This window comes from Pseudoalteromonas sp. SWXJ133 (genome assembly GCF_015864365.1).
GTDB classification, from domain to species: Bacteria; Pseudomonadota; Gammaproteobacteria; order Enterobacterales; family Alteromonadaceae; genus Pseudoalteromonas; species Pseudoalteromonas arctica.
This window is the reverse complement of record NZ_JADYXJ010000021.1, coordinates 1-57,671: the sequence shown is the minus strand read 5'-3', so window position 1 is coordinate 57,671 and position 57,671 is coordinate 1. Positions and strand designations below refer to the sequence as shown.

At 38.2% G+C, this 57,671-nt stretch carries 50 protein-coding genes and 1 pseudogene (1 of these 51 running past the window's edge); 19 read left to right on the top strand and 32 right to left on the bottom strand.

Going from position 1 to position 57,671, the window contains the following annotated elements:
• The 6 genes from I6F40_RS14650 to I6F40_RS14625 form a co-directional block, all read left to right on the top strand.
• A protein-coding gene (locus tag I6F40_RS14650; protein ID WP_197193139.1) for a hypothetical protein crosses the window boundary here: on the top strand, positions 1–187 show its 3' portion. 1,142 nt of this gene lie to the left of the window's left edge; 187 of the gene's 1,329 nt are visible here — the last part of the coding sequence; its start codon lies off the left edge, out of view; it ends in the stop codon at positions 185–187.
• Positions 188–339: 152 nt separating this feature from the next.
• Positions 340–1,644: an ABC transporter substrate-binding protein gene (locus I6F40_RS14645; protein WP_197193138.1), complete on the top strand. Its 1,305-nt coding sequence runs from the start codon at positions 340–342 to the stop codon at positions 1,642–1,644.
• A 146-nt stretch (positions 1,645–1,790) separates the two neighbouring features.
• Entirely contained in the window at positions 1,791–2,663 is an 873-nt protein-coding gene (locus I6F40_RS14640; RefSeq protein WP_024589366.1) for a carbohydrate ABC transporter permease, read from the top strand.
• Between the two features lie 2 nt (positions 2,664–2,665).
• Positions 2,666–3,496, top strand: a complete 831-nt coding sequence (locus I6F40_RS14635; RefSeq protein WP_002960878.1) for a carbohydrate ABC transporter permease — start codon at positions 2,666–2,668, stop codon at positions 3,494–3,496.
• Between the two features lie 10 nt (positions 3,497–3,506).
• Positions 3,507–4,508 carry an ABC transporter ATP-binding protein gene (locus I6F40_RS14630; protein WP_197193137.1) on the top strand — a complete coding sequence of 334 codons (1,002 nt, stop codon included), beginning with the start codon at positions 3,507–3,509 and terminating at the stop codon, positions 4,506–4,508.
• Between the two features lie 248 nt (positions 4,509–4,756).
• On the top strand, positions 4,757–5,716 hold the full coding sequence (locus tag I6F40_RS14625; protein ID WP_197193136.1) for a sugar-binding transcriptional regulator: 960 nt from the start codon (positions 4,757–4,759) through the stop codon (positions 5,714–5,716).
• Positions 5,717–6,137: 421 nt separating this feature from the next.
• On the opposite strand, the gene I6F40_RS14620 is transcribed toward I6F40_RS14625, so the two are convergent.
• The 14 genes from I6F40_RS14620 to I6F40_RS14555 form a co-directional block, all read right to left on the bottom strand.
• Positions 6,138–6,962 carry an alpha/beta fold hydrolase gene (locus I6F40_RS14620; RefSeq protein ID WP_197193135.1) on the bottom strand — a complete coding sequence of 275 codons (825 nt, stop codon included), beginning with the start codon at positions 6,960–6,962 and terminating at the stop codon, positions 6,138–6,140.
• Between the two features lie 460 nt (positions 6,963–7,422).
• A complete protein-coding gene (locus tag I6F40_RS14615) occupies positions 7,423–7,848 on the bottom strand; it encodes a response regulator (protein WP_197193134.1) in 426 nt (141 codons plus the stop codon).
• A gap of 37 nt (positions 7,849–7,885) precedes the next feature.
• On the bottom strand, positions 7,886–10,771 hold the full coding sequence (locus tag I6F40_RS14610) for an ATP-binding response regulator (protein ID WP_197193133.1): 2,886 nt from the start codon (positions 10,769–10,771) through the stop codon (positions 7,886–7,888).
• On the bottom strand, positions 10,768–11,934 hold the full coding sequence (locus I6F40_RS14605) for a hypothetical protein (protein ID WP_197193132.1): 1,167 nt from the start codon (positions 11,932–11,934) through the stop codon (positions 10,768–10,770). The genes I6F40_RS14610 and I6F40_RS14605 overlap by 4 nt, the downstream gene beginning before the upstream one ends.
• A gap of 9 nt (positions 11,935–11,943) precedes the next feature.
• Positions 11,944–12,759, bottom strand: coding sequence for a type II secretion system F family protein (locus tag I6F40_RS14600; protein ID WP_170070906.1), 816 nt, complete (start codon positions 12,757–12,759; stop codon positions 11,944–11,946).
• Entirely contained in the window at positions 12,756–13,631 is an 876-nt protein-coding gene (locus I6F40_RS14595) for a type II secretion system F family protein (protein ID WP_121955001.1), read from the bottom strand. The genes I6F40_RS14600 and I6F40_RS14595 overlap by 4 nt, the downstream gene beginning before the upstream one ends.
• Positions 13,624–14,922: a CpaF family protein gene (locus tag I6F40_RS14590; RefSeq protein WP_197193131.1), complete on the bottom strand. Its 1,299-nt coding sequence runs from the start codon at positions 14,920–14,922 to the stop codon at positions 13,624–13,626. Before I6F40_RS14590 ends, I6F40_RS14595 begins: the two co-directional genes overlap by 8 nt.
• Positions 14,923–14,928: 6 nt before the next feature.
• Complete coding sequence (locus I6F40_RS14585; protein ID WP_007586678.1) at positions 14,929–15,696, bottom strand: hypothetical protein; 768 nt, start codon at positions 15,694–15,696, stop codon at positions 14,929–14,931.
• A 97-nt stretch (positions 15,697–15,793) separates the two neighbouring features.
• Positions 15,794–16,183, bottom strand: a complete 390-nt coding sequence (locus I6F40_RS14580; protein ID WP_197193130.1) for a hypothetical protein — start codon at positions 16,181–16,183, stop codon at positions 15,794–15,796.
• Between the two features lie 372 nt (positions 16,184–16,555).
• Positions 16,556–17,233 (bottom strand): tetratricopeptide repeat protein, encoded by a 678-nt coding sequence (locus I6F40_RS14575; RefSeq protein WP_197193129.1) that lies wholly within the window; start codon positions 17,231–17,233, stop codon positions 16,556–16,558.
• A complete protein-coding gene (locus tag I6F40_RS14570; protein ID WP_024609061.1) occupies positions 17,230–19,149 on the bottom strand; it encodes a pilus assembly protein N-terminal domain-containing protein in 1,920 nt (639 codons plus the stop codon). Before I6F40_RS14570 ends, I6F40_RS14575 begins: the two co-directional genes overlap by 4 nt.
• A gap of 213 nt (positions 19,150–19,362) precedes the next feature.
• Positions 19,363–19,935 (bottom strand): tRNA-(ms[2]io[6]A)-hydroxylase, encoded by a 573-nt coding sequence (locus I6F40_RS14565; protein WP_007586685.1) that lies wholly within the window; start codon positions 19,933–19,935, stop codon positions 19,363–19,365.
• A gap of 47 nt (positions 19,936–19,982) precedes the next feature.
• Entirely contained in the window at positions 19,983–20,615 is a 633-nt protein-coding gene (locus I6F40_RS14560; protein WP_197193128.1) for a sulfotransferase, read from the bottom strand.
• Positions 20,616–20,629: 14 nt separating this feature from the next.
• Positions 20,630–21,001 carry an MAPEG family protein gene (locus I6F40_RS14555; RefSeq protein ID WP_197193127.1) on the bottom strand — a complete coding sequence of 124 codons (372 nt, stop codon included), beginning with the start codon at positions 20,999–21,001 and terminating at the stop codon, positions 20,630–20,632.
• Between the two features lie 153 nt (positions 21,002–21,154).
• Here I6F40_RS14555 and I6F40_RS14550 point away from each other — a divergent pair, with 153 nt between their 5' ends.
• Positions 21,155–22,501, top strand: coding sequence for a DUF2254 domain-containing protein (locus I6F40_RS14550; RefSeq protein ID WP_165728638.1), 1,347 nt, complete (start codon positions 21,155–21,157; stop codon positions 22,499–22,501).
• A gap of 134 nt (positions 22,502–22,635) precedes the next feature.
• Here the strand turns inward: I6F40_RS14550 and I6F40_RS14545 are convergent, their stop codons facing one another.
• The 3 genes from I6F40_RS14545 to ggt all read right to left on the bottom strand — a co-directional run bounded on the left by I6F40_RS14545 (position 22,636) and on the right by ggt (position 27,130).
• Entirely contained in the window at positions 22,636–23,361 is a 726-nt protein-coding gene (locus I6F40_RS14545) for an SIMPL domain-containing protein (RefSeq protein WP_197193126.1), read from the bottom strand.
• 153 nt (positions 23,362–23,514) lie between these two features.
• Entirely contained in the window at positions 23,515–25,209 is a 1,695-nt protein-coding gene (locus tag I6F40_RS14540) for an NAD-dependent malic enzyme (protein ID WP_007586692.1), read from the bottom strand.
• A 142-nt stretch (positions 25,210–25,351) separates the two neighbouring features.
• Positions 25,352–27,130 carry a gamma-glutamyltransferase gene (gene ggt / locus I6F40_RS14535; protein WP_197193125.1) on the bottom strand — a complete coding sequence of 593 codons (1,779 nt, stop codon included), beginning with the start codon at positions 27,128–27,130 and terminating at the stop codon, positions 25,352–25,354.
• Positions 27,131–27,227: 97 nt separating this feature from the next.
• Between ggt and rrtA the strand changes: the two genes are divergently transcribed.
• Positions 27,228–27,824 carry a rhombosortase gene (rrtA, locus tag I6F40_RS14530; RefSeq protein ID WP_197193124.1) on the top strand — a complete coding sequence of 199 codons (597 nt, stop codon included), beginning with the start codon at positions 27,228–27,230 and terminating at the stop codon, positions 27,822–27,824.
• Positions 27,825–27,913: 89 nt separating this feature from the next.
• On the opposite strand, the gene I6F40_RS14525 is transcribed toward rrtA, so the two are convergent.
• The 5 genes from I6F40_RS14525 to I6F40_RS14505 form a co-directional block, all read right to left on the bottom strand.
• On the bottom strand, positions 27,914–30,418 hold the full coding sequence (locus I6F40_RS14525) for a S9 family peptidase (protein WP_197193123.1): 2,505 nt from the start codon (positions 30,416–30,418) through the stop codon (positions 27,914–27,916).
• A 132-nt stretch (positions 30,419–30,550) separates the two neighbouring features.
• The gene (locus I6F40_RS14520) at positions 30,551–31,726 is read right to left on the bottom strand and encodes an endonuclease/exonuclease/phosphatase family protein (protein WP_197175184.1); all 1,176 of its coding nucleotides are present in this window, start codon (positions 31,724–31,726) and stop codon (positions 30,551–30,553) included.
• Positions 31,727–31,849: 123 nt separating this feature from the next.
• Positions 31,850–32,998 (bottom strand): 5-(carboxyamino)imidazole ribonucleotide synthase, encoded by a 1,149-nt coding sequence (locus I6F40_RS14515; protein ID WP_197193122.1) that lies wholly within the window; start codon positions 32,996–32,998, stop codon positions 31,850–31,852.
• Between the two features lie 2 nt (positions 32,999–33,000).
• Positions 33,001–33,483, bottom strand: coding sequence for a 5-(carboxyamino)imidazole ribonucleotide mutase (purE, locus tag I6F40_RS14510; protein ID WP_002962540.1), 483 nt, complete (start codon positions 33,481–33,483; stop codon positions 33,001–33,003).
• Between the two features lie 161 nt (positions 33,484–33,644).
• The gene (locus I6F40_RS14505; protein WP_165741752.1) at positions 33,645–35,234 is read right to left on the bottom strand and encodes an ABC-F family ATPase; all 1,590 of its coding nucleotides are present in this window, start codon (positions 35,232–35,234) and stop codon (positions 33,645–33,647) included.
• 637 nt (positions 35,235–35,871) lie between these two features.
• On the opposite strand from I6F40_RS14505, the gene I6F40_RS14500 reads away from it, so the two are divergent.
• Entirely contained in the window at positions 35,872–37,080 is a 1,209-nt protein-coding gene (locus I6F40_RS14500) for a porin (RefSeq protein WP_166379309.1), read from the top strand.
• 90 nt (positions 37,081–37,170) lie between these two features.
• On the opposite strand, the gene I6F40_RS14495 is transcribed toward I6F40_RS14500, so the two are convergent.
• On the bottom strand, positions 37,171–38,082 hold the full coding sequence (locus tag I6F40_RS14495; RefSeq protein WP_197193121.1) for a LysR family transcriptional regulator: 912 nt from the start codon (positions 38,080–38,082) through the stop codon (positions 37,171–37,173).
• A gap of 108 nt (positions 38,083–38,190) precedes the next feature.
• Here I6F40_RS14495 and I6F40_RS14490 point away from each other — a divergent pair, with 108 nt between their 5' ends.
• Positions 38,191–39,363 (top strand): MFS transporter, encoded by a 1,173-nt coding sequence (locus tag I6F40_RS14490; protein WP_197193120.1) that lies wholly within the window; start codon positions 38,191–38,193, stop codon positions 39,361–39,363.
• 24 nt (positions 39,364–39,387) lie between these two features.
• Positions 39,388–40,527 carry an MFS transporter gene (locus I6F40_RS14485; RefSeq protein ID WP_197193119.1) on the top strand — a complete coding sequence of 380 codons (1,140 nt, stop codon included), beginning with the start codon at positions 39,388–39,390 and terminating at the stop codon, positions 40,525–40,527.
• Positions 40,528–41,048: 521 nt separating this feature from the next.
• On the opposite strand, the gene I6F40_RS14480 is transcribed toward I6F40_RS14485, so the two are convergent.
• From I6F40_RS14480 to I6F40_RS14470, 3 genes are all read right to left on the bottom strand, one after another.
• Positions 41,049–41,930, bottom strand: coding sequence for an alpha/beta hydrolase (locus I6F40_RS14480; protein ID WP_010552777.1), 882 nt, complete (start codon positions 41,928–41,930; stop codon positions 41,049–41,051).
• 30 nt (positions 41,931–41,960) lie between these two features.
• The gene (locus I6F40_RS14475; protein WP_024593948.1) at positions 41,961–42,572 is read right to left on the bottom strand and encodes a MarC family protein; all 612 of its coding nucleotides are present in this window, start codon (positions 42,570–42,572) and stop codon (positions 41,961–41,963) included.
• Positions 42,573–42,738: 166 nt separating this feature from the next.
• Positions 42,739–43,221: a GNAT family N-acetyltransferase gene (locus I6F40_RS14470; RefSeq protein ID WP_024593949.1), complete on the bottom strand. Its 483-nt coding sequence runs from the start codon at positions 43,219–43,221 to the stop codon at positions 42,739–42,741.
• A 107-nt stretch (positions 43,222–43,328) separates the two neighbouring features.
• On the opposite strand from I6F40_RS14470, the gene I6F40_RS14465 reads away from it, so the two are divergent.
• The gene (locus I6F40_RS14465) at positions 43,329–43,529 is read left to right on the top strand and encodes a hypothetical protein (RefSeq protein WP_007586727.1); all 201 of its coding nucleotides are present in this window, start codon (positions 43,329–43,331) and stop codon (positions 43,527–43,529) included.
• Between the two features lie 58 nt (positions 43,530–43,587).
• On the opposite strand, the gene I6F40_RS14460 is transcribed toward I6F40_RS14465, so the two are convergent.
• A complete protein-coding gene (locus tag I6F40_RS14460) occupies positions 43,588–43,782 on the bottom strand; it encodes a CPXCG motif-containing cysteine-rich protein (protein WP_024593951.1) in 195 nt (64 codons plus the stop codon).
• Positions 43,783–44,069: 287 nt separating this feature from the next.
• Between I6F40_RS14460 and msrA the strand changes: the two genes are divergently transcribed.
• Both msrA and I6F40_RS14450 read left to right on the top strand, forming a co-directional pair.
• Positions 44,070–44,669 carry a peptide-methionine (S)-S-oxide reductase MsrA gene (gene msrA, locus I6F40_RS14455; protein WP_166379321.1) on the top strand — a complete coding sequence of 200 codons (600 nt, stop codon included), beginning with the start codon at positions 44,070–44,072 and terminating at the stop codon, positions 44,667–44,669.
• A gap of 226 nt (positions 44,670–44,895) precedes the next feature.
• Positions 44,896–45,810: a 2OG-Fe(II) oxygenase family protein gene (locus tag I6F40_RS14450; RefSeq protein WP_166379323.1), complete on the top strand. Its 915-nt coding sequence runs from the start codon at positions 44,896–44,898 to the stop codon at positions 45,808–45,810.
• 83 nt (positions 45,811–45,893) lie between these two features.
• On the opposite strand, the gene I6F40_RS14445 is transcribed toward I6F40_RS14450, so the two are convergent.
• From I6F40_RS14445 to I6F40_RS14430, 4 genes are read right to left on the bottom strand one after another with little or no spacing between them, the layout of a single operon-like run.
• The gene (locus I6F40_RS14445; protein ID WP_197193118.1) at positions 45,894–48,005 is read right to left on the bottom strand and encodes a TonB-dependent siderophore receptor; all 2,112 of its coding nucleotides are present in this window, start codon (positions 48,003–48,005) and stop codon (positions 45,894–45,896) included.
• A 24-nt stretch (positions 48,006–48,029) separates the two neighbouring features.
• The gene (locus I6F40_RS14440) at positions 48,030–49,343 is read right to left on the bottom strand and encodes a DUF3526 domain-containing protein (RefSeq protein WP_197193117.1); all 1,314 of its coding nucleotides are present in this window, start codon (positions 49,341–49,343) and stop codon (positions 48,030–48,032) included.
• Positions 49,340–50,788 (bottom strand): ABC transporter permease, encoded by a 1,449-nt coding sequence (locus tag I6F40_RS14435; RefSeq protein WP_166379329.1) that lies wholly within the window; start codon positions 50,786–50,788, stop codon positions 49,340–49,342. Before I6F40_RS14435 ends, I6F40_RS14440 begins: the two co-directional genes overlap by 4 nt.
• A complete protein-coding gene (locus I6F40_RS14430; RefSeq protein ID WP_166379341.1) occupies positions 50,788–51,504 on the bottom strand; it encodes an ABC transporter ATP-binding protein in 717 nt (238 codons plus the stop codon). Before I6F40_RS14430 ends, I6F40_RS14435 begins: the two co-directional genes overlap by 1 nt.
• 456 nt (positions 51,505–51,960) lie before the next feature.
• On the opposite strand from I6F40_RS14430, the gene I6F40_RS14425 reads away from it, so the two are divergent.
• From I6F40_RS14425 to I6F40_RS14405, 5 genes are all read left to right on the top strand, one after another.
• Positions 51,961–53,223, top strand: a complete 1,263-nt coding sequence (locus I6F40_RS14425; RefSeq protein ID WP_166379331.1) for a hypothetical protein — start codon at positions 51,961–51,963, stop codon at positions 53,221–53,223.
• A 2-nt stretch (positions 53,224–53,225) separates the two neighbouring features.
• A complete protein-coding gene (locus I6F40_RS14420) occupies positions 53,226–53,672 on the top strand; it encodes a hypothetical protein (protein ID WP_166379333.1) in 447 nt (148 codons plus the stop codon).
• Positions 53,659–55,287 carry a sensor domain-containing diguanylate cyclase gene (locus tag I6F40_RS14415; RefSeq protein ID WP_166379335.1) on the top strand — a complete coding sequence of 543 codons (1,629 nt, stop codon included), beginning with the start codon at positions 53,659–53,661 and terminating at the stop codon, positions 55,285–55,287. Before I6F40_RS14420 ends, I6F40_RS14415 begins: the two co-directional genes overlap by 14 nt.
• Positions 55,288–55,450: 163 nt before the next feature.
• Positions 55,451–56,152 carry a metal-dependent hydrolase gene (locus tag I6F40_RS14410; RefSeq protein ID WP_166379337.1) on the top strand — a complete coding sequence of 234 codons (702 nt, stop codon included), beginning with the start codon at positions 55,451–55,453 and terminating at the stop codon, positions 56,150–56,152.
• Positions 56,153–56,489: 337 nt separating this feature from the next.
• The gene (locus tag I6F40_RS14405; protein WP_166379339.1) at positions 56,490–57,092 is read left to right on the top strand and encodes a thiamine biosynthesis protein ThiC; all 603 of its coding nucleotides are present in this window, start codon (positions 56,490–56,492) and stop codon (positions 57,090–57,092) included.
• A gap of 407 nt (positions 57,093–57,499) precedes the next feature.
• On the opposite strand, the pseudogene I6F40_RS19735 reads toward I6F40_RS14405, so the two are convergent.
• Positions 57,500–57,671, bottom strand: a pseudogene (locus I6F40_RS19735) (transposase); the annotation flags it as partial.

The window sequence follows — 57,671 nt, the reverse complement described above, 5'->3', positions numbered from 1 at the left end:
CACTTCCGACTTAATTGAACAAACAGACAACACAGTAGAGCGTATTCAAGTAGCCGCAGGTTACTGGTTTAACGATAAAACGCTTTTAAAAGTTGAGTATGTTAACCAAGAAGAAGGTGTTAATTCGGGCGGCCAAATCGGTAAAGGATTTGACGGCTTCACTTCTGAAATATCTGTTAAATTTTAAGTCATTATCCAACTAGTCTAACTATTTATACAAAGGACCTAAAAAGGCACTTTGCGGGCAGTTTTATGCGTTAAAACTGCCATAAATAGAATTGGTAATAGATTGAAATTTAATAGCACTTGTTAAAACATAACGTGTATGGGGAATACCTGATGAAAAATAAATTAATTATGCTCGCGTGTGGCTTTATAAGCATGGGCGCTGCGGCAAAAGAAACAATTACAATAGCGACTGTTAACAACGGTGACATGATCACCATGAAAGAATTAAGTAGTGACTTTACCAGCCAAAACCCTGATATAGATCTAAAATGGGTCACTCTAGAGGAAAACATTCTTCGCCAACGTGTCACTACCGATGTAGCAACAAAAGGCGGCCAATACGATGTTATGACCATAGGTACTTATGAAGTACCAATTTGGGGCAAACAAAATTGGTTAAAAGAATTAGATAATTTAGGTGAAAACTACGATTTAGACGATTTAATACCTGCAATCCGAAGCGGTTTAACGATTAACGACAAACTTTATGCTGTACCATTTTATGGTGAAAGTTCAATGGTTATGTACCGCACTGACTTAATGGAAAAAGCAGGGCTAACTATGCCTAAAGCCCCAACATGGGACTTTATACGCAAAGCTGCTAAAGCGATGACCGATAAAAAAGAAGGTGTTTATGGCCTTTGTCTACGTGGTAAAGCAGGTTGGGGCGAAAACGTTGCGCTTATTACATCCATGGCTAATTCGTTTGGTGCGCGTTGGTTTGATGAAAACTGGAAGCCACAGTTTAATACCCCAGAGTGGGAAAATACCCTTCAGTATTATGTCGATGTGATGAAAGAATCTGGTCCTGCTGGTTCATCTGCAAACGGGTTTAACGAAAACCTTGCACTATTCCAAACCGGAAAATGTGGTATTTGGATTGATGCAACCGTTGCCGGCGCATTTGTTACCAACAAAAAAGACTCAGAAGTTGCCGATAAAGTCGGGTTTGCACTTGCGCCAGATAACGGCCTAGGTAAACGCGGTAACTGGTTATGGTCTTGGACTTTAGCCGTACCGGCAAGCAGCAAAAAACCAGATGCCGCAATGAAATTTATTAGCTGGACAACATCTAAAGAATACACTCAACTTGTAGCCGACAAAAAAGGTTGGGCAAAAGTACCGCCAGGTACACGTAAATCACTTTACAGTAATCAAAAGTACATGGACGCAGCACCGTTTGCGCAAATTACCTTAGATTCTATTCAATCTGCAGATCCTAAAAATCCAACCGTTAAACCGGTGCCTTATGTAGGTATTCAGTTTGTTGCTATTCCTGAGTTTCAAGGAATTGGTACAGCTGTTGGGCAACAATTTTCAGCAGCATTAACTGGCCAAATGACCGTTAAGCAAGCGCTTAGTACGTCTCAGCACCTTGTTGAGCGAACAATGCGTAAAGCTCGCTATCCAAAATAGCATGTAATGGGCGGGTAAGTACTCAAACTTACCCAATATTTTATGTCAATTCTATTTACTTGTTAGTTATAAACGCTATCAAGGGTTTCTGATTTTCACTTGATAGTTAACAAGTAAATAGAATTGGCTTTTTTAAGGTCACCTTTATGGCAACAACTAACTCGCGCACGCTTGCTCGGTTTATGCTTCTTCCTAGTGTAATTTTATTACTTGCTTGGATGATAGTTCCGCTGTGTATGACACTGTATTTCTCATTTATTGATTACAACTTACTCGTTCCTGGGGATAAAGAATTTGTAGGCTTTTTAAACTATGAATTTTTCCTAACTGATCCAGCTTTTTTTGAATCATTTTTTAACACGCTTTATCTAGTAACTGGGGTTTTACTGATCACTATTTGTGGTGGTATTGGCTTAGCTATTTTACTAGACCAAGCTATATGGGGACGAAACTATGTTCGCATTATGGTACTAGCCCCATTTTTTGTAATGCCAACTGTGTCGGCATTGGTATGGAAAAACATGCTAATGAACCCAGTTAATGGCTTATTTGCACATTTTTCGATTTGGTTAGGATTTGAACCTATCGACTTTTTTGCTCAAATGCCGTTATTTTCAATCATCATAATTGTGTCTTGGCAGTGGTTACCGTTTGCAGCATTAATACTGCTAACAGCAATACAATCATTAGACCGCGAACAATTAGAAGCGGCTGATTTAGACGGAGCAGGCCCATTTAGTAAGTTTTTTTACATCGTTTTACCGCACCTATCGCGCGCTGTAACTGCGGTTATTTTAATCGAAACTATATTTTTACTGTCAATTTTTGCTGAAATATTAGTTACAACTAGTGGCGGCCCTGGTTATTCGTCAACCAATATAACGTACTTAATTTACACGCAATCACTACTTCAATTTGATGTAGGCGGTGGTTCGGCAGGGGGCATAGTTGCAGTTATTATTGCAAATATAGTCGCTATATTTTTAATGCGCTTAATTGGCAAAAACTTGGAGGGTTAATTATGACTATAAAAGATAGCCGTCGTTCCAAACTAATTTATACCATTGCTGCATGGACAATAAGCGGCATGATTTTCTTTCCAATTTTATGGACGTTAATCACCAGCTTTAAAACGGAAGCCGAAGCAATATCAGCAAGCCCAAGCTTATATGCATTTGATTGGACGCTCGAAAATTACCGCGATGTACTGTCACGTTCGCCATACTTTAACCATTTTTGGAACTCTGTAGTTATATCGCTAGGTTCAAGTTTACTGGGCTTATTAATTGCGGTACCTGCTGCTTGGTCTATGGCTTTTGTACAAACTAAAAAAACAAAGCATTTATTAATGTGGATGCTTTCAACTAAAATGTTACCGCCAGTAGGCGTACTTATTCCGATTTATTTATTGTTTCGTGACTTTGCGTTACTCGATACAAAATTAGGTTTAGTGATTGTAATGACACTCATTAACTTACCAATAATGGTATGGATGCTTTACACCTACTTTAGAGAAATACCAAACGAAATACTTGAAGCTTCACGTATGGATGGCGCAACAATTGGTGAAGAAATATTTCATGTTTTATTGCCAATAGCCTTACCAGGTATAGCCTCAACGTTATTGCTAAATGTTATTTTGTCGTGGAACGAAGCGTTTTGGACACTTATTTTAACCGCTGCAAATGCTGCACCTTTAACGGCATTTATTGCCAGTTACTCAAGCCCTGAGGGGTTATTTTACGCTAAGTTATCGGCAGCATCTGCCATGGCCATTGTGCCAATTTTAATACTTGGTTGGTTTAGTCAAAAACAATTAGTGCGTGGATTAAGTTTCGGCGCAGTAAAATAGGAGAATACACATGGGCAGCATCACACTAAAACAAGTCACTAAAAACTTTGATGAAGTTAACGTAATTAAACCGCTCGACTTAGAAATTAAAGACGGTGAGTTTATCGTTTTTGTCGGTCCATCGGGCTGTGGTAAATCTACATTACTTCGTATGATCGCAGGTCTTGAAGATACCACCAGTGGTAATATAGAAATTGATGGCATTGACGCTACAAAAACACCGCCTGCAAAAAGAGGCTTAGCAATGGTGTTTCAATCCTATGCGTTATATCCGCATATGACAGTGCGTAACAATATTGCTTTTCCTTTAAAAAGAGCCAAGGTTAGCCCTGCAGAAATTGAAAGTAAAATTGCTAACGCCGCTAAAATACTTAATTTGACCGATTATTTAGACCGAAAGCCTGGGCAATTGTCGGGCGGTCAGCGCCAGCGTGTAGCGATAGGGCGCGCAATTGTACGTCAGCCTTCGGCATTTTTATTTGACGAACCACTTTCAAATCTTGATGCGTCACTACGTGTAAATATGCGTTTAGAAATATCTGAATTACATAAAAGTTTAGCTACAACAATGGTTTACGTTACACACGATCAGGTTGAAGCCATGACAATGGCAGATAGAATCGCGGTATTTAATGCCGGTATTATTGAACAAGTAGGCACACCTTTAGAGCTTTATAAAAACCCTGTAAACAAATTTGTAGCTGGTTTTATTGGCTCTCCAAAAATGAATTTTATAGATGCTCCAAAAAATGAAGATGCGAATGTTAGCTGTATTGGTATACGACCAGAGCATATAACACTCTCTACTGAGCAAGGTACTTGGGCTGGAACTGTAGGTGTAATTGAGCATTTAGGATCGGAGAGCTTTTTACATATAAATATTGAAGGCAAAGGGACCGTAACAGTAAAAGCAGATGGTGATTGCCCATTAAAATATGGCGACAGTATTTACCTAAGCGCACCGGCAGATAAAGTATTAAAGTTTGATAATAACGGTTTAACTATTCGCTAGAGCCAATTTTTAATTACCTTAAATAGCACCTTTATAAGGGTGCTATCAACTAAATTCTAATTACATAATCCTATGAAACCTAGGTATTTTTTATTAAGGAATGGTATATTTACAATTATAAATAACAAAAACGTTATTGATAAATAGATATTCCAAAATTAATAAAATAATTTATATAGCAGCACATATAATTAAAATTATGTAATGAAAATAAGGATTTAGTTTTCCTTCTATTTTAAGAGGTTTACGTGGTAAAGCTATCAAATACAGAAATTAGAAAGCTAGATGATGCAGCCAGAGCAGGGTGGTTATATTATGTTGGCGGTAACACACAAGATGAAATAGCTAAAAAGCTAAATATATCTCGTCAATCTGCACAAAGAATGGTCGCATTATCTGTGAGCCAAGGTCTAATTAAAGTTAGACTTGACCACCCGATTGCTAAATGTATGGATTTGGCCGAAAAATTAAAAAGCCGTTTTGGGTTAAATTCATGTGAAGTTGTACCGAGCGATCCCTCAGAACCTTCATCTACATTAGGTTTAGCTCAAGCTGGCGCGGCTGAAATAGAACGTCATTTAAAATCAGAACAACCCAAAGTACTTGCTATGGGAACCGGTCGAGTTTTACGTTCATGTGTAGATGAGCTAAGAACTGTTGATTGTCCGCAACATAAAATTGTAGCAATGCTAGGTAATATGGCTTTGGATGGATCGGCTTCACCTTATGATGTTGTAGTAAGAATGGCCGAACACACCAATGCAAAACATTACCCAATGCCATTGCCAGTTTTACCAAGAAGTATTGAAGAAAAAGAACAGTTACATGCACAACAAAATATTACCGGTAATTTAAAACTCGCTAAAGATGCCGATGTAACATTTGTGGGTATTGGTAGCTTAGGTGAAAAATCGCCATTACATATAGATGGTTTTATTGATGCTCAAGAACTTAAAGAGTTACAAGATCTTGGTGCCGTTGGTGAAATGATTAGTTGGGTGTTTGATAAAAACGGTAAGCTTTTAGATTGCACAGTTAATCAGCGTGTAGCAAGTACGCCATTAAAAACAAATGCTAACAAACAGATTTATGCGATAGCTGCTGGTGAAGAAAAAGTGTTAGCCATTTTGGGCGCAGTAAGGTCAAACATGATCAGTGGATTAATTACTAACGAATATACAGCTGAGCGTTTATTAAGTATTGATTAAACAAATTGATAAATAAAGTATCTGTATTAGTAATACCTGTTATTGTAATAAAACCACTTAATGTCCGATACCGTCTAGTATTGGACATAGCAAGGGCGCATTTAAGCGCTCTTTCTATATATACATTAACTACCTATAATTTATATTATGTTAAATAGCATAAATAAATACATAACCAAGTTACTCACCTTCATTAATTAACGTATAAACGCGATATTTTGACTATTTAATAAGCATTAACCTACTTATCTTAATAGTTAGTGCCTTCCCCATTTACGGTATTAGCTTCTTGAACATATAGAAATACCGCTTGGTTATTAATATTATCAAGCGGTATAAACAATGATTACCTAATAGCTACTTTACCTAATTAAACCTAAGCTATTGAAAATAATGGCTTTTAAATTACCCTACTAATTTACTAGAATGTTTTATCATTCATAAATTCACTAATAAGCTCAGACACTTTATCTGGATGTTCATCAATAACCCAGTGTGCGGCTTTATCTATCCAAATCAATGATGAATTTGGAATTGCTTCTTCTAACATTGGTGCATATTTTGGTTTTTGAAACTTGTCTTCTTTACCCCAAATTATGAGTGTTTCATGAGGTAAGCTTTTAAGATCGCCTGTAATAGCTTCGGTATATTCTTTATTGAGCCTGCGCATGTTACTAAATAAAGCGGCTTTTCCTTTTTCATTACTCCATGGTGCTAAGTATATTTTCATCAACTCTTCAGTCATTACGCTCGAGTCGTAAACACCTTTGGGCATGAAATCTCTTAATGTATCCACAAATTCAGCTACAGTTGTTTTTTCTTCTACACCTGGTTCTAGCAAAGGTTCAAATTCTGGTATTGGCCAAGAATCAAAACATACACTATCAATTAAAACCAACCCGTTTACTTTATCCGGATGATTTACAGCCATTAATTGAGCAACACCACCACCAATATCATGTGCAGCAATATTAACTTTAGAAATACCGAGTTCTTCCATAAACTTACACATTATTCTACATTGCGCATTTATAGATACATCTGTGTTAATTGGCATATCAGATTCACCAAAGTTTAGTAAATCAGGCGCTATTACTCGATGTTTTGATGCAAGTTTTGGCATCACATTTCGCCATAATAATTTATTGGTTGGTATTCCGTGTATCAATAATAAAGGTGTACCTTGTCCCATTTCTTGATAAGCAATTTGATGACCATCTACTGTAACGTACTGTGTTTTGCTCATGCTTGTGCCTCGTTAATTTTAAAAATTATAATGTTTAGTAAACTATAAAATTGGAATGTAGCCTTATAATACAAATTCCATCCCAATATGAGTATTTATTAGTTTTTAAAAAATCTTAATGTTTTAAAAGTTAAACCCCTGTGATACGTAGGCTCTAGGCTAAATAAATTTACTGACTTTATAATATTGCAGTGTTTAATAATTGTTATTATCAAACCGCTTTAAGAAGTGTGAAACGATGACTCGTATACATGCAACAATTACAAAAGCGTAGTTTTTAATACTTTGAAGGAATAATTTGAAATAATTATTCTTATTAAAGAACTTTTACAAATTTAAATAAATTAAAGGTTCATATACGCAAAAGCACTAATAAATATTAGTGCTTTCAAAAATTATAATTTAACTTTTTAGTAAGCTATAAATAAAAAATAGTTAACCGCCCTACTGTTTCAATTTATCATTCCAAGAAAGGTCTAATATTTTCTATTAATACACTTTGTTTAACTGGCTTCAATAACAGGCCGTTAAACCCAAGCTTCACATACTTGTTATCACTATTTTCGTTTTCACTAAATGTATGAGCGATAATTTTTGTTGCTGATGCGTCAGCATGCTTTCTTATTTTTAGCATTGCGTCGGTGCCTGTAAATTGCGGCATTACTATATCCATTAAAATAATATCATAAATATTTTGAGAAACCATAAGTAGCGCCTCTATAGCACTTGATGCGAAATCTATTAAAATATTTTCTTCGTTAAGCATTTTTCTAATTACTATTTCTATTAGCAAGTCATCATCTACTAAAAGCAGTCGTTTAGTTTTATTTATTGGCGTTACTTTAAACTCGAGAACTTCAGCCATATTTTCAATAGTGTTTTTCATGTTTTACCTCATTACTGTTCCAGTAATATACGCTAATTTATAACGACTTATCTTTTAAAATGCGTGTTATTTGGTTTATTAATACACCTTGTTTTACTGGTTTTAATAGCATGTCATCAAAGCCCTGGTTAACGTATTTTGAATCTGTATCGGGTGTCGATGTATGCGCAATTATTTTAGTTTTCAAATTGTCACTGTGTTTTTTAATTTTTAACATAGCGTCAGTTCCCGACAATTCTGGCATTACTATGTCCATTAAAATAATGTCGTAACTGTTTTGCGATACCATCAACATCGCTTCTATTGCACTGCGCGCGTAATCTATTTTAATATTCTCATTTTTTAGCATCGCTCTAATTACTATCTCAACAAGAGGATCGTCATCAACCAGTAATAGCGTGTTTTGGTGTTTGTTAGTTACTAAACTCGCTTTTACTAAATCATTATTTGTTAACGAGCTACTTGGTACTTCTTGCTCGTTGTCTTTACCTTTACCTTGTTTGGTTGCTATGTTGACCAACATAGAAAGTGATATCGTTGATTTATTCGCGTTACTACTTACAGTTATCGCTTTACCACCTAACATTTTAAATATTGAAATAAAAAACTTTAACTCTAATGACACGTCTTTATCATCTATAAAGCGCGTTATATCATCACCCGATATACTTTTAAGCTCAGTTATAAAGTTACTACTGTCGATCAAATTACTTAATGAAAAATCGAGGTATAAGTAATTACGTTTACTTTCATTTTTAATCTGAGCGTTAATTGAAAGCGTTGTATTATTTGATGAATCCAAAACCTCAGTCACTAATTGAATAACCAATTGAGAAATTAATTTTTCATCGCTCGCGACCGTTAATTCAGGCGTAATATTATTTTTAAGAACGATTCTTTTATTTTCAGCCTCTTTAGCTAAAATCGACATATTATTATTGATCATTTGATTTAGGTTTACGTTTTTGGCCTGAAGCTTTAACTTACCTATTTCCGATTTATTTATATTTACGAGTTGTTGAATTACACTTTCGAGCTGGTCGCATGCATCAGAAATGTTCCCCACATTGTTTTTAAATTCGTTAAAGCTTATTGGATCTTTAGATATTTCAACTAATGACTTTAAAGATGATAAAGGAGTTTTTAACTGACGGCTAAGCCTTGTAACAAATTTTTCTTTTAATTGATTTGTCTGTTTTGATTTTTCGAGAACATCAGCGAGTAAACATTCTTTTTGATGTGCCTCTGTATCATCTCTAAAGTAGCAAACGAAACCATTAAAATCTGTATGTCTTTGTAATACAGTTATCCACTTCCCGTCTGTAAAACCTATATCTATTAATTGGTTACGATCATCATCAAGCTTATGATGTTCATGGTAATGATTTATAATATTATGCTGCTGCGCAATACTTATCAGCTGGCTATACGATAGCTGACTGTTTTGTTTATTCACCTGTGCAAATAAAAGATTAAAAGCATTGTTGGTAATCACAGGAAATTCATGGCTATTAAAAATAGCAAACCCATGCGGCAATGCATCCAGAGAACTTGAAAAAAGCGCTTCTCTATTGAGTATTAACTGATTTTTTTGTTTTATTTCATTGTGTAAACGCCTTGGTAGACGTAAAAAATAATACACAAACGCGAATACACAAAAAGAGATTAACCCTAATCTAATTAAACTGTATTTAGTTATTTGTGGTCGTACTATTTTATTCATTGGTTGCACATGCAAGCGCCAAGTAGGTGGAAAACGACTGCTTAAAGCGCTAATACTATTTTTAATTATACTCGGGTTTACTTCTCCTTGTTTTCCTAAAGTAAACTGTGGTGTTGCTATAAAAACGTTATAATTTTCAGTGTTTAATTTTCCAATAACGGCTTTTAAAAACTTACTTAAATCAAATGCTGTAAGCGTATAAATAGAACCTTGTTTTATTTTTATTTCAGAAATTAAGAAGGCCGTATCTGCAACCGTAAATACTTCTACTGCTTGTTTATTCGCTCTTTTATTAAATTTTTCTAACCAATTTTTAAACCCATACGCGGCTAAATCAAAATTATTTTTTGACCAAAGTGCAAGCTGATTATATTCAGAATCAAACACCACATAGCCTTTGTAAGTTAAATTTTGTGAAACCTGACTCTGCACTAAATTATTAAGCTGCTCTTTTGTATAGTTATTTTGACTTTGCAAAAAGCCTGCAATAACTAAATCTTTTTGAGATATATACAATCCTTGATTATCAAATCGCTCTAATGCATTAAATAACGTTTTACGTAATTGCTGGGTTTGTTGATTGTAATTACTTTGTAGCTCCTTTTTTTCAATAGTATAAAGAAGTAATGCAGTGAATGAGCATAATACTAATGAAATTAAAAATGCGACGGGCGCTAAACTAAATACATAAATATACTTTTCACCATTATTTTTTTTTGAAGGCTTAGTACTTTGATTACTTACTGAATCTGAATTTTTATTTAACTGTGTCTGTAATAATTGAGCAAATGAAATAAACTGATCTTTTTGTGAACCTATTAATGTTTTAGGTGCTAAATCGGCCATCAGCACTACGCCAATTAATTTATTAGTGACACTATAAATTGGATATTGTGCATAAAAACGAATTAATTTGTGCGTGTTGTTTGATACATCATCAAAAAAAGTATCTTCAAATAGATATAGTTTTTCTTGTGTACAGCGTTTTTGATAGCTTAATAACTCATTTTCGACGCTTTCTTTATCGTTGCAGGTTATTAACTGCTTTGAATAAACTTCTCTAAAATCGATAAATTTAACAATTGAAACATCATAAAACTGTTTTAGTAGTGTTAGCGTTTCTTTAATTTCTGTGGATATTTCATCAGTTTGTGTATCTGCTACATTAGCATGTGAGGTAAATATATTTGAGGCGTTCATTGACGTTCTCCTTCCCCTTTTGGGGGAGTATGTATCCACGTTGTACTGTTTTCGCCGCTATGTACTGGCAGTAAAACTTTAAATGGTGGTGTTAAGCTACTAAGTGCAGGTTCACCGGTGGTGATATTAATTACTTGTTCTGCATTTACTAAATTCAGTGATGTTTTACAGTATGTAACGCCTGGCTCAATACCTATTAAGCTCAGTGTTTCGCTTATAATCAGGTTGTTGATTAAGTCGATACCGACCAACTCAAACGTTGTTTTTAAAACAGTAAAAACAAGCGTTTCTACAATGTTTTCATCTTCTTCTAAGCGTGTACCTTCTGGGCAGCATATTGTACCAAGCTCTATATCAACACTTGTTCCAATACCAACTAATGACAGCGCATTAAGGGCTGTATTTAAAAGCGGTTCTACCTGGGGTAAATATAAATCAAGTATGTCTCCTTGCGATTCGTACCCCGTTTGGCATGTATCACACGATTGCGATAAACCTTGATCGCTTGTACCTAAAAGTGGATTACCTAAAGCTGTTACTCCAACTAAACAACTACTGTCAGCCGGTTGCTTATCTATTTCAAAGCTTTCACAAGGTGAGCCTGTTACTACTTTTTGCGATACATAACGAGATAGAATTTGTTCACTATTAGCTGGGCATTGTTGTGGCGTACTTCTTAATAACTGACCAATAACGGTATTACCTAACTGCCCTATTGCATAATTTGGACCTTGCTGCAGCGCATTTATATAACTTACATTACCGGTATTATTTAGTTTACTTACACCTTGGCTATCGGTTGCTTCGTCGCTTAAGCCTTTTAAACAGGGATTACCTTGGCAATTTGGAGCATCGTAATAAACAGCTTCTCGCGAGGTAAACCTATCGTCTCGTATGCCTATTAATGCCCTGTACGTGTTTTTTTCTCCACGGTCTGTATAAAAAATGAGTGGTGCTTGGTGCTCATCAAAACTTACAGCAATACCGAGTGGTCTATTATTAGCGTCGACTACAGTAATTTGATTATCTACCTTAGTTTGATGGCGCTTAATAAGGGCATCCCTGACTAAAATCACCCCGCCAATTGAGCCAATAATTAAAATAGTTATAATTAATATAAGCTCAATAGTAAGTATGTACCCTTGTTGATAATGCTTTTTCATATCAGGCTCCTATAACACTTCTACAAGCATTTTAAGTACGTTCATTACTTGTAATGCTGCGGGAAAAAACACCAATACCAAAAACATCGGAAAACAAATTAAGATAATGGGAAAGGTTGTGTGCATCGCTTTTTTGTTTACTTTTTTAGCGAGTAAAATGTTCTTTTTTAGAGCTAGGCCTTCAAGTTGAGCCTCTACTGCTTGGATAAGTGGCGTACCAAGTTTTGACCCTATTAACATTAAGTTGGCGAGCTTTTTAATGCCCATAACACCCGTTCTTTCAAAAAGTGAATTAAATGCAAATTCACGATCTTTACCTGCGCTTAGTTCGAATAAAAATAACTTTAGCTCTTTGTATAATGGGTGTTTTTGACTTAATCCATGATCAACCGCCAGTGCAAATGAGCGCTCTAGTGAAAATCCAGCGCGCATGTAAACCAGTAACACCCGTAAAAAAAACTCTAAACTATTATTAATAGTGGTTTGACGTTGATTTTTACGTAATAAAAACCAGCATTCGGGTGCAAAAAAACACATAAAACACAGTAATAATTTAATCGATTGGCTCAGCTCATAACCTGTTAGTTCTATAACCGTAAATGCACTAAAAGTAGCAGCCACTTTGAAGCAGTACAGGCTTATTAATATTTTATTAATTTGAATTCCTGCTTGTCTTAATTGACGTTTAGAGATGATGATTAGCGGATACCAATTAATGTTTTTAGTATCGGGTTTATCTAATTCAACTTTAAGAGATTGCCTATGAATATGGATAAATGACCCCATACTTACTAAAAGTCCGATAAGTAAAAGTATATCAATCATAATGTTACCCTTAAGCTAAGGCGTAGCCATAAAAAACCAAATAGCTGACAAAGAAGCGCAACCGTTATAAATGCAATCCCATTAGGGTCGTTTAATAATGGTTCAAACCAGGTTGGATCGGTATAGCTGAATAAAGGAATTAGTGCGTAAGGTAAAAAACCACTAAATACAGCAGCGTATTTAGTGCCCGAAAGCTTAGCTTTTAGCTGTTGGCGGTCGAGGGTCCGAAGCGACATCATGTTGCATACGCTTTTTAGCATATCGGTTAAATCACACTGGCTTTGTGTATGTGTAATGATGCTATGAGCAAACAATCTTACGGTTTCGCAGTTGTATCTTTCAATTAAAGGGGCAAACGACGTTTCGGCATCACTACCCATGCTCATGCGTTGTATTAGTAAGGTGCTTTGTTTTTTTATATATGGGTCTGCATGTTCATCAGCAAACTGCATTGATTGCTGTAGCGATAGCCCAGTGCTTAAACACGATTGTACGGTTTCAATAAATTCTAAAAAATGATGCTCAAATTTTGCTAATTTATAATGAGCCAAGTCAATCACAGTTATAAAACAGGTTACAAAAACCACGATTGAAATAATAAACGCGCTGGTTGATGCCTCGGGATAATATAATTTAGCTAAAAACCATGAGCTACTAGAGAGCGAGCACGCCATGCTTATAAACCAAGCGTTACTTATGTTTAAGCCTAGCACTCGTAGTGACAGAGTAAGTACGTCTTTTTCTTCTAAAATATCTACTTTTTTAGCGCTCTGGTTGCTTTTATTTTTAGCATACAAAGAAACCAACACACTAGCTGCAAGTACAAAGGTTATAACCGCCGCTATAGCTAATAAATAATCAAGTTTAGTCATTGTTAGCCTCCGGGTTATTGTGCAGTAATGCTTTTAATTCTTGTGCATTTGCGCCTTGGCCTTTCATAAACTCAATAACACTTGAGTTATCTATTAACTCACTTTGTACTGGCTCTGCTTCATTAATACTATAAAGCGGGCTAAAATGTGCGCCGCCATTAACACGCTTAATTTCACCAATACTTTTTAGAGTTCGAGTGCCATTAGTTGAGCGAGAAACATGCACAATAAGTTGAATACTCGACGCGATTAGCGAACTTGTATGGGTATCGCTCAGTTGTGCATTGTGTAACTGCACTAAGGTAGATAAACGAATAACGGCATCATTTGCGCTGTTAGCATGTATGGTCGTCATCGAACCTTGGTGACCACAGTTCATTGCTTGGAGCATATCTATTACCTCGCCAGAGCGTACCTCTCCAACAAGTATTCTATCTGCGCGCATTCTAAGGGCTGCTTTTACTAAATCTCTTAGGCTAACTGCACCTTTACCATCGCTGTTTGTGTCGTGGGCTTCTAATTGCACAACGTGGTTGTGATGCAAATTAAGCTCAGCACTTTCTTCAATGGTTACAACTCGTTCATTTGGGTTAATTGAGTTAGCAAGTACGTTTAATAATGATGTTTTACCAGCCCCGGCATTGCCACACACTAAAATATTAACGCCTGTTTTAACTGCGCTTTTTAAAAATGATAAGATGTTTTTATCTAAAAAATGGTTATTAACTAAAAAGTCATCGTTTATTTTTTTATGATTAAACTTACGAATAGACACAATAGCTGCGCTGGTACACGCAGGCGGTACAATAATATGAACACGGCTACCATCTTTTAGTTTGCCATCAACAATTGGCATAAGCGCATTGACTTGTCGGCCACAACCATCAAGTAAGCGATCAACAAATCGGCTTAAATGGCGTTCGTCATCAAACTTACTGGCTGTGCAAAGTAGTTTGCCTTGTTTATCAATCCAAATATCTTGCGTGTCGTTTATTAAAATATCACTTACCTGATCGTCCAGCATAAATTGTGCAATTGGGCCAAGACCCTGAATTTCATCAAATACAGCCTGAACAACCTGCTCTTGTTGATGTTGGTTAAATGAAGATTGATTAAATTGTGGAATTTCACTGCACAAAGCAGAGATTTTTTCGAGAACATTACTTGATAAAAGCGCGGTTGGTTCTTGTTCGTACTCTTCGATAACGGCATCGTGCAATAGCTTTTTAAGCTCTTCAAAGGTACTTAAACTGGTTTGAACTTCTTCATGTTTGCTTGATAAATTAAACATAAAAACTCACTTAGCTACATATACAGCTTCATTTTTAACGCCTTTAACCACTTCGATTGTGCGACTGGTTTGTAAGCGTGAAAAGTTTTGCAAACGACCTTGTTCAATGTCATAAGCGCTATGCACAATAATTGAAACTTTGTCGGCGTTATCTATACCCGCCAACGAATAAACATCTTTTGGAAGTACCGCAAGGACTAATGAAACACCGCCCGCAGCAGAATTAGACTCTTTAGCTAAATTATCCATTACGCCACTTTTAGCGGCTTGCGATTTAGGACCTTTTGAAACACCAATAAGCTGTACATCACGGGCAACTGTTCTTACTAAGCGATTAGTTTTAGCGACTATGTCGAGTCGGTCACCTTTGTGTATGCGCGAAAGCGGAATATCTAAGGTGTTTAGTTTTAAAGTATATAAAACACGCCCTGCCGGAATGGCTTCTGATAAGTTTTGGCTTTTCGCTCTAATAAAATCGGTGTCGAACAAGGGTTGTTCAACCATTTTGTTAGTTGCTAATTTTTGACCAATTAATGCACGTGGGTTTTGAACGCTCAGTGCAATATTTGAATAGTTACTTGGATCTATACTTTTTTGCTCTACATCGTGAACGGTTACTGTTTGACCGGCCGACATATTTTTGTTTACTACCCAGGCTGTTACGCTATTTTCATCGTTTACCTGTCTAATGCCCAAAGCCGAAGCTAACATGCCAGAGGTGATGAGTAATGTGAGAGCCGCAGTGGTTGCGCCTTTGTTACTTTTACTTTTCATAATATTCCTCCAGAGTAACTTTCACTGCCACACTTTTGTGGCAGTGAGCCTTAAGCTTGGTATTCAAACCTGGTTGCCTTATATTGGATACCTTGCGTTAGTTACCTTGTGAACCGCCAGCTGCTGTACGTGATGCAGCATCGCCGCTTGGTGTTGCATTAACAAGTGCGGCACTTTCACTAAAGTCTGATGCAACAAAAGTGAATGAACTGCCATCGCCTGCGTACACATCAACTGAATCTACAAACCCAGAGCCAGACGCTTCAGCAGTGCCTTCGGCGTTAATCATGCCGTCAAATACATAGCTTTGGTCAAGTGAGCCAATTGCTTCAGCTACATCTTCAAGTTCGCTGGTTACCGAGTCACGTAATGTAGATAAACCAATTACAAGTGCTGCTACCATTGAAGTAGAAAGAATGATTAGCTCTGACGTTAGTACAAAACCTTTTTGCTTTTTGCTATTTAAGTTATGTTTAATAGTTTTCATAATCGTAGCCTTTAAATTAGAAGAGCTTATGCTCACTTTATATATTGCGAGGACCATGCCAGCTATAAATAACTATTAAATACAGTTGGTTATGTTTTTAATGGTTACTGTTTATTAGATGTTTTCATTTTTGATTTGCAAAATGCAAATCAATATTAAAAATATTTTAGATAAATAATGCTAGGTTTACGTTATTGAAAGTATTATTAAAACTGATGGATAGTGTAAGGGGTAAATATTAAAAGCAGTCTTGTGAGGTTATGTATAAAACGTAGGATGAGCGTAAGCTTTACTCCTATTTTTGATAAATAATAAAGTGGTTTTGGCTCCTTAATAATGCCAAATTTTAGGTATAAAAAAGGCCCGAAGGCCTTAAGAATAACAATTACCTAAAACGGAGAGTTTACCGCGCCTAGCAAGTGCTTTTTTATGCGTGGGTTCTGCACGTAAAACTTGCTCATAATAGCCACAAGCCAATAAATTATTGGTATTAGCTTCTTCAATTAACCCTTTATGGTAAAAATAGGCGGTGCTATTTAAGCCAAACTTAGCCGAAAGCTCTAAGTAGTTTGAAGCTATAACGTAACTGCCCTGGGCATAATGTATAGAGGCCATTTGCAGGTATGGTGAAGCATGTGTACCAAAAACATCGACGCCGTATTGAGCAATGCTTTTTGCTTTAGCTAAATTACCTTGCTCTATTGCTAACGTAACCCCTAAAGTAATTGCATTTAATGGTGGATTAGCTTTATTCAGTAATGTGTTTATAACTTGTTGAGATTGATTAGCACGGCCACTTTTATAAAGTACATATGCCGATATCGACAGTATTGCCGTGTTATCTGAGTGTTCAAGCATTAACTGATTCACTTCATGCACTAGGTTTAAACAGTTACTTGCATTTATACCTTCACACTTTAATGGTTGGGCATTTAATTGGTATTTTTTAACGATGTCACTCAACGCGTTGTAAGGATTTACTGTTGGCTTGTAATCAATATGAGCGCAACCCGATAAAGTAAGCAGTAAAATAATATAAAATATTTTCATAGCCCTTGCTCCTGTATATAGCTAAGTACCTGGGTGTCGATATTTGCCTGCTCCCACGAACGTAATGTATTAATTGGCTCACGCACCAGGTTTGGAGTTACAACAATTATAAGCTCGCGGTTGTTTTCACTTTTACTGGTTGTTTCGCTTAACTTTCCTAGCATGCTATTGCCGTTGCCATCAGGTACAAAGTCGTGGCTTGCATTGTTATCAGTGCTAATTAAGCCACCAATAATAAGAGGTTGTCCGTCTTTTAAACGCGTTGATGTTTGCATGCTGCGTGTATTAAATGCACTACTGTTTAAACTGCTGCCTGTGCTTTGTGCAATTTCGGCGGTTAACGTGGTATCGGGTAATGAAATTACTGGGTTTAGATCAAGTGTTATTCTATCTTTGTCGTCAACCATGGCGCGTACATTTAATTCAACTCCAAATGATTTAAATTCTGTACCGCTAAACACCGACCCACTACTACCTTGCTGCCCGCTTGTAATTCCTGAAGGGCTATAACTTGTAGGTACAGGTACTTCACCACCGACTTTAAACACGGCACTTTCACCGGCTAAAACTGTTATTGTAGGGCGAGAAAGCGTTCGAGAAATACCTTCTTGTTCCAGTAATGAAAATAACATATCAATGGCAAACTGTGAGGTAGAAAGCTGTAAGTTATTAGTTAATTGACCGCCAATTAATTGCAGCGCATTTTCTATTGTTGCAGAGCCAGATTCACGATTAGTCATACCGTCACGGCCAAATAAACCCGCTTCTTTTTCATATCCATTAGAGAGCACGCTAATATCTGGGCGCCATTGCTTTAACCTACGTTGATTTACTTCGTATAGCTGCACCGATACACGCACTTGCGGTAAATCTTCAACTTCAATACTCGACAAAACTTTACCGCCAGCCACTGACAGCAACGTTGCTCTTGCAATGTTTGAACTTACATTACTTAAATTTAATCCTGAGGTAGCATCATTTATTAAACCGCCTGACTCGTTGGCAAGTACTTCAATACCTGAACTTTTATCCTGCGTTGCGCCGCCCATTAAATTATTAGGATCAAGAGGAGAACCCTGAGTTTGTAATGCTTGCTCTGGTTCGAATAATTTATTAATTGTATTTAATAAGCGCACTAGCTCTATCTGGTTTTTTACAGAGCCGGAAAGTAAAAACACATCGTTGTCGTCATTTGATAACTCATCAACCGAGATGCGTTTAATGGTCACTTTATCTGCGCCCATTGATTTAATCACTTCGCTAATACGCTCTTCTTTTGGCTTGGGTGCTTGAGTTACTTTTATTAAATTAATAATAGCGACTTTACTCGAGTTTTGAGAGCTGCCGCCGTTTGCGTTACCTAAGCCTTGCAAGCGTTGAGCAAGTGAATTAAACATACCTTGGTTAGGATTTGAGGTTATAACTGGTTGTGATGCTTGTGAGCTACTGGCATAAAGGTAGTTTTTTGCAGCTTCATAAGCGGCATGACGATAATTTATAGTAGGTACTTCACCGCGTAATACAACCGCATGGCGATCAGGCGCTATGGTTAGCTGTACGTCAGGATGAATATCGTTTAAGGCATTTTCCAGTACGCTGTAGTCTTCGGTTACGCCAAGTAAAAATGTTTCAGAGCTTTTATCGTCGTACCACACCATCATAGATGTACGGCCCAACTTTTTAGCTAAAATTAGTAGCTCACGGCCATTTACCACGTTTACATCAAGTGTTGTTTCGTGGCCAAGTGCAATACGAGAAATATCACGGGTAAACACAAAGCGAGTATGTGTCCATTTAACTAAGTGCGATACTTTTTGTACCCGCTCACCATTTGCATTTTCTATATAATCTAAATGACTTTCACTGCCCATAGCGGTAAAAGATATTAGTAATAGTATAAAAATAAATTTTAACATAAGCCTTTCCCTCAATTTGCTTACTGTATAGGTAGCAAGTATGAGACCAAGGGTTTTTGTATTTATAATCAATGGATTAAGATGTATAAACGTGTTTTTTATTATTTTGATTCGCAAATTGCAAATCAACAATTCATGAAGAGGTTAACAAAGAAATAAGAGCAGAGGTGTGTGGCGCAAAGCGAGTGAAAATACGCTTTACGCTAGTTTTAATTAATGCAAAGCGGCTGTAAACGGGATGCTTTCACAGATTTTAGCTTCAGCTATAAGCAGCTCTTCTAGACGAACATCAACTTCTTCTTTTTCAAAGTATTCGTAAGCGAGTTCTACAAATAGGTTTTTATGTTTTTCTTCTGACTTAGCAATAGCAACATAAAAATCTTTTTCTTTACCCTCAGGAAGTGCTTGTGCAACTAAAGAAAAACGCTCGTGGCCACGTGCTTCAATTACACCGCCAACCAGTAATCGGTCCATTAAAAAACCATCACGACCATGTCTAAACAGTGCACGTATTTGTTTTATGTACGGGTCTTTTTTGTCGTCACCTAAGTTTACATCTCGCTCTAAAAGCAATTTAAGTACTTGTTTAAAGTGTATTAATTCTTCTAGCGCTAAGTCGGTCATAGCTTTTACTAATTTACGTTTGTCTGGATAATGCGAAAGCATAGACATAGCCATACCCGATGCTTTTTTTTCTGCAGCGGCGTGATCTTGTAAAAAAGTATTAAAGTCAGCAAGGACAACTTCGGTCCATTCAAATGGGGTGTGATATTTTAATTCAAACATGTTCTGTACAACTTAAATAATAATGCGGGGATTTTAACGTATTTGATTTAAAAAATCTTGTAAGGCAGTAATTTATCTATCCGCCCTTTAGCCGTAGATTCAACTTTTAACGGGTGTTTAATATCGTTCCACGCGGTAACTTTGCCGCCCATATTCATTTTTTCAAAATCAGTTTTATCACTTTTTAACGCTAAAAAATTGCATAACTTTTTATAGCTATCAGGCTTTGCTATATCAATGGATAAAAAATCGTTGTCGCGGTTATTAAAATACGTTTGAGCATCATTAAAATGTTTTTTATAACAGTCTGCTAAGTAACTATCGTCGCTAATATTATTAAGTGAAAGCTCACTAAACGTATTTAAATAACAACGTTTTATATGAATATTAAAGCCCCCATCTGCACGGGTTAAATTAGTGTGCATACGCGTTAAAAGCTGTTTTATTGATACAAGCCATGCACTCAATTCGCGCTCTAAATAAATAAACTTAGAGTGTGGGTAATGAATATCAAGCGCTTTAAAGTCATTAAATATGGGAGTGTCGGCAATCGCGTTAGCATTTTCAAAACAAGAATTAGTATACGCGGTATGCGCTGTTGTAATACCAAGCTCTAAAAATGCGTGGCACACACTAGTAGTGCCGGTACGCGGTAAACCTATTATAAATATTTTGCTCATTAACTTTTCTTTAATTAGCCACGTGTTACTAGTAATACAAAGGCGCTAACAATAATCACTAAAAATGTAGTAATGGTACCAATTTGGCGATATTTCAGGCTTTTTTCTACTATGCCTATATTTTGAAACACACGCCCTATTAATAACGCACCACCTAATATATGACAGTAATGGCTAGCAAGCCCTTGGTACTCTGCCAAAAAAAGTAAAATTAAAGCAATTGGCACGTACTCCATAAAGTTAGCGTGGGCACGCACAGCACGTTGTAGCGTTGTATTACCGTTATCACCAAGTGATATCTGCTCCGCGCGGCGCACTTTTATTACGTTAAAGCTCAAATAAATGTAAAAGAATGCAAGTAATGCAGCATAAGTTGAAATGATCACGGCGTTTTCCTGTTATTTTTATCGCATAAGCATGCGCTTTATTATTGTGGGCGTGATAATAACATATAAATTTGAGCAGCATTATCAGAAGTTTAATAAATGCCTATGCTAAGCTAAGGGTATTAAGTAAGTAGAAAATTACATAAGGATTTTATGTTTGTACCTCGCAAAGTAGCCGACAGTTACCGTGAAATGATTAACAGTATTGGCTTTTACCCTTCTATGCTTTCAGTGGGCTTTTTAGTATTTGCCATTATAACTATGTCGGTTGAATATTTAGCCCCTATTGAGCAGCTGAAATCGTTTATATCGGTTGTACTTGTTGATAGCGCCGAAAACGCGCGTACTATTTTAAGCACTTTAGCGGGGAGTATTATTTCGCTTACTGTGTTTAGTTTTTCGATGGTAATGGTGGTTTTAAATTCGGCCAGTGCGAGTTTATCGCCCCGCGTAGTGCCTGGGCTTATTACGCGTAAATCACACCAAATGGTTTTGGGCTTTTATTTAGGCAGCATAATTTACTCAATTATTATGCTTATAAACATTAATAAACTTGAAGGTGGCAGTACGGCTATTCCTTCAATTGGTGTGTTGTTTGCACTTGTTTTTGGCTTGATTTCATTAGGTTTATTTGTGTTTTTTATACATTCAATCTCTCGTGCCATTCAGGTTGATAACGTATTAAATGGCTTGTTTAGCCAAACTAAAAACGAAATTAAAACAATAATACTAAGACAACAAGAGAACCCAGTTGAAGACTTTCCAGACTTTAGCAAGTGGCATTCGGTAAGCAGTAAAACAGAGGGATATTATAAAGGCGTACATACCGATAAGCTGTGTGCCATTTTGGCAGAGCAAGATATAAAGGTTTATATCTCTGTTAACCAAGGCTATTTTACAGTTAAAGGTTACCCGTTTTTAAAATGTAATAAAGATATAGCAAACGATGAAGAGCTGATAAATAAAATTCTCGACTGCTTTATTTTTTATATAGAAGAGTACATTAGCGATCATTACCGTTATGGGTTAACGCAAATATCAGAAATTGCAGTTAAGGCAATGAGCCCGGGCATAAACGATCCCGGTACTGCGGTTAAATCAATTGATATGCTGAGTATTTTACTTATCCAAAGGCTGTCAATTAACGATATTAACTACTCGTTTAAGCACAGTGATAATGCCCCATTGTTATACCTTCATGAAACAAGCTTTGATGAGTTATTACACGACAACTTTACACCGCTGCGTAATTACGCCAAAGGCGATGCATACGTAATGACAAACGTGCTTGAGGCATTTAAAAATATTTTGTTTGTTGCCCATAAAGATACCGATGCACGAAACAGTTTATTTAATTATTTAAATGCAATTGTTGATGACATAAATGAGCATGTAACTAATGAATACGACAGACGCGAAGTGACTAATATGCTCAACTCAATAGCGCGTATTAGCCAAGAGCAAGGTGAGAAGTTGGTGGCACGTTTTGAGCACCACTAGGGCGTGTTGAATTATTTGGATTGAAATTTGTTCAATCTAGGGGCGATTAAATCGCGGCGCGAGGTTTGTAACCTAATGGGCTAAGTAAAAACCGAGCAACATAGAGTTAATCGTCCCTAGGAAGAACCTATATTTTAATCTATGTAGTACACAGCATAGCTTGAGGCTGTTACTTTAATCTCTCCAGCATGGTAGGCATCAGGTACATAGTTACTTGGTGCGCTATCAGCCATCATTACTTTTTCTGCACGCATGTACGGCTGCGACTGCACATTGAGTGGACTTAGTGACGCGCTATATAATGCTTTTAAATCAACGCCATAATCTTCACTAAACTCTTTTGCTGCATCCCGTGCGTCTTTAATTGCTAACTTTTGCGCTTTTTTATGCAGCTCGTTGTAGTTACTTGCTAAAAATTGCGTTTGATTAATTTCGTTAATACCGTTGTTAACTAAGCTTTGTAGTAACTCAGGGTATTTATTTATATCGCTAAGCTTTACAGTTAATGTACGAGAAACCTTAAAGCCTTTAAATTCTTGATTACCGGTAGTGCGGTTGTATTGGCTATCACGGTTTATTGAAATTTGTCCGGCGTTTATATCCCCCTCTTTAACACCAATTTCTTTTACGAGCTTAATTGCCTTGGCGATGGTTAAGTCGGTTTTATTTTTAGCTGCAATTAAGTCTTTATCAACTTCGGTAATACCTACACTAAGCTGTACGTAATCTGGCATTGTAGTAAGAGTCGCTTCGCCCTTAACATAAATATGAGGAGCATCGGGAGTCGCTGCCGCAAGTGCATCAAAACTAAGTACGTTTAAAGCCAGTGCACTACCTAAAACAAGAGTCAGTGTTTTCATTAAGTCGATCCTTTAATTATGTAAAAGCAAGTAAACACCGTACGCGGTTAATTAAATATGAACAAGCACAAAAAAACAGGCAATTGCCTGTTTTTTATTAAGTGTTGTAACTGCGCTACAACACTGTTTACTTTTAATTACGTATAAACGTTATTAAACACTACAACGTTTATAGTTACGGTATTTTGGTAACCAGTAATTTTTGTCGATTGCTGCCCATAACGCATCATCAGTAATCTCAAGAGCAACGCCCTCCTCGATTGCTTTTTTAGCAATGGCAAATGCAATACGCTTACTTAGCGTTTCAATTTCAGTCAGGGCTGGTAATAAACTGCCTTTACCTGTGTTTGCACGCGGCGACGACTCTGCAAGCATTTCGCTAGACACACTTAACATAGCATCTGTAATGCGTGTTGCTTTAGCTGCAATAACCCCTAAACCAATACCAGGAAAAATATAGCTATTGTTACATTGTGGGATTGGGAAAATTTCACCGTTGTGTTCAACCGGATCAAACGGGCTACCTGTTGCAACAAGCGCTTTACCGTCAGTCCACTTAATCACATCAGCAGGATGCGCTTCTACCTGCTTAGATGGATTACTCAATGGGAAAATAATTGGCTGTTCACAACCGGCGTGCATTGCACGAATAGCTTGCTCAGTGAACAAACCAGGTTGGCCTGAAACACCAATTAAAATGTCTGGTTGTGCACAGTGCATAACATCAAGAAGTGATGCGTATTCACCGCTGTAAGTCCAATCACTTAACGAGCCTTGCGGTTGTGCAAGTGCTTGTTGGAAATCGCGTAAGCCTTCCATACCCTCACTAAGCAAACCAAAACGGTCAACCATAAATACTTGGCTACGCGCTTGAGCTTCTGTAATACCTTCAAAAACCATTTGGCTAATAATTTGCTCAGCAATACCACAACCAGCAGAACCTGCACCCACAAAAACTACTTTTTGTTGGCTTAGGGTTGAATTTTTAACACGACACGCAGCAAGTAAAGAACCGACCGTTACAGCCGCAGTACCTTGAATGTCATCGTTAAAGCTACAAATTTCATTGCGGTAGCGCTTAAGTAACGGCATTGCATTCGGCTGTGCAAAATCTTCAAACTGAAGTAACACATTTGGCCAGCGACGTTTAACTGCTTTAATGAATAAATCTAAAAACTCATCGTATTCGTCTTGAGCAATACGCTTATGGCGTGCACCCATGTACATAGGATCGTTTAAAAGTTTTTCGTTGTTAGTACCCACATCAAGCATTACAGGTAATGTGTATGCTGGGCTTATACCACCACACGCAGTGTAAAGTGACAATTTACCAATTGGGATACCCATGCCACCAATACCCTGATCGCCTAGGCCTAAAATACGCTCGCCATCGGTTACAACAATAACTTTTACTTTACCTTTGGTAGCGTTGCGTAAAATGTCGTCAATTTGGTAGCGATCTTCATACGAAATAAATAAGCCACGTGCGCTGCGATAAATGTCTGAGAATTTTTCACAAGCGTCGCCAACTGTAGGCGTGTAAATGATTGGCATCATTTCTTCAAGATGATCACGCACTAAACGGTAGTAAAGTGTTTCGTTGTTATCTTGAATCGCACGTAAGTAAATATGCTTATTAAGGTTGTCGGTAAAGCTTGAGTACTGCTGATAACAACGCTCAACTTGCTCTTCTATTGTTTCAAAGCGAGGAGGAAGTAAACCAGCAAGATTGAAATTTTCGCGTTCTTTTTTACTAAAGGCGCTGCCTTTATTTAATAGCGGTGTTTCAATTAGGCCAGGGCCAGAATGATGAATATATAAGTAGTTAGGATCAGTATTAGTTGTCATATTTCCAGGCTTTAACGGAGTCTTAAGTTATGATCTGTCATTATCAGTGTTAAAGGTTTAATTGCAACGACAATTAAGCTAGTCAGACCATTGAGAGAAAATACATGCGGGCTTCACTGCCCGCATGCATATTATACATAATTTAAAATTGTATAGTGGCGTTATTATCAGTTAAATCAGATAACGCAACACCTTCACGGCGAGGGTCGGCACCACCATATAAGGTATTATTTTTAACTTCAACTGCGTGTAAGCCTGAGTTTAAATCAATAATACGTACATTGTGGCCGCGTTTAGTAAGCGCAGGCGCAATGGCTTCAATGGTTGTGCCTTTTTCAAGGCTGGTGTAATCGTTACGATTTGTTGTACGCGGTAAGTTAATAGCGTCTTGTGCTGATAAATTCCAGTCAATAACACCCACAACAACTTGTGCAACGTAATCTATGATACGACTACCACCAGGTGAGCCTACAATTAAACGTAAGCTGCCATCTTTATTAAATACCATTACCGGTGACATAGAGCTACGCGGGCGTTTACCAGCCTCTACACGGTTTGCTACAAGCTTGCCGTTTTTACGTGGTGATAACGAAAAGTCAGTTAGTTGGTTATTTAAAATAAAGCCATTAACCATAACTGTAGAGCCAAACGCCATCTCAATTGAACTGGTCATCGAAACGGCATTACCTTTACTATCTACAATAGAGACATGCGAAGTAGAAGGTAACTCGTATGAATCATCCATTGCATAACTTAAGTACCCTACTGGATTACCGGCTACGGCTTTTTGGTCTGTTTCGGTAATTAATTTAGCGCGTGAGGCAATATAATCTTTGTTTAAAAGCTCTTTTGTAGGTACTTGAGTGAAATCGGGATCGCCCATGTACATATCGCGATCGGCAAATGCAATACGCGAAGCTTGGCTAAAGTAATGAATCGCTTTTTCGCCATTTGGTTTAAGTGCGCTCATATCTTTATGCTCAAGTAGGCCAAGCATTTGTAGTACTGCTACACCGCCACTACTTGGTGGCGCCATAGAACACACATTATAAGCACGGTATTGTATACATACCGCATCGCGTTCTTTACTTTTGTAATCTGCTAAATCTTGCACACTTAATTTACCAGGGGCAATTTTAGAGTGCTGTACAGCATTAACCATTTGTTTAGCGTTTTCGCCTTTGTAAAATGCATCAATGCCCAGCTTTGCAATGTCTTTGTATAAATCAGCAAGTGGTTGATTCTTTTTAACGCTACCCGCTTCGATTAATTTACCATTTGGGTAAAAGTATTCGTTAATAATCGGCATACTCAATACGCCTGGGTTTAACTGGCGTGCTAATAAGCCATGTAAACGCGGCGAAATTACAAAGCCTTGCTCTGCAAGTTCAATAGCCGGTTTAAAAAGCGCTTCCCACGGCAATGTACCGTATTGTTTATGCGCGCTTGCAAAGGCATGTAAAATACCAGGTACACCAACAGAGCGTCCGCCTACTACAGCTTCAATCCATTTAACGGCTTTACCGTGCTTATCTAAAAACAGCGTTTCGTCTGCATTTGCAGGTGCTGTTTCGCGGCCATCAAAACTAGTCAGCTTATTGTTTGCTTTGTTGTAGTACATCATAAATGTACCACCGCCAATACCAGAGGATTGCGGCTCAACTAAAGTAAGCACTAGTTGAGTAGCAATGGCAGCATCTACGGCACTGCCGCCTTTAGCTAAAATTTGTTGACCGGCTCTTGAGGCATATGGATTTGCCGCAGCAACCATGTATTTATCACCTTGCACCACTTTTTTATGGATTAATCCGGTAGCGGCTTCAGGTTCGCGAGTTTCAATTTGAGTTGCTTGCTGTGCAAAGGAATGCAGTGATACTGCGCACAGTCCAATGGCAAATAATGAGTTAAGTTTAAAATGCATAAAAATACTAAAAACACTTAATTACGTAGTTGTATTTGGCATCTTAAAGTTAAACGGGCACAATATGCAAAAATTTTGACTAAAAAAATATAATAAAATGCTTAATTTACCTATTCAACCACGTTATATATTACCGCCTATTATTCTGCTGCTATTTAGTACCATTTTTGCTGCATTTGATTTAAATAATTTACTTGAATTTAACCGAAGCCTAATTGATGAAGGCGAACTGTGGCGAATCTTTTCTAGCCAATTTGTTCATGCTAATTGGGCTCATTTGGGATTAAATGCCAGTGGTGTTTTATTAATATGGCTTTTACATGGCGAATACACATCACCTACTCGCTACGCTTTTAATACAAGTGCGCTGGCGCTGTGGTGTGGACTCGGTGTTTACTGGTTTTGCCCAAGCATACATATTTACACCGGATTAAGTGCTCTACTGCATGGTGTAATTATTTGGGGGGCAGTTAAAGATATAACCGTAGGGCTAAAGTCAGGTTATTTATTATTTATAGGCGTATGGATTAAAATAGCGTTTGAGCAATTTAGCGGCCCTAATGCTGATATTGGAAAGCTTATTAACTCCACTGTGGCTATTGACGCACATTTAATTGGTGTAATTGGCGGAACTCTGCTTGCCATACCACTTGTTATAGAGCTCTTTAAAAAGAACTTTAAAAATAAAAAATAAAGTTAGATTTTGTTCAACCCAATAAAAACGCCGCATTGGTTAACTAAACCAATGCGGCGTTTTTGTTTTTATACTTTAAGAATTAAAGATTAAAGCGTTTCTTTAAATAACTTATGAATACGTCGGTATTCGTCTAACCAGCTTGAAGGCTGTACAAAGCCATGTGGTTCAACAGGAAATATAGCTGTTTCAAAGTTTTGCTTTTCAAGCTCTATTAAGCGCTGTACTAAACGCACTGAGTCTTGAAAAAACACGTTATCGTCAACCATGGGTACATTAATGAGTAAACGTTTGTTTAAACCCTCAGCGTAATAAATTGGTGAGCTGCGCTCATATGCAATCGGGTCAACATCAGGATGGTTTAATATATTAGCCGTGTAACCTGTGTTGTAATGTGCCCAGTCGGTAACAGGTCGTAGTGCCGCACCCGATTGAAATAACTCAGGCGCGGTAAACAATGCCATAAAGGTCATAAAGCCGCCATATGAGCCGCCATAAGTGCCGACTGCTTTGGTATCAACATTGGCATTTTGCGCCATCCATTTAACGCCATCGGCTAAATCTTGTGTTTCAGGTGTGCCCATTTGACGATAAATCGCGGTGCGCCAATCACGGCCGTAACCTTTAGATGCGCGGTAATCCATATCCATTACTATGTAACCTTCATCAGCGAGCAATGAATGGAACATAAATTCACGAAAATAAACCGAAAACCCCATATGTGAATTCTGTAAGTAACCCGCGCCGTGATTAAAAATAACCGCTTTGCGGTTTTTACCTACTTCACCTTCTACGTAATCAGCTGGGTAGTACACTTTTGCGTATATCGGTTGATCTGTATGGCTCGATGGCACAGCAACAATTTTAGGGGCTGTTAGCTTTTTAGCTAAAAACTCATCCGACACAGTATGCGTTAAGCGCGTGGCTTTTGTATTTGCTTTAGCGTCAGCTACGTAAAGCTCATTAGGCATGGTAATTGTAGAGTGCTTAAGGAGTAACTTAGTTTCATCTGGGCTTAACGTGTAATCAGTCATGCCATTTAAGTCAGTAACTTGCTCGCTATTACCTGTTTGTGGGTTAACACGGTAAATTTCGTACAGGCCTGGGTGCTCAACATTCGCTTTGTAATAAATTGCGCTGTCATCGCTGGCAAGCGTTAAGTTAGAAACCTCAAATTGGCCTTGTGTTAGCGCAGTTGCTTTGCCGTTAATTGGTTTTTTATAAAGCTGGCTGTAACCTGACTCTTCCGATAGGTAATAAAGCGTGTTTGAGTTATGTAACCAACCAAAGTCGTTAAACGCGTAAGCAATCCATGCATCGTCATGCAGGCGATGTTGCGAGACAAGTTTGTTGTTTTTAAAATCAACGGTAGCAAGCCAGCGGTCTTTGTTGTCCCATGCTTCAAGCATGACAGCTACTTGCGAGCCGTCATCGTTCCATACTATTGGGCTTTGCTCAAACCCCCAGTCCATAATAAGGTTAATGCCACGAGGCGCCTTTTTAGACTTATATGTTTTACCATCACGTGCATAGTTTTCTTTTTTAACTGCGGCTAAAACATCTTCATCAAAGCCCGGTAAGGTATTAAAGCTAAGTGATGTTTGCTCTTTGTTAGTTAAATTGATGTACACAAGCTTTGAGGTTTCTTCTTTAGCATCGGCTACACGGCGGCGTGCTTTTTTAGGTTCTATAGTGGCGTCATTTGTAATGTAGTTAGGCATAATATCGCCATCACCGCGCCAATCTGTTTGCTTTTGTACAACGACTAACAGCGCATCACCATTTGGCGAAAGCTGTGCTTCTGCAACTTTATTACCATCACCTAAGTAGTAAGCCGTGTTAGCAATTGAATCGTTTTGTTCATTAATTTGCTCATTACGTGCTTGCTTATCTTTTTTGTTTTTTTGTTGAAGCGCCACAAACTTAATCAATTTATGCTGCTCTTTAGCAATATACGTGCTTGGCTCTTCAATCCCTTTTGGCTCATCACCAAGTTTTAAGTTAGCAAGCTCGCTCGTTAAGCCTGTTTTTAAATCAACTTTAAAAAATACATTGCCTTGGCGGTAAACTAAATCGCCATTATTTAAAAATTGTGGTTTAGATTCGCTTGCTGATGTCGCTGTAATTTGTTTAAGTTCACCGGTTTTTAGGTTTTTAACAAACACATTGCCTTTAAACGTGTAGGCCGCCATTGTTTTATTTTTTGAATAAACAGCTTTATTTGAACCCACAGTATGAAGTTTATTAAGTGCTACCTGCTCTGCTGTTTGGCTAGTAACCGATTGGCTAAATAAATCGCGTAGTGTATTACCTTGCTCTTTTTGAGCATAAATAATAGTAGCCGAATCGCTAGCCCAATAAGCGCTCTCTGGTTGATTGCCCATCCAATCAGGATCGGCCATTGCTTGTTCTAACGTTATTTTTTGTGAGCCGGCATCTGCTGGCGTGTTTACAACCGCAGCAACCGATGTTGCTGGTAAAGCACTTTGCTGTGTTGATGAGGTGTTAGCGGTCGCGCTACAACCTGCAAGCATGACACTTGAGGCAACAGCTAAGGCCACTAACGTTTTAGATGAAGAAAAATTAAAAATCATAGTGCTTCTATACGGTTATTATAATTAAGCCGTATTTAAGCAGAAGCACTCAAGTTATTGCAATTTTTTAAGATAAATAGCCATTAAACAGGGTAAAGCTCAGTTTACTAGCGCATCCCCTGTTAATAGGCGTTATTCAACGATTAAATCAAGCCACACCAGTCGATGATCGCTCGATGCGTTTCTGTCTTTAATTAAACGATATTCATTGCTCGTTTTAGTTGGCCAAAACACACCACCGTCTTTAACTTTTAAGCCGTAGTTTGACGGTAAAACGTAATCAACACGCGCTTGCCAATTAGCACTGTAATTTTGTGCATAAGGCACATCATACTGCTCTTTAGCGCCCTCACTTTTTGGAACAAAGTGAGCGTTTATCAATGGGTTTTTAAGTAGTTGGTCGGTGGTATTTGTGCGGGCTTTATCGCCCTCTGGTGCGGCGTTTAAATCGCCTAAAATAACAAACCGAGAGTAAGTTTTTAAACCGCCCTTTTCGCCTTTATCATCGTAAATATACTTAGCGTTTGAAACGTAATCGGCAATTAACCTTACTTCATCGTGGTTACGTTTGCCGTTTCTATCCTCTTCACCGTCAAATACAGGGGGTGTTGGGTGAGATGCAATAACATGAATGGTTTTATCATTTACGTTAATAGGTAAATCCCAAAACGATTTAGAGCTAAGTCTAAGTGCTTGCCATTCTTGTGCGTTATACCAGTTTTCGCCTGTTTTAGGCATTACGGGCATTTGTGCATTTGGCATGTCTTTATATTTAAAGGTTTGAAGGGTTCTTACTTTATCAAAATCGATTGGGTATTTTGACAAAATAGCCATACCGTAATGGCCTTCAAAAAAGCCAAAACCTTGTGCATCGCCCATCACGCCATTTTTCTTGCCATCGTTATCTAAATCAAACTCAGTGGCTAGGCCTGTATTTACAGGGGCAATATAAGAGTAAGGGTAATTAATAGCGGCTTGTTTTTGCTGACCTACATTTAAATAATGCTTATTAAAGTATTCAATTCCCTGCTCTTTTGGGATGTAATCAAATTCGTTAAGTAAAATAATGTCAGGGCGAACACGTTGAATAATTTCCGCTATATTCTTAATTTGCTGGTGGTTTGCTTTAAGTGCATTAACTAAAGCATCACTTTTAACTTGCTCACCTTTAGGTGTGTGATTAGTTGCATCCATACTTACATTAAAAGTAGCAACACGAAGAGAGTCTGATGCAAATGCACTGTTACTAAAAAAAGGACTAAAAGAAGCGGCAACAAGTAGTGCGCTATAAATTGCTTTAAGTTTCATTAAATAATTTCACTGTAAAATTTTAGACTCAATCATTATTTCACAATCTAGGTAACCTTGCGCTTTTTTTAAGTACAAAAAAAATGCCGAGCAAGCTCGGCATTTAATAAAACGGTTAGCCATTTAATGAAGGATTAAATTTGCCGCCGCTTTTAAAATACCTGGATAATCTTGCTCAGGTAGATATTCAGTAAGCTCACCTAATTTATCTGCTAGATCGTTCATGCTAGTGGCCGATACGTTTATATGGCCCATTTTACGACCTGGTTTTGCAGTTTTACCGTACCAGTGGCTAGTCACATCTGCATATTTTAGTACGTCAGCTGGGATATTAGGTTGCCCTAGTACGTTTATCATCGCGGTAATGTGTTTAAGCTCTGTATTGCCAAGCGGCAAACCTGCAACAGCACGCATGTGGTTTTCAAACTGTGAGCAATGGCAGCCTTGTTGCGTCCAGTGGCCTGAGTTATGTACACGCGGTGCAATTTCGTTAACGAGTAACGTGCCTTGTACATCAAAAAACTCAATTGCTAATACGCCAACGTAGTTAAGCTCGTTTGCTATTTTTGTAAATGCATCGTTTGCTTGCGCTTCAACTCTGTGATTATTTTTACCGGCAATAGAAAGCGTTAATACACCATTGGTGTGCTCGTTTTCTGTTAGCGGATAAATAGCAACGTTACCGTGTTTATCGCGCGCACCAATAATAGATACTTCACGATCAAACGGGATCATTTTTTCTGCAATAATTGTATGTGGCGCAAGCTCGGTGCCCGATGCAATAAAATCAGACATTTGTGACCAAATTTCGTCTATTTGACTATCCGATTTTAAACGCCATTGGCCTTTTCCATCGTAACCCGCTTGGCATGTTTTAATAACAAGTGGCTTGCCTAGGATTTTAACTGCGTGTTCAAGATGCGCTTTTTCAGTAATTAATTGATACGGCGCACAAGTTACGTTTGTTTTATCAAGCAATGCTTTTTCAAGCGAGCGATCGCCACCGGTTTTAATAGCGGCTTTCCCAGGGTAGAACTTATTACTGTTACAGCAAAGTGTTAGTACGTCATCAGGAATGTGCTCAAACTCTGCAGTAATTGCATCAGCGTTTAATATTGCTTGCTCAAGTGACGTGCTATAAACCTCACCAGTTAGCGGATGCTTAATTTGCTTGCTGCCTACATCGTATGCAACCACATTTAAATTAAGCGGCGCGCCTGCAAGACTCATCATACGTGCAAGTTGCCCTGCACCTAATATTAAAATATTCATTATTACTCTGCAGGGTTTGGATTAGCTAATATAGTGTCGGTTTGAGCTTTACGAAACGCTTCAATTTTTGCAAAAATTTCTGGATTTTGACACCCTAAAATTTGTGCGGCTAGTAAACCTGCGTTTGCTGCGCCCGGCTCACCAATTGCAAGTGTGCCCACTGCAACGCCTTTAGGCATTTGGCAAATAGATAAAAGTGAATCAACACCATTTAATGCTTTTGATTTTACAGGCACGCCCAGTACAGGAAGCGATGTAAAAGCAGCAGCCATACCTGGTAAATGAGCCGCGCCGCCAGCGCCAGCAATAATAACTTTAATACCGCGTTCTGCGGCTGAACTTGCGTAATCAGCAAGTAATTGAGGAGTGCGGTGTGCAGACACGACTTTAGTTTCGTACTTAATGCCAAAATGCTCAAGCATAAGTGCTGCATGTTCCATGGTTGGCCAATCTGATTTAGAACCCATAATAATGCCAACAGTCATAAATACTCCTCAGTAATGTATTTTTAAAATAGCGGACTTATGTCCTGTTTAAGCCGGGTATTATACCCAAAGCCATATTAATTGCGACTAATACAAAGCCACAAAAACAAAAAAAGCCATGTTTAAACATGGCTTTTTAGGGTTAACGGGTAAATAGCTAATTAAGCTTCTTTACTCGCTAGGTATTCTGCGTAGTTGCCTCTAAAGTCAATGATTTTACCATCTTTAACTTCCCAAATCCGGGTAGCTACCGATGATACAAATTGACGATCGTGCGATACAAACATTAATGTACCTTCGTAGGCTTCAAGTGCTAAGTTAAGCGCTTCAATAGATTCCATATCCATGTGGTTGGTTGGCTCATCCATTAGCAATATGTTTGGTTTATGCATCATAATTTTACCAAACAACATGCGGCCTTGCTCACCACCAGAAATTACTTTAACTGACTTTTTAATATCGTTTTGCGAAAACAACATACGGCCTAAGAAGCTACGAACCACTTGCTCGTCATCGCCTTCTTGTTGCCATTGCTCCATCCACTGAAACAAGTTCATGTCGGTTGCAAACTCATCTGCGTGATCTTGCGCGTAGTAACCAATGTTCGCATTTTCTGAAAACTTAAACTCACCGGCTTTAGGTGCTAAGCGCCCTGCTAATGTATTAAGTAATGTTGTTTTACCAACACCATTTTCACCAATAATAGCAATACGTTCGCCAACTTCTACTAAACCTTCAAGGCCAGAAAATAACGTATTGTCGTCAAAACCTTGCGTTAAATTGTTCATTTCAAGCGCGTTACGGAATAACTGCTTTTCTTGGTCGAAACGAATAAACGGCGTTTGACGTGATGACGCTTTAACTTCGTCTAACTGAATTTTGTCGATACGTTTAGCGCGCGATGTAGCTTGCTTAGCTTTAGATGCGTTAGCAGAGAAACGAGATACAAACTGTTGAAGTTCAGCAATTTGGTTTTTCTTTTTCGCGTTTTCGCTAAGTAGCTGCTCACGTGCTTGCGTTGCTGCAAACATGTATTCGTCGTAGTTACCTGAGTAAATACGTAGCTCACCGTAGTCAATATCGGCCATGTGAGTACACACAGAGTTTAAAAAGTGACGGTCATGCGAAATGATTATCATGGTACAGTCGCGTTGGTTTAATACATCTTCTAACCACTTGATAGTGTAAATATCCAAGTTATTGGTAGGCTCATCAAGTAGCATTATATCTGGGTCTGAAAACAACACCTGTGCAAGTAGCACGCGTAGTTTAAAACCAGGTGCAATTTCTGACATTGGGCCAAAGTGTTGCTCAGTACCAATACCTACGCCTAATAATAGCTCACCTGCTTTAGATTCAGCAGAGTAACCATCCATTTCAGCAAATTCAGTTTCAAGATCGGCTACTTTCATACCATCGTCTTCACTCATTTCTGGTAAAGAGTAAATACGGTCGCGTTCTTGTTTAATTTTCCACAGTTCTTTATGACCCATAATAACAGTATCAATTACTGAGTATTCTTCGTAGGCAAACTGGTCTTGGTTTAGTTTAGCAACGCGTTCATTTGGATCAGTACTTACATTACCTGAAGACGCTTCAAGCTCACCACTTAAAATTTTCATAAATGTTGATTTACCACAACCATTTGCGCCAATTAAACCGTAACGGTTTCCATCGCCAAATTTTGCTGAGATATTTTCAAATAATGGTTTAGCACCAAATTGCATGGTGACATTAGCTGTACTAATAATAGCGCTACCCTCCAAGGGAGTAAGGATGTAATTAAATTGCGCGCAGTTTAAACCAAAATGGCCTGTTTTTCTATGAAAGTTTAATGGCAAACCACGTCGTTCAAGGCAATTATTATCGCTGAGCTACTCGTAATTAAAATAACAAATTAAATTTAGTGTTTTTGCAAATTGTTATTCAACTTAGATAAATTAAAATTCATAAATACATTCATAATAAACCGATATGAATGTTTAGAATTTGGTATATAAATTAGAGTAAAAACACTTTTAACGTGTTTGTGTGTTTACTTAACTCATTTTTGTACAACCTATAACAATAAAAAGTTATATTTATGAAAATAAAACACTTTTAGAGCTTTTGCACTAGTCGCTATTTTTTAATCAAGATGAAATTAATTCAAATTAGAATTTTAACACACCACTTATTACCAATCCTTTTTACCTACAAAACAACTAAAAAAACAAACCTCAGCAACACCTGAAAAGCAAAATTAACCTCGAGTGAATGTCAATTAAGTTTGCCGTCCAATTTTGTTGATTTTTTTTCACTTTTGAGCCGTTTATTGCTTTGTTAATCTTCGAACCTGAATTTTTACCTACGTAAAAACACTGAAATTTACACAGGGCAACACACAAGATGAGCAAAAAATTAGCGACACTGATTAGCGCAAGTATTGTATTAGCACCCGCTGTTTCGGCGGTAGAGTTATACAAAGATGATAAAAACACTCTAAAAGTAGGTGGATATCTTGATGTGCGTGTAATTAACACACAAAACGAAACCGAAGTTGTTAACGGTACTTCGCGCATTAACTTTGGCTTTACCCGAAAGCTCAAGAAAGACTGGACTGCCCTTGCACTCGTAGAATGGGGTGTAAACCCTGTTGGCAGCAGCGATATAATTTATAATAATCGTTTTGAATCAATTCAGGACGAGTTTTTGTATAACCGTTTAGGTTACGCAGGCCTTTCACACGAAAAGTACGGTCAACTTACCATTGGTAAACAATGGGGTGCATGGTACGACGTAGTTTATGGCACAAATAATAGCTTTGTATGGGATGGTAATGCAGCTGGCGTTTACACCTATAACAAAGACGATGGCGCTGTAAATGGCACTGGCCGTGGTGATAAGTTAGTGCAGTACCGCAATAGCTATAACGATTTTAGTTTTGCAGTACAAGCGCAGCTTAAAAACAGCGAATTTTATACCTGTGACGTAAGCGATATTTCAGAAGAAGAATGCGAAACGCTATGGAACTCTGGCGATAGTGCAGCCCAAGAAGTTGAATTTAACTACACATTTGGTGCATCTGTAACATATACCCCTACCGATATGCTCACGCTTACAGCGGGTATTAACCGTGGCGAGTTTGATTTAACGTTTGGCGATGGTTCTACTCGCAATGTTGAAGATTTAATTTACGGTGCAGGCATTATGTGGGGCAACATTGATAAGCCCGGCCTATACGTTGCTGCCAACGTAAATAAAAACAAAAACCACGACACCGATAATATTGGTCGCTTAATTGATGACGCAATAGGTGTAGAAACATTTGCATCTTACCGCTTTGATAACGATTTTCGCCCTTTTATTGCCTACAACGTGTTTGATGCCGGTGATGACTACGTAATTCAGCCAAACTTTAACGCCGATCCAGACGATGTATTTAAGCGTCAGTTTGCTGTTATTGGCCTTCACTACTTAATTGACGAAGACACTATTGCCTACGTAGAAGCGCGTAAAGACTTTAGCCACTTTGAAAGTGATAACGACGATCAACAAGCACAAATGGAGCAGTCGGAAGATGACGGTATAGCATTTGGTTTTAGATATAAGTTCTAAATATAAGCTCTAAATATAAGTTTAAAAACGACTACAACTTCCCTAAGCACAACCCTTTTAGCCCTTTTAACTTTTTTAACTGGGCTTTTTTTATTCCGCCATACTTTTTTCAATACTCGATTTTGCATTTAAGGCTATTTCAACAAATGCATTAACAGCCGCATTGGTATCTGCTTTTTTAATTTGTAATAGCACCGGGATTTGAGTGAGTACGTCGCTCAGTTTTATAAAATGGCACCCTTCACTATATAATTTACGTACGCAATAAGGCGCAATTGCCACACCAAGGCCAGCAGCCACTTCAGTAACTAATGTTTGCATGTGCCTAGGTTGGCTAATAATGTTCGGTGAAAAATGAGCTTGTTTGCATTGCAAAATGGTTTCATCAAAAAGACCAAGTGCTTCCTCTCTATTAAAAATAATAAATGGCTCATTTTTTAGTTTAGCTAAATCAATATTTTTATAATTTGCCAGCGCATGGTTTTGATTAACGATGGCCACCAATGAATCTACATAAATAGTATGACTTACAAATTCATCATTAATTGAATCAGGTAAAGGCCGTGAAAAACCCACATCAATTAAATCGTTTTTAAACGCATGTATCTGCTCAGTTGCAGTCATTTCAAACAATGTAACGTGCACGCTTGGGTATTGCTGTTTATATTCTCGAACCAGTGCTGCCATAAAGGTTAAACATGCCGAGCTTAAGTGCGCAATATTAAGTGTACCTACCTGCCCGTTGTGAGCACGTTTAACCTGAGTTTTAGCTTTCTCAGCTAGAGCCAAAATAGCGCGTGCATCTTTTAATAGCCGCTCACCCGCTTGAGTTATTGCAACATCGCGTGAATTTCTTATAAACAACACAACACCAAGCTCGCTTTCGAGCTGTGCAATATGCCTACTTATTGCAGGTTGCACGGTGTGTAGCTCTTTGGCCGCTTCTGAAAAACTCTGATGCTTAGCCACGCTGACAAAACTTTTTAATGTTTTAATATCCATTACGCACCTTAAATACATTATTTGTATAGATTCTATAAAATAATATCATTTTTGTTATAGGTAAAGAACTCATACCATAGCGGCATGAGTTAACAACACTAGACAGCTATGACCAAACCCAAACAAAATCAGTCATTAAGTCGATTTATTTTATTACTAATGACCACTGCAATTGCCGCAACAGCAGCAAACTTGTACTACAACCAGCCTATTTTACCGCTTATAGCTAACGAATTTAATTTAACTGATTCGCAACTAGGGAGTATTCCCGCGCTTACACAAATTGGTTACGCGTTTGCGTTATTATTTATTTCTCCTTTGGGTGACTCGATTGCTCGCAGGCGTTTAATTACTATTTTGTCGTGCTTATTAGTAGTGGCTTGTAGTGCAGCAATGCTTGCACCTAACTTACTTTTATTACTTATATCGGTATTTTTAATTGGTGTAAGCGCTAATATAACCCAGCAATTAATACCCTTTGCAGCATCGCTTGTATCGAGCGAGCAAAAAGGTGCCACGTTAGGCACATTAATGATGGGCTTAACCATCGGTATTTTACTTTCAAGAACGTTAAGTGGGTTTGTAGGTGAGCAATTTGGTTGGCGAAATGTATTTTTAATGTCGGCAGTACTCGCGGCATTATTTGGTATATTACTGCGCGTGTTTTTACCTGGCAATAAGCCACACACTAATTTGCGTTACTGGCCTCTCATTAAAAGTACGTTAGCGTTGTTTATTAAACATAAATCACTGCAGCACTTTACACTTTCGGGTGCATTTTGGTTTGCATCATTTAATGTGCTTTGGGCAACACTTGCAATTTATGTAAGTAACGAGCCATTTAACTACAACGCTCAACAAACCGGTTTATTTGGTGTAATAGCATTGGCTGGCGTAATTGGTGCTAAGTCGTCGGGTAAATGGGTCAGCAAACTGGGATCTAAAGCTCTAATTATGATTGCACTTACGCTTGCGGCAATCGGCTTTGCTATTACAGGTTTGTTTAATGGTAGTTTAGCGTCGTTAGTTATTGGCATTATTCTAATCGACTTTGCCATATTTAGTGCACAAGTGGCTAACCAAGTGCGTGTTTTTAGTATTGACCCCACTGCGCAAAGTCGCATAAATGGAATTTACATGCTGGGCTATTACATTGGAGGCGCTGTTGGCTCAATGGTTGGTGTTAAAACATTTGCACTTTATCAATGGCCTGGCGTTGTTGCTGTAAGCATTATATTTATTTTGCTAAGTGGCATTTTTAATTCATTTGCTAAAAAGTAATCGCTTAAAACTTAAGGAGTAAAAATGGGTATGTTAAAAACAGCGGGTAGCTTTACATTACTGTGTATCGCAAGCTTAACTATTATGGTGGGAACCCTACTTGCGCCAGGTTTAGTAAGTATTTCACAAGGATTAGGTATAACCGATAACACCGTACTTTTAATTACGTTGCCATCGTTAGGCGCTGTGGTTTTTGCGCCGCTAGCAGGAAAATTAATAGATAAATACGGAGCTTATAAACTTTTAGTAATTGGGTTATTTTTATATGGGGTTGCAGGTGGCAGTGCTTACTTTTTAAAAGGCCCAACGCTTGTATTTGCTAATCGATTTTTACTCGGCGGTATAACTGCTGTGGTAATGGCAAGTTGTACGGTTTTAATTTCTGCGTGGTACACAGGCGAAGCACGCCTTGGCATGATTGCAAAACAAGGCATGGCGATAGAGTTAGGCGGTGTTATATTTTTATTTTTAGGCGGATTATTAGCGTCGCAATTTTGGGCGCTGCCATTTTCACTTTATTTAATAGCGTGGGTATTTTTGGCCATGCTTTTATTATTTGTGCCAAGTAAAAACTCACTGGCTAGTAATAGCGATGAAGTGTCAGAACATCTACACCACAAAGCTAACAATGGCCTCTCGTTAAAAAGCGTTTATGTAATTTCAACACTCGCGATGACCATATTTTTTACGTCTACTGTGTTACTGCCCATTACAATGAACGAGGAAAACTTTAATGAGTCACAAATAGGCCAACTACTCGCATTTATATCTTTAGTGGCTGTAGTTACCGCAGGCTTTATGCCTAAAATAACAAAGAAGCTTGGTGAGCCCAAGGTTTTAGCATTTGCCTTTTTAGCGTTTAGTTTATCGTATATTTGTTTTACACAAGTAAGCACCCTACTTTTAATTTTAGGCGCAATATTAATAGGTATAGGATTTGGTTTTAGTATCCCGCTTTTAAACCATATGACGGTAGAGCTCAGTGATGTGAAAGTACGCGGCCGTAACTTATCGTACTTTACGATGGCTGTATTTTCGGGTCAGTTTTTTACCTCATTTATGCAGTACATACCTGGTGGTGAAAAAAACGTATTTATAATTTGTAGCGTTTCAGCATTTATAATTGCACTGGTATTGTTTTTTAAACCTATCAAAGCAAAGTAGTCGTAACTTACAAAAGAGCATTTTTATAAATGCTCTTTTTTACCTAAACCTCCCGCTTTATTATTTACACTACCTTACTGATTATTTTTTTCTAATTTAACTCTATTGCTAAGTTTAGCGTTATACTAACATTTAGTATGATGTGTTCTTTTACTATAAAGCCACCAGCTAATTTATATTAACTGCATTAAGAGTGTAAAAAGATGGTGAAATTATATTGAAATTGCAAAGTACTTACACTGCTTATTGCTGATCACAAAGGCGTAAGGCTGATTAAAAGCAGTAACAAATAGATGCGTATATGCTCATAGGTACTGACAGCATTCTAACTCAATAGCTACGCACTGTATATAAATACAGTGCATGTATTTCCTGTGCAAATATAATTTAAACCAACTTTCCTTTGTAAGTCGTTAATAATATTAAACTAAGTAAAGTGCTATAAAATTGATTGAGCATTCTAAATACACAAAACAGCGGTAACTGTATATACATACAGTTACCGCTTAAACCTATCTAACCTACTTTTTAATAAACGCACTATAACCAGCTAATGCCTTTGATACACTAAGTGGTGGATTATCTGAATGCTCAGCACCTTCGTTTATAGCGCTTTGCCACGCAAGGTTATTATTAGGGTTTGCTTTTAAAGCAGACTCTAAATTATTAAACGCTTTTAACATTAACGGATGCTCTGCTCCACCCACCGAAAGATATAAATAAGTAGGCGCCTTAACTTTGTTAGCTTGAGTAGTTAAAAACGCTTCTACATTATTAACCACTGTCATGTCGTCATACCAAGCCGCTGGGCTAAATGCAAAGTAGCCATTAAACAGTTCAGGCCTTGTATGCAGTGTATAAAGTACAAAGCTGCCACCGGCAGAAAAACCACTTAATACACGGTTATTACTAAGCTTATATTTTGCCGATAAATACGGGAATAACTCAGTTTCAATAAACGCTAAAAACTTGTCGGCTTCACCATTAGGCTCTATAAGTGTTTCGCCCTCTGGGCGCGCTTGTGTATTTACATCTTGGCGAGCATAAGGAGGCACTAAATCGCGATTACGTGTATCTGTAAAAAACAAATTAGGAATAGACACCAATATAGCCTTATCCCCTTTTTCGCTCTTAGCTTGTTTTGTAAGTGCTTTGTCCCATGTATCTAAATTAAAGTTACCATCGGTTTTAATAATTAACGGATACGCTTTTTTAGGATTGTAATTAGCGGGTAATCTTATAAACACTTTGCGCGACTCATTAAGCACGCTTGAGTTAATTGTTACGTCTGTATAGGCCGATACATAATGGTTGTAATAGCGTATGGCTAAAATACCGATAGCAAAAATGACTACGGCTAAACTTAAATTAATAAAATAGTGTTTTGTTATTTTTATTGCCATGCGGCATTCCTTCAAATGTTTAAGAGTTATTTAATCGAGCTTAACCCATTGTTTTATTTCAAGCGCGGTCATAATAAGCTCAACCGAAAACGCGGCTAAAATCATCCCCATCACACGCGTTAAAATAGACGCGCCGCCAGTACCAATAAGCTTAATTATTTTACCCGAAAGCAGCAACAGTATTAGTGTAATACCCAACACACCAAGTGTAACAAGCGCTGTGCCTATTTGAGTAGTAATTGGGTGTATGTGGTTATCGGTAAGTAGTATCACCGCCAAAATAGCGCCAGGGGTCGCAGTTGCTGGTATAGCTAGCGGAAACACTGCTATATCGTGATCGGGGTCTTGTTTAGCTTTGTTAGAATCGTTTCCAAATATCATTTGCAGGCCAAACAAAAACAATATAATTCCGCCTCCTAACTGAAACGACACCAACCTAATTCCCATCGCATTAAGTATTAGCTGCCCTATTAAAATAGAACCCAATAGTACGCAACCAGCGTAAAGCACCGTTTTAAAGGCTGTTTTACGACGTTGTTGATCTGTTAAATGAGAAGTAAGCGCAGCAAACAGCGCCATAGTGCCTATTGGGTCAATGGTAGCCCAAATAACAAGCGCATCTTGAGATAGTTTTTCTAGCATATAAAATCCTTGTTAAGCGTAAACGTTTTTTAAACACGGGTAACAAATTCATTTGCTTACGCTTAACTATAATAGAAAGCCGTTATTTTTTGTATTTTATTTACACTTGGGGGCGTTGACCTTTCAGGATTGAAAAAAGATAAGCACTTATAATTGCCGTCTTTCGTTAAAGTGATTTATGCCAAATAGAATTTTCTCTTAAGCTAAAACCTAACTTAATAAGTAAATTATGGGAACGTGCATTGTGTGCACTCACCTCAGCCGATAAATGTTTAAGCGGAACATGCTTAAGTAGCGTTTCAATAAAACCAGTGACTACTTCAAACATTACGCCTTTATCCCAAAAGTCGGGGTGCAGCTCAAATCCTATAAACGCACTACTTTTACACGGCGTTAAATTATAAAGCCCACAAGTACCCATTAACTTCCCAGATGTATTATGTTCAATTGCAACTCTAATCACTTCGCCTTCGTAGTAGGCACTAATATCATCTTGTATTAATTGTTTGATTTGTGTTTTGCTGAGCGGTGTTTCGTAGTCGTTAAATTCTGACACATGCGGGTGGTTTAAAATATTAAATAAACACGCAGCGTGTTTGTGGGTAATTAAACGCAGCGTAACACGTTCAAGCTTTGTGGTATTAAACATTTTATTTAAGTGGTTAGTTAAATTAGCTCTTTATGGGCAGGCATTATTAACTTACCATACCCCATTAACAAGCATTATCTTTAAAGCAAAAAGAGTAAGAGAACGTAATGAGTGACGATTTTCAAGTAATACAACCCACTACCACAGTATATTGCCCAAAGCGCGGCGAAGGCTGGACCTTAACAGGCATTACTAATATTAACGAGTTTACCTCAGTAATGTTTGACGGCACACGCTATACACTTCCAGCACGCGAAATAGTAGAAGAACTTCTTCCTAACCAGCTAGCGCGTGAGCAAAATAGCTAACCAAACACATACACAATAAAAAGGCTGCAATTTTGCAGCCTAATATCTAATTAACGAGTTAAAATGCTTCGTCTTCACTGTAAACATTAACGTTTAACTCGTCCTCATCTTCAAATACTACAAACGAAATAGGCTTACAGCATACTTGGCAGTCTTCTATGTATTGCTCATCAATATCTGCTGCATCAAGTAATACTTCAATACTTTCTCCACAATAGGGGCAGCTTATTGATTTTTCAGTTAACTGGTTCATTTATCACCTGCTAATTTATATCTCGAATGTTGTCACTTTAATGAACAAGCCAGCATAATTCAACACCCCATTAAATAACGCTTATTTGGCTAACCCAATTAAACCATGCTACTAACTAAAAAGTGATCTAAATACCTGCTTTACGTTTATAAAACATCTTAAGCACATTAGTTTGCACCATATATAAGTTAGCCAGCTAAAACTATGCCTCTACAATGAAATAGTATTAGCACTTAGCGGGTCTAACTTCATAAGTATTTAAACTCACACTTCAGGTGGATAATTTTATGAAAAAATCACTCGCACTCGCATTAACATCTGCCGCAATATTATTTAGCACATTTACTCATGCAGCTAAAACCGAAAAAGCCGTTCTAGCTGGAGGTTGTTTTTGGTGTATGGAAAGTGACTTTGAAAAGCTAGAAGGCGTAACCGATGTAATATCGGGCTTTACTGGCGGCAAACTTAAAAACCCGACATACAATGGTAATCATAAAGGCCATTACGAGGCTGTAGAAATTACTTACGACCCAGCCATAGTAAGCTATCAAGGTATACTTGATCATTACTGGGTTAATATTGATCCCTTTGATGCCAAAGGCCAGTTTTGCGATAAAGGCCCTAGTTACTTAAGCGCTATATTTGCACAAAACGACGAACAACGTAAATTAGCTGAAAAAACAAAAGCAGCAGTAGTTGCCGAGTTTCCTAATCAAACTGTGGTTACACCTATACTAAACGCAAGTACCTTTTACCCTATTAAAGGGAGGGAAAGCTTTCACCAAGATTATTACAAAAACAACCCAATCCGATACAACACCTATCGTTGGCGTTGTGGTCGCGACAGCCGCCTAGAAGATATTTGGGGCGACAGAGCAACCCACTAGTATTTATTAAGCAACTTAAATTACACCAACAAAAGGCTGCGTATTGTGCAGCCTTTTACATATCTACAAAGCTAGCTTTCTCTGCTTCAAAAAGTATACAAATCTTCATTATCAATAAATAGTATATTCTGTTTCCTAAAGCAGGCTGTTTATCTACTGAATCAAATGCAATAAATTGCACTCCTAGATTGATATAAACCAAATTCAACAACTGGAGTTACACAAAATGTTTGCCAATCAATTACAGCTAGCGCGTGCTCTAGAGTTACCTACACGCCAAGCCATGCTTTACCGTGAACCAGCAGTACAACACTTTTGGAATAGCAACACCGACCTAATTACAAACGCGTGGAGCGAATGGGAAACAACATCAATAGATGGCTCAACGTTTACGCTTGACGACACACTACTTGATAAAAACCTACGTGAAGCAGTAAAGCAAGCATGGGAAGATCCATCAAAAGAGCTGGCCGTAAAAGCGTTATTACACGAAGTAGCGCCTGATGTATTTCAATTTCAATTTTTTGATCCAGAGCGCCTTGCCGTATTACGCGGGTATTTAGAACAAGTATGGAATTCGCAAATTCCTATGCGCCCACCATATGGCATAGTGTTAAATCGCCGTGGTGCCATGCTTGATAGCCGATCAGAAGGTTATTTAGCAGCGCCAAGCTTTCAAGCGTTTTATAACGAAATACTAAACACTTATATGCGCCCTATTTCGCGTATGTTGTTCCCGGAGGTTACGGGGTTTGATACACAAACGTTTGGTTTTTCTATTTATTATGAGCCAAACACAGATTCGTCAATTCGCCCACATACCGATGCATCGGCCGTAACGCTTAATATTAACTTAAACTTACCAGGCGAAGAGTTTACAGGGTCAGAAGTTGACTTTTATCACCCGTACACAGGCGACATTAAATCACTTACGTTTAAGCCCGGCACTGCCATGTTACATCGTGGCAATATTGCACACGCAGCAAAGCCTATTACCAGTGGTGAGCGAACTAATTTTGTTTTGTGGTTGTATGGAGAACGCGGGCGATTACCAGCACAAGGTGCACCACGCATTCCTATTAATGCTAAACAGCGCTGGATTAACCCTAAAAAGACGAACGACGGCTATGCACCGTTTTAATCGAGTTTTTAACTAAGTTTTTAACTAACAAAAAGGCTGCTTAATTTAAGCAGCCTTTTTGTTAGTATCGTTTTAGTTTACGTTTAAAACTTATACGTTGCAGATAGCCTTACACTTCTGGGTGTGCCCGGTTGAACCCAGGCATCAGCAAATGAGTTAGTGTAATAGGTCTCATCAAACAGGTTATCTACTTCTGCACGCAAGCCAATTGCCTTAGTTACATCAATATCTATAAAAGTACGCGCTGTTGCATAGCTTGGTAGCTCAAAGTCGGTACCAAAAAAACCGTTTCGAGAGTCTACATAAACTAAACCTGCGCCAAATTTAATTGCTTTGCCATATAACTCGGCTGATTTAACAAGCTGTAAACTAAGTTGATGTTTAGGAATATTTAATAAAGAACTGCCCGCTTCAACGGTATAGCCAAAGTTAGCATCAAAAAATGAGTTTTCAATAGTTGCATCAACATACGCATACGATAACCAAAGGCTTACATCATCCGTTAGCTCACCGTTTATATCAATTTCTATGCCTTTGCTTTGTGCTTCGCCTATTGCAGCAAAAGTAAATGCAGTGGGATCGTCAACCACCAGCATGTTGTCTTGCTCTACTTTAAACATCGCGATAGTGCCAAATAAAGCGCCATCGTTTAAAGTAAATTTAACTCCCAACTCTGTTGAAGTAGATTGATTTGGTTCAAACCCATCGCCATTTGTATCAGTGCCTGATAAAGGCCTAAAGTTTTCGCCATAAGCGGCATAAACAGATACAAACTCGCTCGCCTCATACACAACACCTAACTGGGGGCTAACACGTGACTCATTTTGTTTTGATTGCGTGTCAGCTAAACGATTATTAAGTGTTTTTTGGTAGTCATCAAAACGTATACCAATACGTACATCAAGCTTATCGGTTAGGCTTATTTGGTCTTGTATAAATACACCTAACGACTCCTGTACTTCTAACTTATCGGTATTGGCCGTTGGCGTAGGTAACTCATATGCTCCATATACAGGATTAAAAACATTTATATACTGATCGCCACGTACACGAAGAACAAATTGATCATTTTCGAACTTATCAGAATCAACACCAATTATTAAACGGTGATCCAACCCTGCAACCTCTAAACTACCTGTCACCTCTGCTCTAAATACCTGATATTTTGCATTGTAATCACGGTAGCGCCTAAAGCGATTTACTTCGCCATCAATCACGTCATCAAAACCAGTTTCGGTAGCAAACCCTTCAAGTGAGGTATCACGGTAGTTAGCGCCCAGCAATACGCTCCAATTATCATTAAAGTCATGAATAAACTCTAATTGATGGCCAAGTACATCAGCCTCTATTGGGCCATCACCTGGCTCACCTAAAAAGCGGCTCTCTGGTATTAAACCAAGTTCGCCATCTATGGCTAATACGCCTCTATCAAAAGGGACCTCTTGGTCGCTGTATTCAAGCTCATATATTAGCTGGCTATTATCATTAATATTCCATGTTATTGATGGGCTAAAGCCTTGTTTAGTTGTCTCTATTGTATCGCGAAAGCTTTTTGCGTCTTCATAAAAACCAACCAGTCTAATTGCTACGTCGTCGCTAAGGGGCGTGGTGTAATCTACATCAGCGCGGTAGGTATCAAAGCTGCCTACGCTTAGCTTTAGCTCGCCGCTTGTATCAAACGTTGGGCGCTTAGTAACGAGATTTACAGTACCGCCAGGTTCACCACGGCCAAATAAAGCAGCACGTGGACCTTTTAACACCTCAACCGATTCAATACCCGACAAATCACGTGAGCCACCAAAGCCACGCCCAGCATTAAACCCATTGACAAGGTAATTGCTTGGCAAGTTTTCATCGCCTACAAAGCCACGTAGCGCAAAGCTATTCCAAAGCCCGCCAAAGTTATTTTGACGCGCTACCGATGCCGATAAATCAAGCGCTTGATTTAAATTTATCGCACCTGCGTTTTCAAGCGCTTCTAAATCTATTTTTAATTCTGATTGCGGAGTTTCTAAAGGGCTAAAATTGCCTTGATAAGCTTGGCGCGAGCCAATCACTGCCAATCTTTCTATAGAGCTATTATTTACGCTGTCATCCTTTGGGGTTTGTTCAGCAGCCATAGCGTGGCTGCTAAACAAACTGACTAAGCATGCGCTTAAATAGCTGAGCTTTAGCCCATTTTTATTGGTATTCATTATAAACCTTGTTAATTAGTTGACTCATAAATTTTCTTTTAGCTTAACGCCTGTAACGTCAGGCTCATCCGTTTCATTAAGCATTGTTTTTTTAAAGCTAGGCATACTCTTAAGCGCAGCTTTAGGTGGATTGCCTTTTATAAACAGCCAAGGGTAGTAAAACTCCCTTAAACTTTTATGAAATCCTCGCATACGGTATTCATATCTAAATGCAGCTAAAGCATCAGTGCTCGCCAGTCGGGTAAAACTGCGTTGTAGCAATAGTGGTGGTGAAAACCACGATACAATCCCCGCTAGTTGATACTTTGTATGCGCTGCATCACGATAAGCATGTGAAAGTTCACCTGCTTTTTCGTCTCCAACTTGCTGAAATGCGTAATACCATTTCCACTCAAACTCGCTTTGCATATCAACATGATCTTTCCACTGTGGATTTGATGCTACAAAAGCATCCATTGTGGTTTTCTTTGGCAAGTCCCATGCATCGTTAACCGCCTCACGCTGAGTAAGCACAATGTCGCCGCCCTTTGGTGAGTGAACCGTTTTGTTTATAACTAAATCGCCTAAAATAGGAATAATAAAGGCAACTAACACCCAAAAACCGATTAATGTTGAAGCAACACGCGGCGCACTGTTGGCATTTTTGTCCCACCACACACTAAGCAAAGTCCAAAACGCAATGTAAATTACACATATAAAAGTAACAAACCCCACATCAGCAAGGGCCGAATGACTAAGCAATGTACCTACATAAAATGGCAACATTAAACACACTATTACTGCTATTAACCTTACAGCTATACGCGCCCCCCATAATGCAAAGTACGACTTAGCCGTAGTCACTAATAAGTCATGTCTGGCGCTTGTTCGCTCATTAGCAAATAAATCATGAAATAGTAAAATAACTATCAGCGGTGCTAATGCACTAATTACAAATACAAAATCAATTTTACCTGCCTGCGCTAGCTCTGCGTTTTGTGAATCGCTCTCGTAAATTTGCCTCTCTAGGGCAAGTAAATTTAAGCGGTGTTTCCACGGATAAATATCGCGCTCGCCTAAAGCAGCAAACGCTAAATTTGAAGGTGCTGAATACGTTAAATGAAAGCTGTAATAGGCAAGCGAACCAGCATCACTGTATTTATTTTGTACGTTAGCTAATTCAGTTAAATCAGCCGTTTTTAAACGCTCAATAGTATGTTGTTGCTGGCTTACTTCACTAAGGCCGCTGAAAACTGCAAACCCTGATATAGCAAATGTACATGCTAGTAATATCACTAAATATTTTTGGCGAAGTAAAAAACGCCATTCACGAATTAGCTGTGAAAATACATAACTCATAACAAACGCTTCCCTACAAATTTAATACCGCCTAACAGCACTGCAATCCAAAGAAATAACTGTAAAAATGCAGGGATACTTCGCTGCGCTCTCACTTGTGCGTTATCTATATTAAAAGTAAAGTTTTGCAGTACTTGCCAATTTTGTGCACTTACACGAGCTTGCTTAGTCGCTTCGGTACTGGCATTGCGGTTCATATCGTCTTGGTAGCTAAGCTTTTCTACATGAACTTTGTTAAGCCCTTGCACAAAATCAAAACGCAACTGTTCGGTTTCACGCAAAAAGCGGTGATGAGTTTCAATACTCGTTCCTACTACAATCATCGATAACGACCGAATAGCCACCATAGGTGAAACCCAACCAAAATAACGAGATACCTTCGTTTGTTTAAGCTCAGCTTGCATACGTTGCTCGGCAAATTTGTTTAGTACGTTAGTCAATTTTGCTTCAGATTCGCTGGCTACTAATCCTCTAAAATTAATCGGTAGTTCATCTATACTTTTAACGTTGTACTTTTTAAGAAGTGATTGTTTAAATTGCATAAAGGCAGGGTCGTTTGCGTTATGGCCGTCGCCTAATTTTCTAAGTTGTGCTTTTACAGCAAAGTCTGTTTCTATTTTACCGGCAGATGGCACAGCCGTTGAGGCACTGGTACTTGCTACGCGTGGCATAACAATACACAGTAAAATCCACACAAAGGCAAGTGCGGTAAAGCTGCCACTGTTTTTACTAAACACGCTCGATGCCAGTAAAATCAGTAATACCCACACAGTTAAATATAAAGCGTAGCCAACAACAAAACTTACAACTGCCAGTAAGCTTTCGCCCGCAGCAACCGTAAATAAAGCCGATACCGTAAGCGGAGTTAAAATTAAGCCTACAACAGAAAGTAGCGCCAATCCTTTACCTGCAATTAGCGTTACACCCGATGTACCTTGCGATAACAAATACGAAAGCGTTTGCAATTCGCGCTCTCGGCTAATACCGCTGTAGCCAATTAATATTAATAATAACGGTGCGAGTGTTTGCACAATAAATGCAGGCGTTAAACTGCCTAATTTAGTTAATGCAGTCCCTTGGCGACTATCTGCAAACATTGCGCTGTTTTGTCTGTGCCCTTCTAAAAATATAGAGTTGCCTGTATAAGCGTCAATACCAGGGTCTAGCGTACTAAGTGGCGAAGGCGTTCTAAACGCATAATGCCCGTAATGCACCATTCTGTGTGGATGGCGGTCGGGTTGATCAACAAAGCTTTTATCGCTTGTTGTTTGTAACTCATGGCGAGTATGGCTTAGCTCCATCATGGTAATAGCCGTTACAATTACCGAAGCAAGCGTGAGCACCAAACCTATAGCAAGCACGGTCATTGCTATTTTTGAGCGTAGCCAATAACGCCACTCATCTTTGGCAACAATCACCACCTTTGAAAAGTTATTTATACTCATTAAGCACCTCTTTTAGCGTGATGCCCAAACGCAGCGTGTACTTGCTCGGTATCAATACGCCCACTTTGGGGCGCATCAAACTCACCCACCAGCTCACCGTTTTTAAGTAAACCAATTCGATTAGCGACTTGGCAGGCACCGTATACATCGTGGGTAACCATTAAAATAGTCGCACCAGTTAATGCAAGTTCACGTACAAGTTGATTAAATTCATCAATAGCAACAGGATCAAGGCCAGAGGTTGGCTCATCAAGTAAAAAAATGGGTGCTTCACGCAGTATCGCAAGTGCAATTGCTGTTTTTTGCCTCATACCTTTTGAATAAGTTTGCATGTGGCGATCCCACGCATCGTGTTGCAGTGCAACACGATTAAAAGCCGCGTTAATTTGCTCATCTGATTTTTTAATATCAGCGAGTGATAAAAAATATTCAATATTTTCGCGAGCAGTTAAATGCGGATATAACGTAGCCGACTCTGGCAAATACGCTGTTTTACCTCGCACAAAATCAAGCGCTTTACTCACCTCTTTACCCGCTACTTTTACAGAGCCTTCGGTTGGTTTATTAAACCCAAGTAACGTTTTTAACGTGGTTGATTTACCCGCACCATTACCACCAAGTAGCGCATAAACCTCACCTGCAGCCACACTAAAGCTTAAGTTTTTTAAAATAGCGTTATTTTTAATACTAAAATTTAAAGAACTCACTTCAATCATCGCATCACTTAGGACGGCGCCTGCATTGCTAAGTTGTTTATCAAAAGTTTTAGGGGCAATTGTTGGTGTTTTATTAATCGCGGTAGGTGTTGTCACACTCAAACTCTATTTAGGGAAATTAGATAGGTGTGAATGTTATACTATATCAAACGCTAATTGCAACAATATAACATCACTATAATTAACAAATAAGATAATTATGGTTACTTAGTTAATAAGTTATTACTTTGGGAGGTAAAATTAAAGCAACTTAAAATAACCCCTTACACATAGAATTTAGGATGATGTTATGTTTTTAATTTACAATTTAACGTAAATTAAAAACCAAGCATAAGGAGTGAAATTTTTTAGCTTTGCCATGCTAACGCATTTGGTAAAATCTTATGTTGAGTAAGTTGGTAATTTAAAAAAATGTGCTATCTTTTAAATATCCATATCATAAAAATAAGCGCTAACATGTTGTTCCGAGGTACAATTGCCATAGCCATATTGGTAATTTCTGCTGCTAATAAAAGCGATGCAAATGAAGTAGACGTGCAATTTAGTGGTTTTGCATCTTTAACACTCAGTTACACTGACGATTCAGATATCGGCTTTGCATCAAATTATTTAAACGAAAACGATACAGGCTTTTCAGCAACGCGTGATTCAATTTTAGGTGGGCAAGCTAATATATCGCTCTCAAAAAATTGGGACTCTGTGGTTCAAGTAGTAGTACAAGATCATACCTTCAAAAGTCTTGATAATTTTTTAGAACTCGCTTTTGTTCGTTATCGCCCCTCGCGACATTGGGCTATTCGTGCTGGCAGGCTAAACAGCGATCTTTACTTACTCTCTGAATATCCTTATGTAGGATACGCCTATTTGTGGATCCGCCCTCCTCATGAATACTACTCTTTTGCAAACATTGCAGGAAATTACGACGGTGTGGATATTGAATACAGTAAAGCCATTGATGAAGGTTTTTTACGCTTAAAGCTCGCATATGGAAGCTCTACAGCAAAGTTAAAAGCCTATAATGACGACTTTTTTATTGATTTTGATAATTTAACCACCTTTAGTGCCACCTATTCTCTAGATGCATGGACCGCACGTTTCTCTTTATCTAAATCTGATTTTGGTGACTATACGCTAACCTCATTAGATGAGTTTTTAGCCTTACTAGACGCAGTACCACAAAGTATATGGCCACAAGCACAAACGATATCTAACAAATTTAATACCAAAGGCCACAGTATAGAATACGCAGCGTTTGGACTAACCTACGATCATAATAATTGGCTTATTCAATCTGAAGTAGGTATTTCGGAATCCGATTGGATAATAGCTCCATCAGTATTCAGCACTTATATTAGCGCTGGTTATAGGGTAAATAATGCAATATTTTACACTAGCTTTTCAGCAGCAAAAAATCGTCACGATGTTATACAAGTAAACGAACCTGTTTTTTCACCAGGCATACCCGATCAAATTTCAGAGCCAATACAACAGCTAGCACTTGCAACACAGGCTGCTATTAAGGTGCCTTATGTTCATCAGCATTCAATTAACATAGGTGTAAAATGGCAACTGTCGGAGCGATTAGCGCTAAAAGCTCAACTAGACCGCTTTGATATAAAGCCCGAAGGCGCGGGTTTATGGAGTCTTAGTAATCCTGCCGATGTAGACAAAGGCCACAAAGTACATATGCTAAGTTTGAACGCTAGTATGGTGTTTTAACAATGATGAGCTATCGTAACTCACTCCTTTATGTGTTGCTGCCGCTTTGCCTGATTCTTGTTAGTGTTAATGCCAAATCTACAGAGTTTGTAGTGGTGGTAAATAAAAACAATACAATTAACGCTTTATCTAAACGCGAAGTTATTGATATTTATATGGGTCGCTATTTAACGTTTCCTGATGGTGAAACCTCTAAGCCACTTGATTTACCGGCGCAATCAACATTAAAAAATGATTTTTACCTGCAACTGGTCAATAAAAATGAGCAAAAAATTAATGCTTATTGGGCAAGGTTATTATTTTCAGGGCGCGCAAAGCCCCCTTCACCATCAACATCCGTTGAAGATGCGTTAAACAAAATCGCTGCGTCACAATTTGCAATTGGTTATATTCCTCAATCGCAAGTTACAGACGCAGTAAAAGTGGTATACACATTTGATAAAAATTAGCCAAGCACTCTACGTACGCGTTGCTCTATCAATCGCTATTGTCGCCATTGTAGTTACATTAGTATCGTCAACACTTTCTTATTACTCGGGTCTTAAAGAAAAGAAAAACACCAATTACCTACTCGTGCAGCAGTTAGCTCAAACAATGGGAAAAACAGCCGCCATAGCAGCCTACCTAAACGACCGTGAATTAAGCCAAGAAATTATTAATGGCTTGCTAAGTAATGATTTAGTGCAAGGCGCAAGCTTAGAAGGAGAAGTAAACCCAAAAGGAGAAATGGATTTATTTATTGCAAGTGGCTCTACTAACAAGAAAAAAGAAGCTGTTTTAATTAAATTAGTTCACCCCTTTATAGAAGACACTTTTATAGGTGTGCTGGCCATATACCCCGACGATAACTTTATTGAACAACAAGCACAGTCATCACTTATAAAAGAATTTATTTTAATGCTGATTCAATCAATCGTCATCGCTTTTTTTGTGTCGCTGGTTGTACGCAAATGGCTCACTCAGCCTATTCAAAACCTAACAGACAGCTTTGCGACAATTGATCCTACCAATCCCGAAACCATGACAATGCTAGAGTTTAAGCAAGGTAAGCGAGACGAAATAAGCAGGCTAACGCAAGGTATAAATGCCTTAATGCATGAGTTAAAGTTAACCATTAGTAATGAGCAATCCCTTCGTAAAAAAACTCAAGAACTAGAAGCTAAATTTAGACTTATTTTTGAACAAGCCAGCGCCGGTATTTGTTTATTAGATGACAAAAATATTATCACCACCTTTAATCCCGCGTTTAAACATTACTTTACCGTACCCGGCGAAGAAGAATTATCATCCTTGCACTTTCCTGCTCTATTAAATAACGTTGATGAATTACAAAGCCTGCTTGCAGATATTCGTTGTGATAAAAACCCACCACAAGCAACCCTAGATATAGAGTGCAAAGTGGGCTATAAAACCATTTGGTTGCACTGCTTATTTGTAAGACTAACAGAGCAACGTGAAACAAAGCGAAGCGCTCATCAAGAACATTTCGTTGAAGTAATTTTACATGATGTAACTGAGCGCGCCGAACGCGAATTTCAAACCCGCTTTGAAGCCGATCACGACCCACTTACCGACCTACTTAACCGTCGAGCCGGCGAAAAACGCCTTAAAAAAGCACTGCGCGAGTGCATTAAACACAATCAGCACCTAGTACTAATGATGATTGATTTAGATAAGTTTAAACCCATTAACGACACCTACGGCCACGAAGCCGGTGATAAAGTACTTATTGAAATAGCACATCGATTTAAAAAGCACTTTAACCAAGAAACCGACATATGTATCCGCCTAGGCGGTGACGAGTTTATAGTTGCAAGGCAGGTTAATACCTACAACAAAGCAGCATCGCGTGAGCAATCAATCGCTTTGCTAAACGAGTTACAACAAGACATTTATATTTCACAAAATAAAACATGCGCAGTGGGTGCAAGTATTGGTATTGCAGTCGGCCCTAATGATGGTGAAGAGCTACTCGAATTAATGATCAATGGTGACAAAATGCTCTACCACGTAAAAGAAACAGGCCGAGGGCAAATTGCATTTTATGACGAGTTTAAAAAGTAAGATGGTTAATTGAGCTCTTTCAACGCAGTTAGCACTAAAAATGGCTACTAGAGAGTGACTTAGAAGCAGAGCCAAGGTTATTTAAGCCCAATTTTTAAAGAACATTGAACAATAAACTTTTCAATTGTTAGAATGCCCCCCTATTTTCCTATCAAGAGATACAATGGCAAACTTCAATACTCATCTTAATACTGCCGTAATCATCACAGGCTTAACCTCAGCCACCTTATTATCTGCAGGACATATTGAATTAAAGGGCGCACTCTGGTTATGGTTTTTAGGCTCAATCGGCGGCTTATTACCAGACATAGATTCAGATAACTCAACATCACTCGATACTATTTTTAACTTATTCGCACTCAGCGCTGTATTACTGGTACTGCATTACATAACCACCGAACTCATTATTACAATTAGCTTTATCGAGTTAATCGTAGTGCCGTTATTGGTGTACGGGTTTATGAAATATATTATTAGGCCAATTTTTGAATGGATCACAGTACATAGAGGCAGTTGCCACTCTTTACTATTTATAGTGTTATGCGCACTATTAACGACTCAAGTAGTATGGAAACTGAATGACCAATCAACCACACAAGCAGCCGTTTTTGCCTGGTTAACGGGTGGGTTTATTTTACTAGGCGGGTTAATTCATTTATTGCTAGATGAAATTTACAGTGTAGATTTAAGCAATGTCACTATTAAACGCTCTTTCGGCACTGCTTTAAAAATAGCCGACTTCGATAATAAACTAATTACATTGGCGTCGGTTATTGCCATTGCAGGTTTAATCTATGTTGCGCCCCCTACAGAACAAACTATCACAGCCTTAAGTGACTGGTCCCATTTTACGTTTTTATCTTAACAAAGTAATAAGCCAGTTCACCACATGCTCAAAATGTGTGCCCGTTTAGTAATTTAAAGTCAATTCACTAAACGGGTATAAAACACCGTGTTTTAGAGGCATACATGGCTTAACCAAAGCGGCTTTGCAAAATTAGGTTTAATTAAAAGCCATAACCTGAGCTAATTTATTATTAATTAATACTTTTTATAGGTTTAAGTGAAATAATTAACTCGCTTTACCTGTCTTATACCTACAACGATAAACGCTATTTAAATACAAAGACTAAGCGGTTTGATACATTCAAACCCGCAACACCTGTTGAAAGCGTCAAATATAAAATCAAAAGAGGTCCATAATGGAATTTACACATAAACGCACCACCCTAATTACAGCATCGTTATTGTTGATATTGGCGATATCACAGGGTATTTATTCAGCCCTTTACAGTGCTGAAATCAGCTTTTCAAGACAGGTTGCTTGGGGGCTAGAAGCACTGATATTTACTTTACTTGTTGCCTTTGCAGGCACAGCTATGGTGCAAGCCAAAAACGCTCAACTAGGCTGGTCGGCTATCGCGTTTAGCGCAGTACTTAACATAGTGCAGGTAAGCATTGGCCTTACTTTGTTTTCTACATTTGGAAAGGTAGCGGGTACTGTAGAAGGCGCACAACCTTTAATTGGTGGCGTGGTTTCGTTGTCATTCATGATTTACTACGCAGCTAAATTATTGTTAGGATTAGCAGCCATTGTTTTTGGCCTGTCTTTTATCGCTAGAGGCGGCAAAGTAATTGGAGGCCTTACTGCCTTAGCAGGCGGAGTTGCAATGTTAGCCAATGGTATTTTAATTACCTTTGGTCGTGATGGATTTATGCCATCAGGTGTTGCTGGCGCTTCAGGCATGATTGCAACGTTACTTTTAGCGATATGTTTAATTAGTCTTAACCGTAAACAAGACTAAGGCTTAATACCTTATTAGTAAGGTAGTTACTTAAATAAGTTATGAACATCGGCGTGTATTAGAGATGCTAATTCGCCGATGTTTTGCGTTTAAAGTGACGCCCACTTTAAACTTAAAACGTTCGACTACCGCATCCCAAGTTAATGCCCTCTTCGTAATCTAAATGACTAAACTAGACAGCCACTTTAATTAAATGACTAAACTAGACAGCCACTTTAATTGAACAAACAAAACTATGCCAAAAAATTCGCTATTCAGATTAAGAATTTATCTTTTATAACTGGGTCACTTTATTTCATCCGTTAAATAAGTCATTAGCCCTATTAAACCTAAATTACACGCATGAAAATAACTGCATAATGCAGTTGTGATTTATTACTGAATAGTTTTACTGAGTAGCTTAAGTTTTATGCGAGTAGCTTTTCGCAGTTGCTAATATTTGATCGCCGTTTCCGCTTTAAATTTTCACAGTAACTTGCTTGTGAGGCTGGCCTGCCTACTGCACCATGAAATACGCGCGTAAATTGCGTAGTCAGTTTTAACCAGTTCTCTGGGGAGATATTAAGCCTTTCTAACAAA

Bases quoted from the DNA above. Each gene is read 5' to 3' on its own strand.
- I6F40_RS14630 (WP_197193137.1), top strand. From the start codon at position 3,507: ATGGGCAGCATCACACTAAAACAAGTCACTAAAAACTTTGATGAAGTT.
- I6F40_RS14640 (WP_024589366.1), top strand. From the start codon at position 1,791: ATGGCAACAACTAACTCGCGCACGCTTGCTCGGTTTATGCTTCTTCCT.
- I6F40_RS14525 (WP_197193123.1), bottom strand. From the start codon at position 30,418: ATGATTTTTAATTTTTCTTCATCTAAAACGTTAGTGGCCTTAGCTGTT.
- I6F40_RS14520 (WP_197175184.1), bottom strand. From the start codon at position 31,726: ATGAAACTTAAAGCAATTTATAGCGCACTACTTGTTGCCGCTTCTTTT.
- I6F40_RS14515 (WP_197193122.1), bottom strand. From the start codon at position 32,998: ATGAATATTTTAATATTAGGTGCAGGGCAACTTGCACGTATGATGAGT.
- I6F40_RS14435 (WP_166379329.1), bottom strand. From the start codon at position 50,788: ATGAGTATAAATAACTTTTCAAAGGTGGTGATTGTTGCCAAAGATGAG.
- I6F40_RS14550 (WP_165728638.1), top strand. From the start codon at position 21,155: ATGTTTGTACCTCGCAAAGTAGCCGACAGTTACCGTGAAATGATTAAC.
- I6F40_RS14615 (WP_197193134.1), bottom strand. From the start codon at position 7,848: ATGAAAAACACTATTGAAAATATGGCTGAAGTTCTCGAGTTTAAAGTA.
- I6F40_RS14405 (WP_166379339.1), top strand. From the start codon at position 56,490: ATGGAATTTACACATAAACGCACCACCCTAATTACAGCATCGTTATTG.
- I6F40_RS14445 (WP_197193118.1), bottom strand. From the start codon at position 48,005: ATGAATACCAATAAAAATGGGCTAAAGCTCAGCTATTTAAGCGCATGC.
- I6F40_RS14490 (WP_197193120.1), top strand. From the start codon at position 38,191: ATGACCAAACCCAAACAAAATCAGTCATTAAGTCGATTTATTTTATTA.
- I6F40_RS14430 (WP_166379341.1), bottom strand. From the start codon at position 51,504: ATGATTGAAGTGAGTTCTTTAAATTTTAGTATTAAAAATAACGCTATT.
- I6F40_RS14470 (WP_024593949.1), bottom strand. From the start codon at position 43,221: ATGTTTAATACCACAAAGCTTGAACGTGTTACGCTGCGTTTAATTACC.
- I6F40_RS14600 (WP_170070906.1), bottom strand. From the start codon at position 12,759: ATGATTGATATACTTTTACTTATCGGACTTTTAGTAAGTATGGGGTCA.
- I6F40_RS14420 (WP_166379333.1), top strand. From the start codon at position 53,226: ATGATGAGCTATCGTAACTCACTCCTTTATGTGTTGCTGCCGCTTTGC.
- I6F40_RS14645 (WP_197193138.1), top strand. From the start codon at position 340: ATGAAAAATAAATTAATTATGCTCGCGTGTGGCTTTATAAGCATGGGC.
- ggt (WP_197193125.1), bottom strand. From the start codon at position 27,130: ATGCATTTTAAACTTAACTCATTATTTGCCATTGGACTGTGCGCAGTA.
- I6F40_RS14560 (WP_197193128.1), bottom strand. From the start codon at position 20,615: ATGAGCAAAATATTTATAATAGGTTTACCGCGTACCGGCACTACTAGT.
- I6F40_RS14605 (WP_197193132.1), bottom strand. From the start codon at position 11,934: ATGAAAAAGCATTATCAACAAGGGTACATACTTACTATTGAGCTTATA.
- I6F40_RS14565 (WP_007586685.1), bottom strand. From the start codon at position 19,935: ATGTTTGAATTAAAATATCACACCCCATTTGAATGGACCGAAGTTGTC.
- msrA (WP_166379321.1), top strand. From the start codon at position 44,070: ATGAAAAAATCACTCGCACTCGCATTAACATCTGCCGCAATATTATTT.
- I6F40_RS14635 (WP_002960878.1), top strand. From the start codon at position 2,666: ATGACTATAAAAGATAGCCGTCGTTCCAAACTAATTTATACCATTGCT.
- I6F40_RS14500 (WP_166379309.1), top strand. From the start codon at position 35,872: ATGAGCAAAAAATTAGCGACACTGATTAGCGCAAGTATTGTATTAGCA.
- I6F40_RS14595 (WP_121955001.1), bottom strand. From the start codon at position 13,631: ATGACTAAACTTGATTATTTATTAGCTATAGCGGCGGTTATAACCTTT.
- I6F40_RS14440 (WP_197193117.1), bottom strand. From the start codon at position 49,343: ATGAGTTATGTATTTTCACAGCTAATTCGTGAATGGCGTTTTTTACTT.
- I6F40_RS14575 (WP_197193129.1), bottom strand. From the start codon at position 17,233: ATGAAAATATTTTATATTATTTTACTGCTTACTTTATCGGGTTGCGCT.
- I6F40_RS14480 (WP_010552777.1), bottom strand. From the start codon at position 41,930: ATGGCAATAAAAATAACAAAACACTATTTTATTAATTTAAGTTTAGCC.
- purE (WP_002962540.1), bottom strand. From the start codon at position 33,483: ATGACTGTTGGCATTATTATGGGTTCTAAATCAGATTGGCCAACCATG.
- I6F40_RS14545 (WP_197193126.1), bottom strand. From the start codon at position 23,361: ATGAAAACACTGACTCTTGTTTTAGGTAGTGCACTGGCTTTAAACGTA.
- I6F40_RS14610 (WP_197193133.1), bottom strand. From the start codon at position 10,771: ATGAACGCCTCAAATATATTTACCTCACATGCTAATGTAGCAGATACA.
- I6F40_RS14410 (WP_166379337.1), top strand. From the start codon at position 55,451: ATGGCAAACTTCAATACTCATCTTAATACTGCCGTAATCATCACAGGC.
- I6F40_RS14450 (WP_166379323.1), top strand. From the start codon at position 44,896: ATGTTTGCCAATCAATTACAGCTAGCGCGTGCTCTAGAGTTACCTACA.
- I6F40_RS14465 (WP_007586727.1), top strand. From the start codon at position 43,329: ATGAGTGACGATTTTCAAGTAATACAACCCACTACCACAGTATATTGC.
- I6F40_RS14485 (WP_197193119.1), top strand. From the start codon at position 39,388: ATGGGTATGTTAAAAACAGCGGGTAGCTTTACATTACTGTGTATCGCA.
- I6F40_RS14425 (WP_166379331.1), top strand. From the start codon at position 51,961: ATGTTGTTCCGAGGTACAATTGCCATAGCCATATTGGTAATTTCTGCT.
- I6F40_RS14570 (WP_024609061.1), bottom strand. From the start codon at position 19,149: ATGTTAAAATTTATTTTTATACTATTACTAATATCTTTTACCGCTATG.
- I6F40_RS14580 (WP_197193130.1), bottom strand. From the start codon at position 16,183: ATGAAAACTATTAAACATAACTTAAATAGCAAAAAGCAAAAAGGTTTT.
- rrtA (WP_197193124.1), top strand. From the start codon at position 27,228: ATGCTTAATTTACCTATTCAACCACGTTATATATTACCGCCTATTATT.
- I6F40_RS14585 (WP_007586678.1), bottom strand. From the start codon at position 15,696: ATGAAAAGTAAAAGTAACAAAGGCGCAACCACTGCGGCTCTCACATTA.
- I6F40_RS14460 (WP_024593951.1), bottom strand. From the start codon at position 43,782: ATGAACCAGTTAACTGAAAAATCAATAAGCTGCCCCTATTGTGGAGAA.
- I6F40_RS14475 (WP_024593948.1), bottom strand. From the start codon at position 42,572: ATGCTAGAAAAACTATCTCAAGATGCGCTTGTTATTTGGGCTACCATT.
- I6F40_RS14495 (WP_197193121.1), bottom strand. From the start codon at position 38,082: ATGGATATTAAAACATTAAAAAGTTTTGTCAGCGTGGCTAAGCATCAG.
- I6F40_RS14620 (WP_197193135.1), bottom strand. From the start codon at position 6,962: ATGAGCAAAACACAGTACGTTACAGTAGATGGTCATCAAATTGCTTAT.
- I6F40_RS14590 (WP_197193131.1), bottom strand. From the start codon at position 14,922: ATGTTTAATTTATCAAGCAAACATGAAGAAGTTCAAACCAGTTTAAGT.
- I6F40_RS14540 (WP_007586692.1), bottom strand. From the start codon at position 25,209: ATGACAACTAATACTGATCCTAACTACTTATATATTCATCATTCTGGC.